The sequence below is a fragment of the Chitinophagaceae bacterium genome (assembly GCA_007695095.1).
Taxonomy (GTDB): Bacteria; Bacteroidota; Bacteroidia; order Chitinophagales; family REEL01; genus REEL01.
On record REEL01000071.1, the window covers coordinates 1 to 57,671 of the forward strand.

At 36.2% G+C, this 57,671-nt stretch carries 45 protein-coding genes and 1 tRNA gene (1 of these 46 running past the window's edge); 16 read left to right on the forward strand and 30 right to left on the reverse strand.

The genetic code is table 11. The features are described from left to right. Positions 1-56: 56 nt before the first annotated feature. The 4 genes from obgE to EA412_02725 all read right to left on the reverse strand — a co-directional run bounded on the left by obgE (position 57) and on the right by EA412_02725 (position 3,855). The gene (gene obgE / locus EA412_02710; GenBank protein ID TVR81486.1) at positions 57-1,061 is read right to left on the reverse strand and encodes a GTPase ObgE; all 1,005 of its coding nucleotides are present in this window, start codon (positions 1,059-1,061) and stop codon (positions 57-59) included. A gap of 11 nt (positions 1,062-1,072) precedes the next feature. Continuing rightward, positions 1,073-1,648 (reverse strand): adenylate kinase, encoded by a 576-nt coding sequence (locus EA412_02715; GenBank protein TVR81487.1) that lies wholly within the window; start codon positions 1,646-1,648, stop codon positions 1,073-1,075. 111 nt (positions 1,649-1,759) lie between these two features. Beyond that, on the reverse strand, positions 1,760-3,271 hold the full coding sequence (locus EA412_02720; GenBank protein ID TVR81488.1) for a helix-turn-helix domain-containing protein: 1,512 nt from the start codon (positions 3,269-3,271) through the stop codon (positions 1,760-1,762). Between the two features lie 71 nt (positions 3,272-3,342). Beyond that, on the reverse strand, positions 3,343-3,855 hold the full coding sequence (locus EA412_02725) for a hypothetical protein (GenBank protein TVR81489.1): 513 nt from the start codon (positions 3,853-3,855) through the stop codon (positions 3,343-3,345). A 120-nt stretch (positions 3,856-3,975) separates the two neighbouring features. Here EA412_02725 and EA412_02730 point away from each other — a divergent pair, with 120 nt between their 5' ends. Further along, positions 3,976-5,649, forward strand: coding sequence for a PAS domain S-box protein (locus EA412_02730; GenBank protein TVR81490.1), 1,674 nt, complete (start codon positions 3,976-3,978; stop codon positions 5,647-5,649). Between the two features lie 5 nt (positions 5,650-5,654). Here the strand turns inward: EA412_02730 and EA412_02735 are convergent, their stop codons facing one another. The 4 genes from EA412_02735 to EA412_02750 form a co-directional block, all read right to left on the reverse strand. Continuing rightward, positions 5,655-7,388, reverse strand: coding sequence for an ABC transporter substrate-binding protein (locus tag EA412_02735; protein TVR81491.1), 1,734 nt, complete (start codon positions 7,386-7,388; stop codon positions 5,655-5,657). Positions 7,389-7,417: 29 nt separating this feature from the next. Beyond that, positions 7,418-9,316, reverse strand: coding sequence for an acetate--CoA ligase (gene acs / locus EA412_02740; protein ID TVR81492.1), 1,899 nt, complete (start codon positions 9,314-9,316; stop codon positions 7,418-7,420). 218 nt (positions 9,317-9,534) lie between these two features. Further along, positions 9,535-9,921, reverse strand: coding sequence for a hypothetical protein (locus EA412_02745; GenBank protein ID TVR81493.1), 387 nt, complete (start codon positions 9,919-9,921; stop codon positions 9,535-9,537). A gap of 509 nt (positions 9,922-10,430) precedes the next feature. Next, positions 10,431-10,504 (reverse strand) — tRNA-Asp (locus tag EA412_02750). 317 nt (positions 10,505-10,821) lie between these two features. On the opposite strand from EA412_02750, the gene EA412_02755 reads away from it, so the two are divergent. The 4 genes from EA412_02755 (at position 10,822) to EA412_02770 (ending at position 15,850) form a co-directional block, all read left to right on the forward strand. Continuing rightward, the gene (locus tag EA412_02755; protein TVR81494.1) at positions 10,822-11,787 is read left to right on the forward strand and encodes an acetyl-CoA carboxylase carboxyltransferase subunit alpha; all 966 of its coding nucleotides are present in this window, start codon (positions 10,822-10,824) and stop codon (positions 11,785-11,787) included. Between the two features lie 65 nt (positions 11,788-11,852). Beyond that, complete coding sequence (locus tag EA412_02760) at positions 11,853-12,323, forward strand: hypothetical protein (protein TVR81495.1); 471 nt, start codon at positions 11,853-11,855, stop codon at positions 12,321-12,323. Positions 12,324-12,328: 5 nt separating this feature from the next. Next, entirely contained in the window at positions 12,329-13,219 is an 891-nt protein-coding gene (locus EA412_02765) for a 4-hydroxy-tetrahydrodipicolinate synthase (GenBank protein ID TVR81496.1), read from the forward strand. 153 nt (positions 13,220-13,372) lie between these two features. Then, positions 13,373-15,850, forward strand: coding sequence for a carboxypeptidase-like regulatory domain-containing protein (locus EA412_02770; GenBank protein TVR81497.1), 2,478 nt, complete (start codon positions 13,373-13,375; stop codon positions 15,848-15,850). A 36-nt stretch (positions 15,851-15,886) separates the two neighbouring features. On the opposite strand, the gene EA412_02775 is transcribed toward EA412_02770, so the two are convergent. Next, complete coding sequence (locus tag EA412_02775) at positions 15,887-16,279, reverse strand: hypothetical protein (GenBank protein ID TVR81498.1); 393 nt, start codon at positions 16,277-16,279, stop codon at positions 15,887-15,889. Between the two features lie 276 nt (positions 16,280-16,555). Here EA412_02775 and EA412_02780 point away from each other — a divergent pair, with 276 nt between their 5' ends. Beyond that, the gene (locus EA412_02780) at positions 16,556-19,066 is read left to right on the forward strand and encodes a cation:proton antiporter (GenBank protein TVR81499.1); all 2,511 of its coding nucleotides are present in this window, start codon (positions 16,556-16,558) and stop codon (positions 19,064-19,066) included. On the opposite strand, the gene EA412_02785 is transcribed toward EA412_02780, so the two are convergent. The 4 genes from EA412_02785 to EA412_02800 form a co-directional block, all read right to left on the reverse strand. Further along, positions 19,063-19,341, reverse strand: coding sequence for a hypothetical protein (locus EA412_02785; GenBank protein ID TVR81500.1), 279 nt, complete (start codon positions 19,339-19,341; stop codon positions 19,063-19,065). The two genes, EA412_02780 and EA412_02785, sit on opposite strands and share 4 nt — an antisense overlap. Before the next feature lie 117 nt (positions 19,342-19,458). Next, positions 19,459-20,334: a YicC family protein gene (locus EA412_02790; GenBank protein TVR81501.1), complete on the reverse strand. Its 876-nt coding sequence runs from the start codon at positions 20,332-20,334 to the stop codon at positions 19,459-19,461. A gap of 1 nt (position 20,335) precedes the next feature. Beyond that, positions 20,336-21,235: a DMT family transporter gene (locus EA412_02795; GenBank protein TVR81530.1), complete on the reverse strand. Its 900-nt coding sequence runs from the start codon at positions 21,233-21,235 to the stop codon at positions 20,336-20,338. A gap of 18 nt (positions 21,236-21,253) precedes the next feature. Next, on the reverse strand, positions 21,254-24,721 hold the full coding sequence (locus EA412_02800) for a hypothetical protein (GenBank protein TVR81502.1): 3,468 nt from the start codon (positions 24,719-24,721) through the stop codon (positions 21,254-21,256). 90 nt (positions 24,722-24,811) lie between these two features. Here EA412_02800 and EA412_02805 point away from each other — a divergent pair, with 90 nt between their 5' ends. Both EA412_02805 and EA412_02810 read left to right on the forward strand, forming a co-directional pair. Beyond that, a complete protein-coding gene (locus EA412_02805) occupies positions 24,812-25,459 on the forward strand; it encodes an MBL fold metallo-hydrolase (GenBank protein TVR81503.1) in 648 nt (215 codons plus the stop codon). A gap of 66 nt (positions 25,460-25,525) precedes the next feature. Beyond that, positions 25,526-26,476, forward strand: a complete 951-nt coding sequence (locus EA412_02810) for a gfo/Idh/MocA family oxidoreductase (GenBank protein ID TVR81504.1) — start codon at positions 25,526-25,528, stop codon at positions 26,474-26,476. 54 nt (positions 26,477-26,530) lie between these two features. On the opposite strand, the gene EA412_02815 is transcribed toward EA412_02810, so the two are convergent. Both EA412_02815 and EA412_02820 read right to left on the reverse strand, forming a co-directional pair. After that, a complete protein-coding gene (locus tag EA412_02815; GenBank protein ID TVR81505.1) occupies positions 26,531-28,045 on the reverse strand; it encodes a T9SS C-terminal target domain-containing protein in 1,515 nt (504 codons plus the stop codon). A 101-nt stretch (positions 28,046-28,146) separates the two neighbouring features. Continuing rightward, positions 28,147-30,912, reverse strand: coding sequence for a TonB-dependent receptor (locus EA412_02820; protein TVR81531.1), 2,766 nt, complete (start codon positions 30,910-30,912; stop codon positions 28,147-28,149). 287 nt (positions 30,913-31,199) lie between these two features. On the opposite strand from EA412_02820, the gene EA412_02825 reads away from it, so the two are divergent. The 3 genes from EA412_02825 (at position 31,200) to EA412_02835 (ending at position 33,252) form a co-directional block, all read left to right on the forward strand. Beyond that, a complete protein-coding gene (locus EA412_02825) occupies positions 31,200-31,904 on the forward strand; it encodes an SDR family oxidoreductase (GenBank protein TVR81506.1) in 705 nt (234 codons plus the stop codon). A gap of 26 nt (positions 31,905-31,930) precedes the next feature. Then, on the forward strand, positions 31,931-32,608 hold the full coding sequence (locus EA412_02830) for a TrmH family RNA methyltransferase (protein ID TVR81507.1): 678 nt from the start codon (positions 31,931-31,933) through the stop codon (positions 32,606-32,608). A 113-nt stretch (positions 32,609-32,721) separates the two neighbouring features. Continuing rightward, positions 32,722-33,252, forward strand: a complete 531-nt coding sequence (locus EA412_02835; GenBank protein TVR81508.1) for a hypothetical protein — start codon at positions 32,722-32,724, stop codon at positions 33,250-33,252. A 4-nt stretch (positions 33,253-33,256) separates the two neighbouring features. Here EA412_02835 and EA412_02840 read toward each other — a convergent pair whose 3' ends face one another. Both EA412_02840 and EA412_02845 read right to left on the reverse strand, forming a co-directional pair. Next, complete coding sequence (locus EA412_02840) at positions 33,257-34,798, reverse strand: ATP-binding protein (protein TVR81509.1); 1,542 nt, start codon at positions 34,796-34,798, stop codon at positions 33,257-33,259. 87 nt (positions 34,799-34,885) lie between these two features. Beyond that, the gene (locus EA412_02845) at positions 34,886-35,389 is read right to left on the reverse strand and encodes a T9SS C-terminal target domain-containing protein (protein TVR81510.1); all 504 of its coding nucleotides are present in this window, start codon (positions 35,387-35,389) and stop codon (positions 34,886-34,888) included. Positions 35,390-35,640: 251 nt separating this feature from the next. Here EA412_02845 and EA412_02850 point away from each other — a divergent pair, with 251 nt between their 5' ends. Beyond that, positions 35,641-36,861 carry a hypothetical protein gene (locus EA412_02850; GenBank protein TVR81511.1) on the forward strand — a complete coding sequence of 407 codons (1,221 nt, stop codon included), beginning with the start codon at positions 35,641-35,643 and terminating at the stop codon, positions 36,859-36,861. A 159-nt stretch (positions 36,862-37,020) separates the two neighbouring features. Here EA412_02850 and EA412_02855 read toward each other — a convergent pair whose 3' ends face one another. Both EA412_02855 and EA412_02860 read right to left on the reverse strand, forming a co-directional pair. Next, the gene (locus EA412_02855) at positions 37,021-39,384 is read right to left on the reverse strand and encodes a penicillin acylase family protein (protein TVR81512.1); all 2,364 of its coding nucleotides are present in this window, start codon (positions 39,382-39,384) and stop codon (positions 37,021-37,023) included. Positions 39,385-39,471: 87 nt separating this feature from the next. Beyond that, complete coding sequence (locus EA412_02860; GenBank protein ID TVR81513.1) at positions 39,472-41,169, reverse strand: S41 family peptidase; 1,698 nt, start codon at positions 41,167-41,169, stop codon at positions 39,472-39,474. A 329-nt stretch (positions 41,170-41,498) separates the two neighbouring features. Here EA412_02860 and EA412_02865 point away from each other — a divergent pair, with 329 nt between their 5' ends. After that, positions 41,499-42,821 (forward strand): TolC family protein, encoded by a 1,323-nt coding sequence (locus EA412_02865; protein TVR81514.1) that lies wholly within the window; start codon positions 41,499-41,501, stop codon positions 42,819-42,821. On the opposite strand, the gene EA412_02870 is transcribed toward EA412_02865, so the two are convergent. Further along, positions 42,818-43,630 carry an RNA methyltransferase gene (locus EA412_02870; protein ID TVR81515.1) on the reverse strand — a complete coding sequence of 271 codons (813 nt, stop codon included), beginning with the start codon at positions 43,628-43,630 and terminating at the stop codon, positions 42,818-42,820. The two genes, EA412_02865 and EA412_02870, sit on opposite strands and share 4 nt — an antisense overlap. 199 nt (positions 43,631-43,829) lie before the next feature. On the opposite strand from EA412_02870, the gene EA412_02875 reads away from it, so the two are divergent. Together EA412_02875 and EA412_02880 are read left to right on the forward strand one after the other, a co-directional pair. Further along, positions 43,830-44,450, forward strand: a complete 621-nt coding sequence (locus EA412_02875; protein TVR81516.1) for a NifU family protein — start codon at positions 43,830-43,832, stop codon at positions 44,448-44,450. A 170-nt stretch (positions 44,451-44,620) separates the two neighbouring features. Beyond that, positions 44,621-45,757 carry an anhydro-N-acetylmuramic acid kinase gene (locus EA412_02880; protein ID TVR81517.1) on the forward strand — a complete coding sequence of 379 codons (1,137 nt, stop codon included), beginning with the start codon at positions 44,621-44,623 and terminating at the stop codon, positions 45,755-45,757. A 12-nt stretch (positions 45,758-45,769) separates the two neighbouring features. On the opposite strand, the gene EA412_02885 is transcribed toward EA412_02880, so the two are convergent. The 5 genes from EA412_02885 to EA412_02905 all read right to left on the reverse strand — a co-directional run bounded on the left by EA412_02885 (position 45,770) and on the right by EA412_02905 (position 52,424). Next, positions 45,770-47,911, reverse strand: a complete 2,142-nt coding sequence (locus EA412_02885; GenBank protein TVR81518.1) for a PKD domain-containing protein — start codon at positions 47,909-47,911, stop codon at positions 45,770-45,772. A 156-nt stretch (positions 47,912-48,067) separates the two neighbouring features. Further along, entirely contained in the window at positions 48,068-49,441 is a 1,374-nt protein-coding gene (locus EA412_02890; protein TVR81519.1) for an FAD-dependent monooxygenase, read from the reverse strand. Positions 49,442-49,502: 61 nt separating this feature from the next. After that, positions 49,503-50,780, reverse strand: a complete 1,278-nt coding sequence (kynU, locus tag EA412_02895; protein ID TVR81520.1) for a kynureninase — start codon at positions 50,778-50,780, stop codon at positions 49,503-49,505. Positions 50,781-50,832: 52 nt separating this feature from the next. Then, positions 50,833-51,903, reverse strand: coding sequence for an amidohydrolase (locus tag EA412_02900; GenBank protein ID TVR81521.1), 1,071 nt, complete (start codon positions 51,901-51,903; stop codon positions 50,833-50,835). Between the two features lie 11 nt (positions 51,904-51,914). After that, positions 51,915-52,424 carry a 3-hydroxyanthranilate 3,4-dioxygenase gene (locus EA412_02905; protein TVR81532.1) on the reverse strand — a complete coding sequence of 170 codons (510 nt, stop codon included), beginning with the start codon at positions 52,422-52,424 and terminating at the stop codon, positions 51,915-51,917. 156 nt (positions 52,425-52,580) lie between these two features. Here EA412_02905 and EA412_02910 point away from each other — a divergent pair, with 156 nt between their 5' ends. Continuing rightward, positions 52,581-53,363 carry a hypothetical protein gene (locus EA412_02910; GenBank protein ID TVR81522.1) on the forward strand — a complete coding sequence of 261 codons (783 nt, stop codon included), beginning with the start codon at positions 52,581-52,583 and terminating at the stop codon, positions 53,361-53,363. 13 nt (positions 53,364-53,376) lie between these two features. Here EA412_02910 and EA412_02915 read toward each other — a convergent pair whose 3' ends face one another. The 5 genes from EA412_02915 to EA412_02935 form a co-directional block, all read right to left on the reverse strand. Further along, positions 53,377-53,853, reverse strand: coding sequence for a hypothetical protein (locus EA412_02915; protein TVR81523.1), 477 nt, complete (start codon positions 53,851-53,853; stop codon positions 53,377-53,379). Between the two features lie 76 nt (positions 53,854-53,929). Then, positions 53,930-55,366 (reverse strand): chromosomal replication initiator protein DnaA, encoded by a 1,437-nt coding sequence (gene dnaA, locus EA412_02920; GenBank protein ID TVR81524.1) that lies wholly within the window; start codon positions 55,364-55,366, stop codon positions 53,930-53,932. A gap of 95 nt (positions 55,367-55,461) precedes the next feature. After that, entirely contained in the window at positions 55,462-56,385 is a 924-nt protein-coding gene (locus EA412_02925) for a bifunctional metallophosphatase/5'-nucleotidase (GenBank protein ID TVR81525.1), read from the reverse strand. After that, positions 56,375-57,136, reverse strand: coding sequence for a hypothetical protein (locus tag EA412_02930; GenBank protein ID TVR81526.1), 762 nt, complete (start codon positions 57,134-57,136; stop codon positions 56,375-56,377). Before EA412_02930 ends, EA412_02925 begins: the two co-directional genes overlap by 11 nt. Before the next feature lie 33 nt (positions 57,137-57,169). Beyond that, positions 57,170-57,671, reverse strand: the 3' portion of a protein-coding gene (locus EA412_02935; protein ID TVR81527.1) for a methylmalonyl-CoA mutase. It continues 1,079 nt past the right edge of the window; only the last 502 of its 1,581 coding nucleotides appear in the window; its start codon lies off the right edge, out of view; the stop codon is at positions 57,170-57,172.

Genomic DNA, 57,671 nt, shown 5'->3' on the forward strand with positions numbered 1-57,671 from the left:
TCTTCAGTACAAAATTTACACTGCTAAAAACAGGAAATCAAGTAAAAGTAAATTTTTTAAGCGGGCAGCTTTTCATTCAGCGTTTCCCATATCATTTTTTTCAGATCTTCTAATCCTTCTTTATTGAAGGCTGATATGTAGGTGTAGGGAATGTCTTCAGGAATATCTTTTTTCAATAACTGCTTCAGCTCGATATCTACCAAATCTGCTTTGGAAATGGCTAAAATTCGCCTTTTGTACATCAGTTCCGGGTTATGGCTTTTCAATTCATGAACTAAAATATCATACTGCTTTCGTATATTATCTGCATCAGCAGGTACAAGAAACAACAGCATACTATTTCTTTCGATATGTCTCAAAAATCTTAAACCCAGCCCCTTGCCTTCATGAGCACCCTCAATAATTCCGGGGATATCGGCCATTACGAAAGATAAATTTTCCTTATAGGGGACAATCCCCAGCTGTGGTACAAGCGTTGTAAAAGCATAATCGGCAATTTTAGGTTTTGCCGCAGAAACCACCGAAAGTAAGGTTGATTTACCCGCATTTGGAAATCCTACCAAACCAACATCTGCCAATAGCTTCAATTCTAAAACTATAGCTTTTTCTTCTCCGGGAATTCCGGGTTGAGCATATCGTGGTGTTTGATTAACTGAAGTTTTAAAGTGGCTGTTTCCCAAGCCGCCTTTACCACCTTCCAGCAATACCATTTCTTCTCCATGCTCCAGTATTTCTCCTATTTTTTCGCCTGTATCAGCATCTTTGGCAATGGTTCCTATTGGAACCTCCAGAATTTGACTTTCGCCGGACTTACCACTTCTATTTCCTCCTTCTCCGGGCTTGCCATTGTCTGCAAAAATATGTTTTCTGTATTTCAGGTGGATTAATGTCCAGATTTGTTTGTTCCCCTTGATGATTACATGACCTCCATTGCCTCCATCTCCGCCATCAGGCCCGCCCTTAGGCACATATTTCTCTCTACGAAAATGAGCAGATCCCGATCCGCCACTTCCGGAACGGGCATAAATTTTTACATAATCGACAAAATTACTTTTTTCCACAATTTTTTTAATCAGGTGTAGACTTTCAACTCTTCTTTCAAAAGCTGAAAGGTCTCATCTATAGAGCCGGTTCCTTTAACCAGAGATAGTTTGTTATTCCTTTTGTAATATTCAGCTACGGGCTCTGTTTTTGACCTGTATTCAATAATTCGCTTACGAATAATACTCTCATCTTTATCATCGGGACGACCGGATGTTTCTCCCCGCTTCAGCAATCGCTTAACCAACTCTTCTTCATCAACGGTTAAAGCTAAAACAATACTGATAGAGGTATTTTTAAATTCTAAGAGTTTATCCAAAGCCTCTGCCTGAGCAACAGTTCTTGGAAATCCGTCAAAAATAAATCCTTTTGCATCTTCATTTTCATCTAACCGATTACTAATCATTCCAATCACCACTTCATCAGGAACTAAAAGCCCTTTATTCATAAAGTTTTTGGCTTCCATACCCAAAGGAGTACCTCTTGAAATTTCATCGCGCAGTAAATCACCCGTTGAAGTATGCAGTAGTTGATATTGTTCAACTATATTGGCTGCTTGCGTGCCTTTTCCGCTTCCCGGAGGGCCAAACAAAATAATATTTAACATTTATAATTCAAATTTCGCTTAAAGTCAATCAAAAGTACTAAATAAAAACAAAAAATGACTTGTAATCTGTTCTAAAATAAATTAAGCCTGTGAATTTATCAAGTTTTTGCATTAATTATCGGGATTTTCCAATGTCTTATCCACAATTCGTTGCAATTCTTCTCTGAGTTTTGTTTTTCGAACTTGTTTTAAAAAATGATGAGGAGATGCTGCTCTTTCAAGACAATCCTCTGCCGGACATCTTTCACAAGTATCATTAACTTCCCTTTCAACGATATCTTCATCATTCCAAAATTTTATTTTCCGCCTGAAGGTTTCATTCATTAGTATACCTATTGTTACACTTGTATTAGCATTTGAAGTAGGTTTTTTGGAGCGCCCGACGGAAATACAAAAATATTGGTTTTCAGAATTCATAAATCGGGAGCGCTGCAAACGTATCAGGTATCTTTGTTTTTTTTCTGCTTTTTGAATATTTTTTAATTCTCTGAGCAGACGAATACTAATCCATCTTCTGCAATAGTGTTCCTGGATCGGACTTCCATGAGGATTGTGAAGCATAGATAAGTGGAGCTCATGGGTGAGGTTGTAAATTTCACTTTCCCAACTATTATCGATTCGTAGAAAAAACAAACTTCTTATTTGAAAAAACTTCGGAAGTAAGGTCGTGAGCCTGTACATCAATACTTCCGGTGTTGCGTGATAATCTTCCATTAATTTAGAGAATGCTGACTCATTAAATTTTCGCTTTTGAAAAATGTTTTTTAACTTTTCACAAATTTGGTCAGCCGGCAATAGTAAGACCGTTGCAAAATAAGCCGACTTAAAGTTATTCAACATTAACTCAAAGCTGTTTTGCTCAATGTTTAAAGATGTGGAAGGTCGTTCTTTAATACCCATAAATGAAAAGCCCAGCTCCTTAGCTAACACAAAAATACGGGCATCTGCTTCTAATTGTGGATGTATATATAAAACAGGTTTTGAAGCTTCCACATAAATCATTCTGAATGGAGATGTGTTTTCATCTTGCATCATTTCCAAATCACGAATTTCATAGCCGTATTTATCTTTCAAAATTATCTCTAAAACCTCCGGATTCCTGACCGGCCGGTCTCCAAAGCCAAATTCTTCCCGAAATGTTCTCCCGGCTTTTTCTATTTCCGGAAAATAGTTGTCATACAATTCCTGATATGACCGGAGAGCCGCAAAGTAAAACTCCTCAGGACTCAAATCATAATTTCTCGAAAGCTCAATAATTGTGCTTATAAAAGCATTCAATTTGGCCGGTGCATTGGAAACCAAATCAGCTAACTTATTCAATTCCAGACCAAAAAGATCCAAAGGCATCTCCTGCAAAAAATTAGAATTCAATATTGCAGCAACTAATTTAAGCTTCTTGCTCATTTTGAGAGAGACAAGTTCGTCATAGGTGGTATCTAATGCAGCTGCTACAGATGCTATTTTTTCAGCTTTCGGGTATTTCTTACCCTTCTCAATCTCATTTAAATATGAAACGGACATTCCGGAAGCAGCAGCCAGTTCAGAAAGGTTCATTTCTTTTTCCTGTCTCAACTGCTTTAACTTCATCCCGAAAATTAAGCGTATGTTTTCTTCTTTTATCATTCAACTATTTAATATGGACAAATTTATACTTTTTTTTATAAATCAATTTTGAATACTTTCAGTAATCTACTCTATTGATTTTTTGAAATAGCCTCTTTTAATGATTTTTTGAAAGATGTCAGCTCATCCGGCCCCAGTATAATCTTTTTTCCATTACTTAGTTCTAACAGTAGCAAAATATCCCTCCTTCGTGTATAAAACACCATGTCTCCAAACTTTGCATTTCTGAACTTTCCGTAATAGCCGAAAACACCGCCATTTCCAAATGACCGCCAGGTATTTTTCATTTCATCTTTCTCAACTGCCCTTACCAGTATGATTTCAGAAAGTGGAATGCTTTTCGTTCCTAATTTTCGTAAAATATTCAGGTTTTTCTTTTCAATAACATATCCATAGGGCGCATATCCCCAGGTAAAAACAAGAATGAAGGAAAATAAAACTAACATTAAAGCCGGGATGGTAACAGGTTCTTCCGGTGCTCCTAACAAAATCAGAATCTGAAAAAATATTATAAACAAAAAGACGCCTCCAATCAAAAAAGTGATTATTCGGCAAATTTTATCGGGACTGGTTTTATACATCATTCTATTTTTTTTTGTAAAAATACAAACACTATATTACATTGAAGAAATGACAAACATTGATGCATAAACAATTTAAAATTAAAAATATCCTTAACTTTAGTTTTTTTTAAATCAACACCTATGTTTAAAAGGTTTCAACTAAGCTACTTTCTGAGTCTTACTTATCTTTTTTTTGGCCTTATATGGATTTATTTTTCAGACAGGTTTCTATTGTCAATAGTAGAAACGGATAATGGAGAATTGATTACAACCTTACAGTCCTATAAAGGATATGGATTTGTATTAGTAAGTACATTAGTTTTGTTTGTTCTTTCCGATTACCTGACAAAAACGCTTAGGGAAAGTAAAAAAAGTTATGAAGATTTATTCAAATTAAATCCTTTGTATACCTGGTTGGTCGATCAGAATACAAATAAGATTTTATTATGTAACGATGCTGCTATTGAAAAATACGGATATACAAAAGAAGAGTTTAAACAGCTGCATTATGATGAAATAGTGTACGAATCTGACTTATATAACCAGACTGAAACTCATTTGCAAAAAGATGGAAGCAAATCTCATGTTGAAGTAATAACCAAGCCTGCACAATATGAAAATAAAGAGGTGCTTATAGTTATTGCAAAAGACATCACAGAGAAGTTAGAATTGAATAAACGGATAAAGGACAAAAATGTAGAATTGGCAAAGTTTAAAAATGCAATTAGTAATTCCTCTTTGGTTTCAATTTGTGATGAAAAAGGAATTATAACAGAAGCAAACAAAAAATTTGCCGATGTAAGCAAATACTCTCTTGAAGAGCTTATAGGTAAGCCATACAATATTCTTAATTCCGGCTATCATGACAAAAGTTTTTTTAAAGACCTATGGACTACGATTTCTTCCGGAAAAGCCTGGAGAGGGGAAATATGTAATCGTACAAAAGACGGAGAGATTTATTGGGTTGACACAAATATTTTTCCTTTCGTCAACAAAGAAGGCAAAATCTATGAATACTTAAGTATTCGAAATGAAATAACAGAGAAAAAAGAGTTTCAGGAGAAGCTTTTGAAAATTAATAAAAAGCTTGATGCTGAGGTGATTCAAAGGACGAAAGAGCTTCAAATGGCTAATGAAAACTTAAAGTCTTTTAACTCAAGTCTTTCGTTTGATTTACAGAAACCAATTGTTGAAAGCATAAAAAATCTGGAATCTTTGAATAAAAACATAAGTGATAAATTAAATGAAAAAGACAAAAGTGATATAAAAAATGTTTTTTATTTTTTAAATAACGCACAAGCCCAAATTCTCAATTTAATGGCCTTTTCTATCATGGGAAATCATGAAAAACGTATTCAAAATCTGGATATGAATAAGATTGTAAACAATGCACTTAGTGAGCTTAAAGCAACTGAATTTCGCTTTTCTGAACACAAAATCGACGTTAAAGATTTGCCGGAAGGTTTAGGTGATGAAAAAATGATAGATCAGGTTGTTCGGGTTCTCCTTTCAAATGCATTAAAATTTTCAGCCAAAAAAGAAAACCCTATAATAGAAGTAGGGTGTTACATCAATCAAGAAAATTCGGAATGTATTTACTTTTTAAAAGATAACGGAATTGGAATTGAAAAAAGCAATCAAGACAAAATCTTTAATGGAATAATTAGCAAGACAGAACAAGAGAATTTTAGTGGAAATGGTGTTGGGCTCGCCATTGCAGATAGAATTATTATGAGACATGGCGGCAAAATATGGTTAGAATCCGAAATAAATGAAGGCTCTACTTTTTATTTTAGCTTACCCTGTGTAGAATAAAGATTTTATTCAGGTACAAAAAATACAGTCGATAAATCTCTGTGCTCTAATGGGTTTTGATGAAAGTTTCTAACGTATGGCTGTAAGATTCTGTGATCTTTGTAATAAAAAATCGGAATAATAGCTGCGTCTTCCATCATAATATTATCTGCAACTTCATACAACTGCATTCTTTCATCAAAATCTACTGTTTGTAAAGCTGCTTCGAAAACAGAATCATAGCGGGCGCTTCTGTAACGAATAGAATTCAAATAACTTTTATCGTCTTCCCGGTCGGGGATATGAATACTATGAAAAAGATTTAAAAAATATTCGGGGTCAGGATAGCTTCCAATCCAGCCTGAGCGCCAAAAATCTGTTTTACCGGTTTCTATATTTTCTAAATGTTGTGCAAAAGGTAAGCGGGTCATATTAACCCGTATATTTAGTGTTTCTTCTAACATTTTTTGAGCGGCCTCAGCTACCTGTTCATTCAGACCTCCACCGGTATTAATTTGTAAAGTGACAGGGGGAAATCCGTTTCCGTTGGGATAACCTGCTTTTGACATATATTCTCTGGCTTTTTCAGGATTATAAGAGTATCCGGTAACATTTTCTGCATTATAACCGGGCATAGATGGTGGGATAAAGCCGTTTTCAGCAGCAATGCCTGTTCCTTTTAATGTAAAATCTGCTATTGTTTGCCGGTTAATTGCATAATTAAATGCTTTTCTGACATTAATATCATCGAACAAGGGGTTAGTGTGTAAAAACCCATAATATTGAATGGCTAAAGTTGGCGTATATTGAAGCTGATACTTGCTATAGTCCGGCTGGAGTTCATCATTTCTGTTAATGACATCATAAATCAACTCTAAAGGCAATCGGTACATCATATCTAAATTCCCCTTTCTAAACTCTAATAGTTCTGCTTTTTTATCATTTATAAAGCTCACTCTTACGCCGTCAAGATAGGGTAAAGCATTACCATGCTCATCCACCCGCCAATAGTTTTCATTTCTGCTTAGTATCACTGTTTCATCCTGTCGGATTGCAGTAAGCTTAAAAGGACCTGTACCTACGGTATGAATTCTCATATCTCTACCGTATTTTTCATAGGCTTCATGAGGGAAAACTGAGGTGAAATTCATGGCCAGTATATACAAAAAACTGGCAAAGGGCTCCTCAAGTTCTATCTGAAGAGTGAAATCATCCAATGCTCTAATTCCGCTAACGCCTTCCGGCAAAGGGTTCCCTTCTATAGTAGAAGCATAATATTCATTTGCTCCTTTTACTCTGTTTTCAAATATCCAAAATCCCTGATTAGTGATGCTGGCTTCGCAAAGTTTGTTAAAGCTCCATACAAAGTCATGAGCATTTACCAGGCGTCCTTTCCCGTCAGGAAAACAAGGATCGTCATGAAAATATACATCCTGACGTAGTTGAAAAGTAAATAAAGTTGCCTGGCTGTCAATTTCCCACGATTCGGCTATTAGAGGTTCTATCAACAAGGTTTCCTGATTCATTTTTACCAATCCTTCATAAATTTGGTTAGCTATTCGGCTACCCCCTACTTCTGTGATATTATGCGGGTAAAGGCTCCTGAGGAACTCTACTTCATTTATACGAAAGACCCCCCCGTAATACTTCCCTCCATTTGCCTCTGTCAAAACTCTGGCTTGCTGCTGACCGGTGTCACAGGAGGTTAAAAACAGAAAAGAAGAAAATAAAAAAATGGAAAAAAAAGATTTTGCTGACATTCTATGGTTTTAAAAACTTGTGGTAAATACTAATTGATTCTGCTATTTATAATTTCTTCAACGATTTTAGGGTCCAGTAAAGTAGAGGTATCTCCAAGATTTGAAACATCCCCTTCTGCAACTTTCCGTAAAATCCGGCGCATAATCTTCCCGGATCTTGTTTTTGGCAACCCTGAAACCAATTGAATTTTATCCGGTTTGGCTATTTTCCCAATTTTTTGAGCGACCGTTTCAATGATTTCTGCCCGGATAGTATCTGAGTTACCTTCAATCTGTTCGCAAATCACAAAAGCATAAATTCCCTGCCCTTTGATTTCGTGCGGATAGCCAACAACTGCTGACTCTACAACTTTTTGATTAAAATTAATGGCTTCTTCTATTTCTGCTGTTCCAAAGCGATGCCCAGAAACATTTATAACATCATCTACCCGGCCAATTATTCTGTATAAGCCATCCTTATCTCTTTTTGCTCCATCTCCGGTAAAATAGTGATTTTTAAAAGCTGAAAAATATGTTTTTCGACAACGTTCATGGTCGCCATAAGTAGTTCGCAAAATAGATGGCCAGGGATATTTAATACACAATAAGCCTTCCTTTTCATTTTCGGTTATTTCTTTTCCGGATTTGCTTAACAATACCGGCTGAATTCCCGGAAGTGGTACTGCAGCATGGGCCGGTTTCATAGGCGTAAAATCTCCCATAGTTGAAATCATTATGCCGCCGGTTTCTGTCTGCCACCAGGTATCTACTACCGGGCAATTGCCTTTTCCGATTTCATTATAATACCAGTTCCAGGCTTCTTCATTTATGGGCTCACCAACCGTTCCCAAAATCTTCAGTGATTCAAGACTGTAGGGCTTTACATATTCTAATCCGGCTGCCATTAGTGAACGAATTGCTGTTGGTGCTGTATAAAAAATATTTACCATATGCTTATCAATTACCTGCCAAAATCTACCGGCATCCGGAAAAGTTGGAATTCCCTCAAAAGCTATGGTTGTAGCTCCCGTTAGCAGCGGTCCGTAAACTAAATAGCTGTGCCCTGTAATCCAACCAACATCCGCCGAACACCAATATACATCCTCCTCATTGTATTGAAATACATTTTCAAAAGAATATGCCGTATAAACCATATAGCCACCGCAGGTATGAACTACCCCTTTAGGTTTGCCGGTAGAACCGGACGTATATAAGATAAAAAGTAAATCCTCTGCGTCCATTTCTTCGGCTTCACATTCTTTGCTCACACCCTTCAATTCTTCATGCAGCCATAAGTCGCGACCTTCTTTCATATCTACTTTCTCGCCCACCCTCTCCGTTACAATTACTTTCTCAACTGAAGGACAATCTTTTACGGCAGTGTCAACTATACTTTTTAAAGAAATTTGCTTTGCTCCTCTATTTAAACCATCAGCTGTTAAAACCATACGTGCATTTGCATCTATAATTCTATCCGCTAATGCCTGAGCTGAAAATCCGGCAAAAACTATTGAGTGTACCGCTCCAATTCGGGCACATGCCAGCATTGCTATAACGGTTTCAATAATCATAGGCATGTAAATACAAACTCTGTCGCCTTTTTTTACATCATTCTTTTTGAGGACATTGGCAAACTGACAAACTTTTTCATAAAGTTCTCTGTATGTAAGGCTTAAAAACTTTTCGTCCGGATCATTCGGCTCCCAGATTAAAGCTGTCTTATCTCCTCTTTTCTCCAAATGACGGTCTAAACAATTTTCGGTAATATTCAGCTTTCCATTTATAAACCACTTTACATCAGGCTTTTGAAAGTCCCATTCACAAACCTTGTCCCATGTTTTTCTCCAGGTGAAATTCCGGGCAACATCTTCCCAAAAAGCTTCCGGGTTTTCAAGGCTTTTCTTTTTAGCTTTTTCAAAAGACTCCGGGCTATTTATTCTGTAACTCATTTTTCAAATTTTTGGACTTAAAGTTAACAATCTTTAATAAAAATGTAACTATTCCCCATTAACATCTCCTTTGAAATGGCTAAATAGGGGAAGTACCTTCTCAATAATTTCCTTTTGACATTTTTTTCTTTGAAATTTGGTTTTCCTGAAGTTTGGGTTGACTGAGAACGCCCCAAGTCTTTATAAATTAATCACTCGCAAGCTTCGAATACAGAAAATTATCTTTTAAGCATAAAGTTTGCAAGGTCTTTATCTAAAAAATTGGTTGCTTTTATTTCGCCAACAGCAATGATAGCATATTTGTCGTTGGTAGTAAAAATGGTTTTTATTTTGTTCTCCAAATCATTGAAATCACCTTTCCACTTTAATAAAACTGCGGCATGATTTAATAGAATAAACCCCCGGGGATTTAATGCATTTAAATCTGAAAGTCTGGAGGCATCAGGAAAGTCTGTTATTAATTCCATTTCATAATTCTTTGCTCCTTCACGAACATTAAATACAGGCGTTCCCTCTTCCTTGCCTTGGAATTCAAAGTTAGTTGGTTCTTGCTCAGAACTTACTTTAACTAAATCGTCCGCTTCAAAAGTAATTAAGTACCACATCTTTTATTTTTGTACTACCGAATATATGTAATTTTATTCGAGTACTAAGGCTATTCCGTTTTTGTTTTTTCTTGCAGGTTAAGAATTCTTTTGTAGAATTTCCGGTCTGTGCGGTTATTTTCTATTAAATGCATCTTTAGAACACTTTATTATTACGTCATAAATATCGAAACATTTCAACATCATAGTTGGGTATATGGCAAAACAGTATAGTTTTCAACTTTGTATTTTTAAATCCTTTTCAATAACAATTAAAATTTAGATGTCGTATTAAGACTCAAACTAAATACTTGTATACACCTAAATTCTTTTAAATGTCTGGTGTTAACGAGTAAATATTACTATAAAAGTGAATAATGATAACCCTACCTACAACTCATGACAAAAGTCAATTAAACTTATATTCTACGCTGTCGGTACTATAAATATATAAGGTGGAGGTCCAATTAAATATGGGCTAAAATAAAAAAAGTCCTTAAATTAATTTAAGGACTTTTTTGTATAAGATGCGGTCCGGACGGGACTCGAACCCGCGACCCCCTGCGTGACAGGCAGGTATTCTAACCAACTGAACTACCGGACCAATGAACTTTCTTCTTTCACTTCGCTAAAAGTGAATGCAAATTTAACAACTAATTTCTAAATAAATCAACAACAAAGCTATATTTTTTTTAAAAGTGAATTTTAGCTGTTTTTTCTTTCAGGTAATTTTTATTAAAAAAGTATTTTTTATTTTAAACAGAAAAAGCTTAACTTAACATAATCTGCTCAGGGGAAATGAAATATATTATACAGAAATATATTTTTTCTGTTTCAAAGAGTGGTTGGGGACTTCAAAAAAATAATAAAGTTTGTGTGCAATAGATAATTTGTAAATTTGCGTTCTAAAAAAAATAAAAGATGATATATCTTGAATTTGAAAAACCGATAGAAGAGCTTGAAGAGCAATTAGAAGGTTTGAAAAAAATATCTGAAAAAGGCAATGTAGATGTTTCTGTTGCAATTAAAGAAGCTGAGTCTAAAATAAAGGAAATCAGAAAGGAAATATATTCAAATCTGACCGGTTGGCAAAAGGTGCAATTGTCCCGTCACCCGGACAGGCCCTACACCTTATATTATTTGAGTGAAATTTGTGAGAATTTCATTGAAATGCACGGAGATCGGCACTTTAAAGATGACAAGGCGATTGTTGGCGGTTTTGGCAGTTTAAATGGTAAGTCTGTGATGTTTATAGGCCACCAAAAGGGCATAAACACGAAAATGCGTCAGTACAGAAACTTTGGTATGGCAAATCCGGAAGGATATAGAAAAGCACTTCGGTTGATGAAATTAGCTGAAAAGTTCAACAAGCCTGTGGTATGCCTTATAGATACTCCGGGAGCATATCCCGGACTGGAGGCTGAAGAGCGCGGACAAGCCGAGGCAATTGCCAGGAATTTATTTGAAATGATAAACTTAAAAGTTCCGGTAATTTGTATTGTTATTGGAGAAGGAGCTTCCGGCGGCGCTTTGGGAATCGGGGTCGGTGATAGAGTTTATATGCTGGAAAACACCTGGTATTCAGTAATTTCTCCGGAAAGCTGCTCATCAATTTTATGGAGAAGTTGGGATTATAAAGAACAGGCTGCCGAACAACTAAAACTTTCTTCAAACAATATGTATAAATTCAAGTTAGTTGATGGCATATTAAAAGAGCCAATGGGTGGAGCCCATGCAAATCCTGAAGAAATGGCTAAAAGGTTAAAGCTCAAACTTGAAAAAACCTTAGCTGAACTTGAAGAAATGACACCTGATGAGCGTATTGAAAAAAGAATTGAAAAATTCTCGTCAATGGGTGTATATGAAGAAACAAAAAGTAAAAAGTGAGCATAGGCAACCTAAAGGAAAAAATACATCTCTATGTCAGGCGTAAAAAGATCAGTAAGATAAACATGCCTGTACGCAGTACTTGTGGCCTTTCACGCGCAAAAAAAATTGGAATTGTCTTCCGTTTAACTTCCGGAGAAAGAGACCAAAAAATCATTAAACTCGGTAAGGATTTAGCCACACAAAATATTATAGCCGACCTGTTGGCTTATACACCCTCACTTAAATCAAAAAAAGGCAACCCCCCTTTGGACGTAGCTATCTTTACGGATAAAGACTTAAACTGGCTATGGTTTCCGAAAAGTAAAAAGCTGAATGACTTTATAAACAATGATTTTGATATTTTAATTAGTTTGTGCACCACTAAATGCATGCCGGTAGAATCAATAGTAGCCTTGTCTAAAGCGGGCTTCAGAGTGGGAGCATACTCTAACCATTCGCTTGCCTTGTATGATTTTATGGTACAAAACAACTTCAAAGGCAAGGAAGAGTTGTTAATGCAGGAAATTATTCATTATTTAAAAATTATAAAATAAACTAAATGCAAATTGAGAAGTTCAAAGGTACAGGTGTAGCGCTGGTTACCCCTTTTACAAAAGACGGAAAAATTGATTTTAATTCATTGGAAAAAGTAATAGAGAATTGTATTTCCGGAAAAGCGGATTATCTGGTTAGTTTAGGCACAACCGGTGAATCTGTAACTTTATCAAAAGCAGAAAAGTCAGAGGTATTAGCGTTTACCATTGAAAAAGTTGCCGGCAGAAAAGCGGTAGTTGTTGGCTGTGGGGGAAACAATACTCAGGCCGTTGTTGAGGAGTTAAAGACTTTGCCAAAAGGAGTCGATGGCGTGCTTTCGGTAAGCCCCTATTACAACAAACCCAATCAAAATGGTATTTATGCGCATTATGCTCATATAGCGAAAAGCACATCGCTGTCCGTAATTTTATATAATGTTCCTTCCAGAACAGGTTCTAATATGACCGCCGACACAACTTTGCGTTTGTCAGAAGATTTTAAAAACATCATTGGAATTAAAGAAGCTTCCGGGAATATTGATCAAATCTCTGAAATCCTGTCTAAGCGAAGACCTGATTTTTTAGTAATCTCCGGTGATGATGCCCTGACTTTCCCCCTTTTATCATTAGGTATAGACGGTGTTATATCAGTGGTAGCAAATGCATATCCGTATTTATTTTCTGAAATGCTTCGAAAAACTACCTCCGGGAAAAATAAAGAAGCACAACAAATACATTTCAGACTAGCTCCGATTATTGAATTATTGTTTGCTGACGGTAGTCCGGGAGGAATAAAAGAATTACTCAGTTATTTCAAACTTACCGAAAACAACTTAAGACTTCCACTTTGGCCTGTAAATGAAGAAGTTAAAAAAAGTATTGTCAAGTTCGCTTCTGAAAATCCTGACCGGTTCTGATATAAAAGCACTTAAATAGTCAAAAAATCTAATTAAAATTGTATATTATAAGGGATAAGCAAGCATAGATTTCTTAATTTTAGAGTTTAATTTTTCAATTAGCGGTTGACATGTTAAATAATCGGAATAATCAACAAACAAACATTGAGTTAAGTGTCTGACATAAAACAATTTATTATATACACATTTTTTACGCTATTTTTTTTATTTACAGCGTTTGATGCATTTTCTCAACAAATAGTTGTCAGTGGAAGAGTTATTGATGACCATACAGAAGAGGCTATCCCTTTTGCTCATGTTCATATTAAAGGTACTCCGGCCGGAACATACACAGACATGGACGGCTATTTCGAATTACAATCATCAGTAAGGGGAGATTCCGTTATAGCAACAACTATCGGTTATCAAAAACAAGCAATAACTATAGAAAGAGCATTAGCCGGGAATGTGACGATTAGAATGTTTCGCTCAGACTTCAATATTGAAGAGGTAGTTGTAAGAGCCGGTGAAAACCCGGCGCATATAATTTTGAGAAAAATTATTGAGAATAAACCTAGACATAACAAGGATAACTTGGAGAATTATAAATATGAGGTTTATAACAAAATTGAGCTGGATCTGACAAACATTACTGAAAACTTTAAAAACAGAAGAATCTTTAGACAGGTAGATTTTATTTTTGACAATATTGACAGCCTTTCAGAAGAAAAACCATTCTTGCCAATTTTTATTACAGAAACCATATCTGAATACGCAAAACGAACAAGTCCAACCCGCGAAAGAGAGCGAATTCTTGCCAGTAAGGTTTCCGGTTCTCAAAACGAAAGCATAACTCAGTTTTTAGGGTCAATGTATCAGGACATAAACATTTATAACAATTGGGTGGATATTTTAAACCGTAGTTTCGTCAGCCCTATAGCAAATCAGGGATTAAGCTACTATAATTATTTTTTGGTAGATAGTGCTTATATAGACGATGTCTGGAGTTTTCAAATACACTTCAAACCCAAGTACAGAGGTAGTAGTACTTTCGTTGGGGAATTCTGGGTTGCAGATTCAAGCTTTGCCATTAACAGAATAAGCATGCAGATTTCAGACGATGCAAATATTAACTTTGTTGACAGACTAAGTATCTACCAGAATTTTAAGCCATTGGATGACGGTAGTTGGATGATACATCTAGACCGTTTATTTGTTGATTTTGTCAGAACTTCTGAGGATGCATTAGGTATTATAGGCCGAAAAACTACTTCTTATAAAAATATAGAGATAAATATAGAGGATATAGACAGATATTTGGCAGGACGGGAAGAGGTTATTATCGATGAACAGGCAATGCAAAGAGACGAATCCTTTTGGGAAGAGAACAGGCACTTGAGTTTAACCAAAAATGAGGCAGCGGTTTATAAAATGATAGATTCATTGAAAAATGTGCCTATGATTCGAACCTATGTTGATATTGTAAATGCTTTAGCAACCGGTTATTATGCTTTGGGGCCGGTTGAAATTGGTCCGTATTTTTCTTTTTATGGCTACAATGAAGTAGAAGGGCATCGATTTTTAATGGGTCTGCGGACAAGCAATGATTTTAGTAAAAATATAATGTTTGGTGGCTATGCGGCTTACGGAACAAAAGATAAAAGAATAAAATACGGAGGAAGTCTGCTCTGGCTTTTGGAAAAGTCTCCGCGCATGTCAATTGGTGCAATGTTCAGAGATGATGTGAGCCTAAGTACCGATAACAGAGACGGCTTTGGAACTGATAATATTTTTGCTTATTTTCTGCGGAGAGATATCCCTTTAAAATTAGTGAATATAAGAGAAGGTCGGGCTTTTTATGAAAAAGAATGGCCAATTGGCTACAGCCAGAGAGTTGGTGTGGGCCACCGGGAAATAGAACCTTATTTTGATTTCACCTATTTAAATGGTGAAGCTGCTGCCGCTTCCGATACATTTTTAAATAAAATTACAACTACTGAAATTACCCTTAAGTCGAGATTTGCATACAGAGAAAAGTTTGTTTCAGGGCAGTTTCAAAGACTCAGCCTCGGAAGTCAGTATCCAATTCTCCAATTACAATACACATACGGTGTTCCAAATGTATTGAACAGCAATTTTTCATACCATAAATTGGTTGGGGACTTAAGCCATACATTTAGGTTGAACCCGATTGGCAGAATGCACATGAACCTTACCTTTGGAAAAGTTTTTGGCGATTTACCTTATTTGCTTTTAGAAGTTCATGAAGGAAATGAAGGCTATTTCTTTAATTCAAGAAGTTACAACCTGATGAATAATTACCAGTTTGCCAGTGATCAGTTTGTTGGCTTGTATCTGAGTCATCATTTTGAAGGTTTGTTTTTCAACAGAATTCCCGGAGTTCGAAATCTCAAGTTCAGAGAAGTTATTCATGCAAAAGCACTTCTTGGGTCTATGAGTGAAGAAAATCGCTTTCTAAACCGCTTTAACGAAGTGTACTCTCCTTCACCTACTCCTTATATTGAAGCAGGTGTGGGCATTGAAAATATACTTAAATTCTTTAGAGTTGATGCTATCTGGAGATTGACATACAGGGATTTACCTGACACCTCTCCCTTTGGAGTAAGAGTTGGGATGCAACTTTCTTTTTAACTGTAAAAATGTCCTTAAGTTTTAAGGTACCCTCTTTTATTTTTTTGAAATAATTTTCAAATACAACAAAGTTTTAAGTGTAATTTGAAGCAGCTCCCTGAACAAGCCTAAAATTAGAGGATAAAAGTAGACAAAAATGAGTGTTCCAACAAAAGCTATAATTGCTTTTGTATTTATAAGAGCTACAATCGCAATTATTATCCCCAAAGGATAGCTTATGACAATTAAAGCATTAAAAACACTTACAAACCAAACATAAAGAGGAAAGTCCGAGGATAGGTTTGACTCTTCAGAATCTTCAGAGCCGGTATTTGATAAGCTTACCAGTGCATTAACATAAATCTTATATGGGAGGGTAAATATTTTAAGAATAAGCAAGTCTAAAACTTTTAATATTACATTCCCTACATTGATATTTTTGTCTTCCATAGTATAGATAATTAGGTTTAATAAAAAAAATATATTTTCATTTCAAAGCTATAAAAAATTGACATTTAAAAAAGTATAAAAAGTTTTTTCGTATAAAAATCACTATATTTTATATAATAAAAGTTGCATTTGACTACGGCTTAAACCTTAAATCCGTAGATATAGCTTGTTTTAGCTATCATCAACCAACTAAATGTAGTTTAAAGGTGTTTTTTTGATTAATTTTGAAGCAATCTGAATTTGACTTTAATCAGTAAATAGACAATATAAAAGTTTATGGAATTTTTCTTCATACTTCCTTTAAAAAATCCGGTGGCCGTATTTGCCCTTGTAATGGCAATTATTTTTATCGCCCCCATTATTTTTAACAGGATAAAAATTCCCGGTATTGTAGGGCTTATAATTTTTGGAACCATTTTCGGGCCGAGTGTGCTGGGCATGCTTGAAAGAAATGAAACTATAGAGCTGCTGGGAATTGTAGGCTTAATCTACCTAATGTTTATGGTGGGTCTTTCTATAGACTTAAACCAATTTCAGAAAATGAAAGTCAAGAGTTTAACTTTTGGTTTACTTTCGTTTTTTATACCGCAGTTGTCCAGTGTTTTCTTAGCTCCTATATTCTTAGGGTTTTCTTTTGAGGCCTCATTGTTATTAGGCTCTATTGTAGGCTCTCATACATTACTGGCTTATCCTATTGCTAACCGTTTGGGTATCGCCAAAAATGCTTCAGTAATTATGACAATGGGTGGTACCATTATTACTGATGGGTTTTCACTTATGTTATTGGCATTAGTAGCTGCCGGAGCATTTGCCGGACAACTTGAAGTCTCATTTGCATATACCTTTGTGTTACCGGTAATAGTTTTTTTGACAGTCACCATGATTGGTTTACCAAAACTGGGAAGATGGTTTTTCAAAACTGCCCGAATGGACGGCAATACCAACTATGTTTTCTTAATCTCACTGCTTTTTGTAACGGCATTTATTGCTGAAAGTGTAGGATTGGCAGCTATGATTGGAGCTTTCCTTGCCGGCTTGAGTTTAAACAGATTGGTCCCGGACAATAGTACCATGATGAATCGTATACAGTTCGTCGGGAATGCTTTGTTTATTCCGTTTTTCCTGATATCTGTGGGTATGCTGGTAGACGTAAAAGCACTATTCAGCTCTTTAGATGTTTGGATAATGGCTCTTTTCTTTACTGCATTGGTATTGGTGGGTAAATTTTTGGCAACAGCTATTACAGTGGGAGTCTTCCGCTTCTCAAAAGCTGAATTATTTACCATTTTCGGATTATCGACACCACAAGCAGCATCTACACTAGCAGTAACCTTAGTTGGGTTTGAGTTAGGCTTTTTTGGTCAAGTGACAGTTAATGCAGTAGTGATATTGATTTTAGTTACATGTCTGGTTGGCCCCTGGTTTGTTGAAAAGTTTGGAAGAGAATTGGCAAAAGAAGAAGCCTCTAGTCCATATAAACCCTCAAATGCACCACAGAGAATTCTGGTTCCTTTGGCAAATCCGCAAACAGCTGATTCATTAATGGACATTGCCATATTTATACAGCAAAAAAATGCAGAAGAACCGCTTTATCCATTGTCAGTAGTAAGGGAAAAGGAAAATGTAGATGCAGATGTAGCTGCCAGTGAAAAAATGTTAAGCCATGCTGTAGTGCATGCCGCAGCCGCAGAAAGAAGTGTTTCTCCAGTGACAAGGGTAGATTTAAATATTGCCAACGGTATCATCAGGGCTATCAGAGAGTTAAGAATTACACATATTATTATCGGTTGGAATGGTGAAATAAGTGCAAGAGATAAAATATTCGGATCAATACTGGATTTACTTTTAAAAAGAACAGATGAACTGTTTATGGTTTGTAAAGTTGACCAACCCATTAATACAACCAAAAGAGTTATTTTATTGGTTCCTCCATATTTTCAACTCGAAAAAGGATTTAGTGATGCTATGGTCACTATTCAAAAATTAATTCAACAATCCGGGGCGAATGCAATCCTCTGTACCATGGAGCAAAACAGAAAGCTGATTTCTGAAATTATGGCAGAAAAAGAGCCTAAAATAACCCCCAAAGTATTAAATATTGACAATTGGAATCAGCTTTTTTATAGCGATAAGCTACAAATTGACGACAATGATTTGATTGTCCTCATGAGTGGAAGAGAAGGCTCAATTTCATGGCAACCATATCTCAAAACACTGCCCCGGCAAATTTCCACTCATTTTAATGAGAATAATTTTGTTATTATATACCCTTCCGAAAGCAAAGACGGACTCAACCAGTCTGTTTCTATAAGATTTAGTGATGAAGGGGATATTCCTGAATTAAAAATTGAGGATATTACTTTTAATATTGAGAAACAAAGCTACGAGGATGTTCTTAAGTCTGTTTTAGCCCACCCATTTAGAAATGACGAGCATGCGTTTGGTAAAGTATTGAAAAAATTGATTGCGAAAGGGCCTGATAATACGACCCTTGAGCTGCCAAATACTATTTTAACATTTGTAACAACTTCTTTTGTAAATGAACCCCGAATTTTATGTGGATTTTCTAAAACAGGCTTTCCTCATCCGATAAGCAAAGATAATATTCATGGTATTTTTGCGCTGCTTATGCCTGAAGATGCAGACATAGAAGCGAGTCTTCATATAATTGCCAGAATAACCCGCTTTTTCAAATACAATAAGCGTTACGAAAACCTAAAAGAGGTAGTTGATGAAGTGACCTTAAAAAAAGAATTACTTGAAAAAGGGCTGCAAAGGGAAGATTAATTATCCAAAGACACTTCAAATATTGCTTTTAGTGGTATCTCACATCCACCTTCAATAATAATATTGTCATTAACAAAGCCTTTTATAAGAGAAGAGATGGTGTTGACTTGATTATCAGAGGTGGCAAAAATAATCGTTGATTTGCGATTTTGCGTATTTGCCATTATTATTGAAATATAGATTCTTTCCTTTCTGTAGTTTTTCTCAGCAGTTGATTCCAGAACATCATCAAAGTGAAACTTCAAACTTGCAATGTCAGTTATATTAAGAGTCATTTTAGTTTTTGATAGGCGAATAAAAGAATCATTACAAATTTCTTTTATTTTACGGGAAAGTAAAGCATTTTAAAGATGTTACTTTTCAACAATTTGTGTGTGAATAACTTTCGCTTATCACAAAACATTAAGCACTTGCTCTTTAATTTTTTCAAGCTCATCTTTCATTTCGACAACAAGTCTTTGCATATCAGCATCATATGATTTTGCACCAAGGGTGTTAATTTCTCTTCCCAACTCCTGACTGATAAAATTTAATTTTTTACCCTTATCAAGATTTTTATCTTCAAGCACTTCTGAAAAATAACGGATATGGCTGTTCAGTCTTGAAATCTCTTCGTTAATGTCTATTTTTTCCAGATAATAAATCATTTCCTGCTCCAATCGTGCCGTATCCAGCTCTTTTTCATTCAAATGCTTTTTTATTTGATTTTCAATTCTTTGCTTAATCAGAACGATTCGGTTTTTGTCTAACAGTTTAACTTTTTCTACTGAACTTAGAAACATTGACATGCTTTGTTCAAATTCTTTTAAAAGTCCGGTTCCTTCATTTTTTCTGTGTGCCATTGCTAAATCACAACATTCGGTTAAACAGTTTTTTAATGCTTCCCAATGCTCATTTGAACTTTCATTTTCCGCTTTGGTAGTAACATCCGGAAGGGACATTAAAATTCGCATATCTACCTCTCCCTTATGCTCTAACTTTTTCATCAGGCTAAAATAGTCTTTATAGTATTTTTCAATTACAGACTCATTAAACTTATAAACCTGTGGTATTTCTTCAAGTTCAAAAGTGATGACGCAATCTACTTTGCCCCGCACAAGTTTTTCCTGTATTATTTTTCGCATCTCATGCTCTTTATCTTTGAGTCCGGAAGGATATTTTAAATTCAAATCCAAATATTTGCTGTTAAGCGTTTTAATTTCCACGGAGACTTTTCCCTTTGGAAAGCTTGTCTGTTTTTGGCCGAAGCCTGTCATTGAATATAGCATCTTATTTTTTTTCTGTTTTTAAGGATGGTTTGCTTACAAGATAAACACCTGCAAAAATAAGTATGGATGCCAGTATTTTTAAAATATCCAACTCATCTTTTCCAAATGAGAGAGCAATAACCGAAGCAAAAACCGGCTGAAGATATATATAAACCCCGACTATTGACGGATTTACTTTACTTAATGCAAAAATATTGAGCAGATAGGCCAAAAAAGTAGTTGCAAACACAACATATATTACAGCTAACCAAATGCCTGTGGTGAACGACTGCCAGTCAATTAAAGTAAATTCACCGTATCCCACCGGCCACACAAATATACAACCACTTAAAAACACATAGAAAATTACATTTAACGGGGAATACTTCTTCATGAGAGGCTTTACCAAAACCAAATATAAGGCATAAGAACAGGCGTTAACCAATATAAGAAGGTCGCCCCTCAATGTATTTTGTTCAAACCCAAATGCATTTAAACTTCCTGAGAGTAATATAAAAAAAGCACCTAAAGCTCCCAAAAATATTCCGGCTCCTTTCGAAAAAGTAATTCGCTCTTTTAATAAAAAGGCAGTCATGATCAAAACTAATATAGGCGTAGTAATCATTATTAGTGATGCATTTATGGGAGTAGTCCAGTCGAGTCCTTTAAAAAACATTAATTGGTTTAGAGCTACCCCGAAAAATCCACACATTATAATCCTAGGAAGATCTTTTTTAAATGGAACTTTGATTTTTAAAGCAAGGGCAAAAAGAAAAAATAAAAATGTAGCTACAGTTACCCTCAGGAAAATAAACCCGTAGGGAGTAATGTAGTCAGGCATAACAACTTTGGCAATCGTGTAGTTTGCGCCGTAAATTAAATTTACCAGCACCAAAGCACCATGAACTTTTAAAATTGAAATAGGCTTAACTTCTGTCACTTAGAAATCTTTCCCGATAGAAAAATGCCATACCCTGTCTTTGAGTTCACCGCTATCAAGACCTCTGGCAGCATCAAGTCTTAAAAAATATCCAAAAATAGAAGTTCTGAAACCCAGGCCATAGCTCATAACTATCGGGTTTCTGAAGTATTCTACTTCAACCTGAATAGGTACATCCCCAATAGTTTCATTAAAAAGCGGGTTGCTTTGGTCATATGGATTCAGGCCAACCCATGCTGTTCCCACATCTGCAAACCCAACCAGCTGAAAGTTTCTGATAAATTCTGAGCGAATAGGATTTCTTATTAGATAAGTAAAAACAGGGACTCTCAACTCAGAGTTAAATACGGCAAAACTATTTCCGTTTCTAATATTTTGAGGGAAACCGCGCATATTTGTGGCTATCGTTTGAAAGGCAAAGTTCTCTTCATCCGTTACCGGAATACTATTGTCAAAGTTTGGTAAAAAGGCATTGTCCACCCCTCCTAAAAAGTAGATTAATTTTCTGGTTCCGTAAGAAGTACCAAAAGCAAATCTGTTTGCCCAAATTATTTGTCTGTGCACTCGTTGATAATGTCTGAAATCACCCCCAACAACGCCCAAATAGGCGTCATTAAAATTAGGAACATCTAAATCTACCTGTCCTAATATAGTGTCTCTGTTCATTTCAATTTCCTTATGTATTTCTGCATAAAGTTTGAAACGGGTACCTGTTCGAAGGTTTGTCCCAATTCGCATGGTATTGTCATGCACATACTCTGCACGCGCCAAAATCCAATTTTCTGTATAGTTTGGCAAGCTGCGACTTAAATTATCTCTGGACTTATAAATTACCCGCTCATTTCTAAACCCGACATACCCCCTTAGGCTTCTGATTACATCAAAGGGATAGCTGACACCGTATTGAAAATAATTGGTTATGAATTGCACTTCAATTGGAAGGTTAAATGCCGTTACTTCTCTGTCTGTAAAAGGAATGCGTTCCCCCGCTCCATATACCTTTGAATCTGAACGGCGATAGTATAAAAGCTTTTTGTCCAGTCTTTTCTTAAGATTTTCATACGTTAAAAAGTATTCTGAACTATTGAAGTTTGTAGGCACTCTAAAACCTCCTATCAGTCGGTAATCTTCAAATAAATCACTCACACCAATAGCCATCATCAGGCTTAAGTTCGGGTTGTTAAATGTAGGGTCTGCTTCTGCAAATTTTTGATAACGGTTAATCATCAAACTATTGTCAAACTGTGTTTGCACATAATCATTTGTAAACTTTACCCTATAAGGTAAAACTCTTGTAAGCTGGAAGGTTTCCCGATCACCTTGCTGAGTATCTACTGAGTATAAATAGGTTTGCCTGTCCGGCCCGTCCTCTTCAACTTCTATTAAAAGGGTATCTGACGGGTGGTAATGCTCACTTTGAAAATAAAATGTTGGAAAGCGAATTCCCCCGGTGTCTTCCTCAGACATACGGCTAAGTTTTTCGTATCGAGCTCTTTCTATTTTCTTTTCCTCAATAGTGTTTAGGTGATCTCTATATGAAGTGTTTTGAGGCATGTTAATTCTATCTGCATTAGCTATTATATCCTGAGTAGGTTGAATATAAAAATGAAATTTACCCTCATCTCTAAAAACCTTCAGGGTACTTGATGATGCCGGTTGATTATCATAATCCAGCAAATTCCATGCATAATCTGAGATTGGGTTGAGATATGCCGTGTCTTTATAAACTCTTTGTGTTCTAACTGAGTCAGGGTTCCATAATCCCTCATCCATAAGAGAAAGTATATCATACTCAGGGTTCACAACAATTGAGTCTTCAAAAAAATAAGTAGTATCGATATGAGAAAAAGTGGAGTCTATATATCCTGCAATAAGATTTCTAATACCGCTTTCTTCACTGATAAAGCTGAAATAGGTGCTGTCCATCTTGGCCGGTCGCCAGTTATTGTGCCACCCTCCTCTCGTGATTTTCAAAACCTCATTACCCCCCTTGTCCATGTCATAGAAAAAGAGATTAAGCCTGCCTGTCGGTAAAATAGTGTCTATTCTTTGTTCTTCAAGTGTGATTGATGTTCTGTTCGAAAGGAATAAAATACCATTCCGGTTATTTGAGTTAATAAAAGCCGGCTGCAAATCATCATAAAAATCATTGGTGATCTGACGTACCCTGCCTGAAGGAATGTGATAAGTATAGATATTAGATTGACCTGCAGAAATAGCTGATAACAATAAGGTTGATGCGTTATCTGTGAAGTCAATATGTGTGATTTTTTGAAAATTGGTGATAAGCCTGCGATCCCGATCCCTTTCTTCCAAATCATAAAAATGCAGATAATTATCTCCCCTTCGCTCTTCTGTAAAAACCAGCATTTTGCCATCCGGAGACCAGCTTAAAAGAGGATAGCTGTAATCTGTTAAAAGTGTTTTGGTTCTGTGTCCGCCCCGGTATATGGTTCTGGTGCGATTCGTTTCCGTATCCAGTATATGAATTCTATAGCGACCCAATTGATTGGTTACATAAGCAATTTTGTTCCCCTCGGGATGAAGTCTTGCCTGATAATGGTGCCATTTTTTTTGTTTTCTTTTATTTACTTTTAAATCTTCCTCAGGAAAATCTCTGTTTTGTAAATCTGCAGTATATCTTGTAAGTTGAAAATTATACCATTCTTCAAGAGTTTCATTTACTGTTTTACCAAGCACAAAAAGGAATCCACTCTCCATATTTCTGTTTATTCTGGTAATATACAGTAAGTTAGAAATAGCATTTTCGCCATAGTTCTCGGCAATGTATTGAAAAATAGCATGGCCTGCAAATTTGGCTTCTTCTCCGGAAAGCCTGTTAAGCCTTTTGTAATTTCCCGATAATACACCATCTCTTAGCCGATCGTCAAATTTGCTGTTCCATTCGTTTCCAACATAAGAAACCAAGCCTCCGGAAAACCAGCTTGGAATATTCAGCAACACAGAGTTTTGCAAGACTTCCTGAACACTACCGCCAAAAAGCATATTTTCCATAATAACCTGAGCAATTCCCTTTCTTATCTGTGCAGCAAGGTTCTGATGGTTTCCGTTGAAGTATAAAAAAACTTTATTATCAATAATCTGAGTAACCCCCCCTGTATTGTAACCCTCCCTGCCAATTCCAATATTTGTCTGATTGGCATCCATAATATTATTATAAACCAGTAGAGAGATGTCACTGTTGAGTCTATATTCCAGACGATCTTCAATATCTTTAAGCACTTTTTCGGCATATTGGACTGTAAATCGACCGATATCCTGACCTCCCATATAAAAATAAGTAGTAAAATTGTCAGATTGAAAGTAAGACCATTCAAAGTTTTTATACTTTACTCTGTTTTGGCCAAACTCCTCTATAGTGGTCTGTGCTGTTGATTTAATTGTAAAAATTAAAGCGCTCAGGCAAAAAATTAATAGAGATTTATAAATTAAGGATGAAAATTTCATAATGTTAAAATCAATTCTCCTCTTTTGGGAAGGAAAAAATTATAATTTTGTAACGAACCAGACTTATCAAAAGTAACAAAAAAACGTAAAATGACTTCAATAAAGTGTTTTGTATTTAACCCTTTTGCAGAAAACACCTATTTAATTTACAATAATGATGGAGATTGTTGGATAATTGACCCGGGATGTTTTACTACTCAGGAAGAAGATTTGCTATCAAATTATATTGAAAGTGAGGGACTTAAGCCCTCAAGGCTTTTGCTGACACACGGCCATTTAGACCATGTAATTGGGAACGATTTTATTTTAAAAAAATATAAACTAGCTCCGGAAATTCATAAAATGGATTTACCAAATATGGAAAGTGCACCGGCAACAGCAGCTTCTTATGGTGTTGACATTAAACCTTCTCCGGCTCCAATAAATTTTTTAAAAGAAGGGGATGTTTTAAAAATGGGAGAAGCAGCATTTAAGGTGCTTTTTACACCGGGACATGCACCCGGGCACATAAGCCTATATAATGAAAGGGAAATGTATATAATTTCCGGTGATGTCTTATTTGAAAACAGCATTGGCAGATATGATTTGCCCGGAGGGAATTTAAATGTTTTGCTTGAGTCTATAAAAAATAATTTTCTAAACTTGCCGGATGAAGTGGTTGTGTATCCGGGGCACGGCCCATCCACAACTATAGGAAAAGAAAGAAAACTAAATCCATTTCTCATAAATATTGACTAATTTACATTTATTGAATAAATTCGGTTTTTTCAGCTAATTTCGCGTTCAAAATAAAAACAAGACAACATGAATAAAAAATTTGGTATAACAGGGGTAGGTGGATACGTCGCTCCAAAGCATCTTAAAGCTATCCTTGAAACCGGAAATGTGCTTACTACAGCACTTGATATAACTGATTCTGTTGGATTGCTTGACAGCTATTTTCCGGAAGTGGATTTTTTTAATGAGCCGGAACGCTTCGACAGACATTTGGAAAAACTTTACAGAAAAGGAGAGGGTATTGACTATCTGAGTATTTGTTCACCGAACTATTTGCACGATGCGCATATAAGAATGGGACTAAGAACAGGAGCTCATGCCATTTGTGAAAAACCACTTGTTTTAAACCCCTGGAATTTAGATTTTTTGGAGGAATTAGAACAGGAATCCGGAAAAAGAGTATATACAATACTTCAGTTGAGAGTTCATCCGGCCTTAATTGCGCTAAAGGAAAAAATGGAGAAAACCGGCACTAGCGATAAAAAAGAAATTAATTTGACTTACATAACCAGCAGAGGTCCATGGTACTTAAGAAGCTGGAAGGGAAACCTTGAAAAATCAGGAGGCTTAGCCAGTAACATTGGAATACATTTTTTTGATATGCTTATCTGGATGTTTGGACAAGCGGAAAGCATTGAGGTTCACATTAATGAAGAAAAAGTTGTTTCGGGCTTTTTAAATTTAGAGAGAGCAAGAGTAAAATGGTTTCTGTCTATTGATAAAAATATGTTGCCGGAAGATGTAAAAAAAGCAGGACAGATGACTTATCGTTCAATTACAGTTGACAAAGAAGAAATTGAATTTTCCGGGGGTTTTACAAATCTACATACACTGGTGTATGAGTCTATACTAAAGGGAGAAGGTTTTGGAATTACTGAGGCAAGAGATTCTATTGAGATTATCCAAAAAATCCGAACAGCTACGGTTAAACCTGAAAAAGAAAATATGCATGAAAAACTAATTGAGTTAAACCGATAAAAAAAGCCCCGCTGATAAAATCAGCGGGGCTTTTTTTTATACTTTATAAAATTCTTATTGTTTAATGAATTTGTGATAATCCACACCTTTGTTTTTAACTTCTACACGAAGAACATAAATACCTTTTGGTAAATCACTAATTCCTATTTCCAATCTACTATTTCCGTTTACAGGACTTGACTTAACCAATGTGCCGTCTAAAGCATAAACACCAACATTCGAAATCTGAATTTCAGAATTATTGTTTTCAAGAATTAAGTAATCTGAAGCCGGGTTTGGATATGTATTAAAATCAAATTGCTTAACGTTTAAGTTCCTAACGCTTGAAATAATCGGATCAGCTGTTTCTACCGCCACACTATCAATATTTTCAAAAGCTACAACTGCACGTGGTGCAAAGTAATTCATAATAGTATCAATGTAATTCAATGCCATTGCTTTTGTTTGCATAGGATTTGCTGCAGAACCACAGCCATCTTCCGGAGCGCCTGTTGGAGCTGCTGCACTTGGATGTCCGCAATCATACCATGCCCATGGTTCGAAGCCTACACCATTAAAAGGGAATAAACCTTCTAAAGCAGTTTTAGCTTGAGCAGCTAAGGTATAATCATCTGTAAAGTTTGCGGCATAAAAAATATCCTGATTTCCAACTTCATCAGATTTTCCGATTACATCTAAGCTTCCGCTTACTTCAACAATGGCATCACCTGTACTGGCTACTATAACTACCTGAGTGCCATAAGGTGTCAATGGATCTCCAACGCCGTGGAATGCAACTATTGGAGCTTCACCACTTTCTATCCAAGAAGAGTCGCCAACTGCACCACCAAGGTTTTTCACAATCTGAACAGCAGAAGAATATCCGGGAGTATTATATCTGTTTACACCGGAAGCTCCACCTTCTCCCCAAATTCCACCGGTAATATCAGGGTCAACAAATGGTGCGCCATTATCATCTAAAAATTTAAAAAGCTCTAATTCTTCCGGTTTGTTTAATGAACCAACGGTTAAAGCGACATAGCCTCCTGAGTTTGAGCCACCAATTGCAACTCTGTAAGGATCAATTCCGAATTGATTACCATTTTCAGCATCTTCTCTGAAAAAACGAATGGCTGCTCTGGCATCCTGATTAGCTCTGTAAACAGCTTGTATAATTGTTTTGGCCCGGTCTTCCTGATCGGTAGCTGTTGGCGTCCAACCTAAGCGGTAACCAATTGAGGCGCAAGTCCATCCTCTTTTGGCATATTGTTTACACATTTCAACGATGGTGCTGTCACCCTTATCACCTAATGGCAAGGTATTTAAACCCTTTGGAATAAAACTCCCCGCGTGCATTAAAATCATTAATGGCCTGTCAGTAGAAGCATCACCGGTTGGAGTATAAACATCCATTGATAAATCCTGCAAGTTAGGCGAACCGGTCAAAATCGTATAATTTTGAGCATAATTGACTCCTGTTTGGACACTCACATCTGTGAAAACCTCTTCAATTATAGGCGTTTGTGCATGAATTTTTGATACTGAGAATAGTATCAGTAATGTAAAAATTAGTTTCATTTGCGTTTTCATATTTTTTTGTTTTAAAGTTTATATCAAATATAACCTATTTAGGGTTTAGAAATACAATTATAAAGAAATATTTTTTTTATTGAACAGTTGACTTTTACCAATTATAAGCCGGGATTTTCAAAAGTAATGGAAATATATGCTAGCCTTCCTATATAAGGCCCGCCATAAGTTTGGTAATGTTTGTTATTCAATAAGTTGGATGCACCAATTTTAAAGGTCGTGTGAAGTGGCTTGTGTGTATAGTTTATTTGAGCATCCAACAAGCCGTAAGTAGGGACAAATCCGGTAAATTGGGGGGAACCTTCAAATAAAAATCCCTGTACCCATTTATAATTTACATTAAAGCCAATATTTCTCAAAGTAACTCTGTCGCCAAATCTTAAAACCAAATCTCTGGCACTTACTCCAATATTGAATTTATGCTCCGGGGTATTAAAAGCAGGGACTATCGGGTCATCAGAGCCCAACAAATTCAACCGGTTCCAGGAGTAGTTTCCATTTAAAGAGTAATATCGGCGGAAGTAATAGTTGAATCCAATGGCGGTTCCGTATGTCAAAACTTCATCAGTAGCATTAGCAGCAATTCTGTAAACCTGCGATTGAGTAATAAAGCCCGTTGATTCATCAAAATCAACCTCTGCACCAATATTATAGCCTATAAAATCTCTGTATAAACTCATGTAGGCACTCATGTCTACATAAAAGTTATTTAAAACAGTTCCACGGTAACCGATTTCCAACGTTCGCACTTTTTCAGGTACAATAGGTGCAACATTAAAGTAGTCGAGCGTATCCGGATTTCTGGTGTTCACATAATCTATAAGTGATTCTGTTGTTACTATAGAGTCTTTCCCGCCAAGGTTTCCTAATAATATTGCCCGGCCAACATTGTAAAACAAGTACTGATCCTGTAAAGTTGGATTTCTGATTGCTGATGAAAACGAAAAACGCAGAGTGTGATTACCTCTTGAATAAACAGCAGATGCAGCAGGCGAGACCTGGTATCCAAAGTTTTGATTTTTATCCAGTCGTGCGGCTGCTGATAAAATCAGGCGGTCACCAATAAATCTTCTTTCAGCACCGGCATAAACGCCATATTCATAGTTCCTGATTACAACACCGGCAGTGTCACTGAAAATTGTACCGTCAGAGTCAGGGGCATACAATCTGTAACTGCCTCCAACCCTCAAATCAGCAATTCCTCCGGGATTAAACTTGTATTCTCCCTGAACGTGATACAGCTTAGATTTATCATAGAAACGGGTACCACCTTCCGATAAGGTTGATTCAGAAGTTATTTGATTAAACATGGAATCAAATTCAGCAGTTCCCGGCTCAAACCGCACCGTAGATTCAATAAGAGGATTTCCAATTCCATCGGCAAAGGCTCTGGTTTCTTCATGCCATGCCTGAATTGAATCCTGAAAGGTATTCAGCACATTTTGAGCTACGGCAACGGTGGAATCTCTTGTGTCTCCAAACCACCAGTTTCCCTGACCGGGAAAATCCGGTAAATTCCTGACTCTGTTTACAATATTCTGACTCCAGTAGCTTATATAATCCTGATTCCAGGCATTATTGTTTTTTGCTTCTTGCTGAAGTAAAAGAGCAGTAAAAACGGCATCATAAGAATCCCCGGCATCTTCCAAAGTTGTATAGGCACGCACAAAAAATCTATTCGGTTTACTTACTTCAACCCGATGTTGCTGAAATTGAAGATTTTTTAAACTATAGCGGTTATCTCCCTGATATACGGTTGTTCCGGCACCATAATTATAACTGTAATTTGCTTCTATGTCACGGGTCAGCTTATAATGAAGGGAAGCCCCGGCCTTTATATTTCTTATATCATAATCTACTACATCAATTTCCCGGTAACCGGTTCGGTAAAAAACGCCTAAACCGGGATAATTTCTCAAGCCGCTAAAGGTTTCAAAATTATTAGTTTGCTCTCTAAAATTTTCATCTCCGTAAACATTCACAGCATCGTAACCCCCCGGATTATCCGGTCCTTTCAAAGATTGGTCTGTGGGATTATAGTTTTCTGCTTCCCAATCATCAGCCCTCAAAAATGAAAAATTCAGCTTAAAAGCAAATTTGTCTTCATCGTCACTATCTCTGAAAACTCTTGCATAGCGTACGGCTGTTTCAAATAAATTACGCTCTCCACCTTTTACCATTACACTTAAACCGGGATGAAAAAATGGGTTTCGGGTATACATATTAATAACTCCGTTGAAGGCATTAGGCCCGTAAAAAGCAGTACTCGCACCTTGAATTAATTCTACTCTTTGAATATCAAGCTCGGAAGAACCCACAAAATTCCCCAAAGAAAAATTTAATCCGGGAGCCTGATTGTCAGCTCCGTCAACCAATTGTAAAGAGCGTACCGGTGAAGTCGAGTTAAATCCACGCGTATTGATAATCACAAACCCAAGACTGGCCGTCGTCATGTCAACCCCTTTCATATTGCCCAAACCTTCATAAAAAGATGCGGCAGGAGTCTCTTTTATTGCGGCCAAACTCATAGACTCAATTGTTAAGGCAGACTCTCGCAAACGGTCAGTTATCCGGCTTTCAACAACCTCTACTTCACCCAAACCTTCTGCAGAAGAAACCATTCTTACACGTAAAGTTCTGTTTAGATCATTCTCGCTGATAGTAATCGTTTGGGAAACGTAACCTAAATAAATAACTTCAATCTCTGCCGGTAATTCCTGAGTAATCCGAAGTGTAAAACGGCCATCAAAATCAGTTGTAGTACCGGTAGAAGTACCTTTAATTACTACATTTGCACCAAATAAGGTTTCGCCTGTCTCCCTGTCTGTTATAACTCCTGAGACAGATTGGGAATAAGCAAAACTTATGTGTAAAAGAAAAAACAAAAAGACTGTATAAAATTTCATTTTAATTTAATTATCATTTTGATAAAGGAAACCTAAATTTTGTTTAAAGATAACTTAATTTTAAATTTAGAAAATAAGATTGTTAATTTGAGGATAATTAATAAAAAAAAAGAAAAGATTTTGTAAAAAAGGATTGTTATAAATGAAAATTGTAGTTGTAAACAGTTCTTTTATTACTTGATTTATTTTAGACATTTCTTTTACTTTGACAATAAATCATTTAAATTTGTTTTACTGATTTTATAAACATGGAGTTAAAAAATAAAAAAGTACTGATAACAGGTGGTAGCTTAGGCATTGGCTATGCTATAGCTGAAGCATTGATTTCAGAGGGCGCTGACGTGATTATAACCGGTAGAGATAAAGGCCGTTTAGAGAGTGCAGCTAAAAAATCCGGAGCCTTATTTTTACAGGCAGATGTTTCTAAAGAAAAAGATGTTGATGCAACTTATGATTTTATTTTAGAGAAATTTGGCACACTGGATATATTAATAAATAATGCAGGCATTGGAAAACCTGCGGCATTAGAAAATCTCAGTAGAGAAAAAATAATGGAAGTATTTGATGTAAATGTAATTGGAGCAGCATTGACAACTGCGAAATTTACACCATTATTTAAAGAAAAAAAATCGGGAGATATTGTAAATATAGCGTCCACTGCAGCGCTTAAGGGCTATAAAAACGGCTCAATTTATGTAGCATCAAAGTTTGCCCTCAGGGGTATGACAGAATGTTGGAGGGCTGAATTAAGACCTTTTAACATTAGAGTTATGCTTGTGAATCCTTCGGAAGTTGCAACCGCTTTCGGAAATTCTGAGCGTAAAGAGCGACAAGCTCAGCCTAATAAATTGAGACCTAAAGAAATAGCAGATGCAGTAAGCGGGATTTTAAAACTTGAAAGCAGAGGGTTTATACCTGAACTTTCAGTTTGGGCAACCAACCCATTTGATTGATTTTTAAACTAAAAAGGAACCGGATTATGGATTTAAAAACTAGAAAGGAGGTGATAGATCATCTCTACTCCTTTATCTCTGAAAGTAAGAAAAAAAGGATGAACCAGGTACTAGGCGAAAGAACTAAGTTCCTGACACTTGTTTTAGAGGATGTTTACCAGCCTCAAATTGTGAGCTCTATTGTGAAAACATGCGATTGTTTTGGCATTCAGGATTTGCATCTGGTAGAAAACTTTAACAAGTATTCAGCAAGCCCTGATGCGATTATTGCTGCAACAAAGTGGGTGAATATTCACCGATACAGAGAAAAAAACAGCAATAATACACAACTGGCAATTAATGAACTGAGGGATTCAGGCTATCAGATTGTAACCGTTACAAACAATAGAAGAGCAACTTCAATTGATGAATTTCCGATGGATAAAAAAACAGCAGTTATTTTTGGACCGGAAAAAAGCGGACCATCTGATGTTGCTATTAAGCAAGCGGATGCTTTTGTAAAAATTCCGTTGCTTGGTTTTTCTGACTATCTGAATTTACCGGTCACTACAGGAGCGGCCTTGAATTCATTAAGACACCGAATGGTTCAGTCTAAAGCAAAGTGGCAACTTGATGAAAATGAGATTGATGAAGTTAAATACTTTTGGGCGCATAAGTTGCTGAAAAGTGCCGACAGACTCGAAGATGTTTTCTTAAATAAATAAATTCTAAACTAAATAGAGTATAGAAGAAAAGTTTACTCAAAAAGACATATTTTAACATTATATTTGTATTTTTAATTTAATTGTCAGAGATTTGTGTACTTAACACTATCTATATGTCTATTTTAAGTTCAGGGGTTTTTTGGGGTGTTCTGATTTTATTAATCGGAATGTCAATAATTTTAAAAGCATTGTTTGGCTGGAATATTCCGGTTTTAAGAATTGTCTTTGGATTGCTGTTTATATACATAGGCCTTCGGTTAATACTTGGCTTTTTTTATAAACCTGACACTAAAGAGAAACACTTCTTTAATAGCAAGGAAAAAATAGAATATAGCGAAGGAGTTAAAGATTATAATATAATTTTCGGCAGTTCTGTGATTGATTTGAGAAATATAGAAGTCGTTGATAAAAAGAAAAAAGTAGAAATAAATGTCATTTTTGGAAGCGGCAAGGTCTATATGCCTGAAAATGTAGATTATGTAGTAGAAATGAATGCTATTTTTGGTGATGTAAAATCTCCTGACAGAAATGCAAGTGGGATGGGAAGCGCCAACTACACCAAAGGCGTCGGTGACTCTGCAGAAAATGTAAAGCTGTATATTAGTGTTAATGCTATTTTCGGCTCAGTAAACATCGTAAATTGATAGTTTAACCTGTTGCCCAGCTTTCTCTGTCAAGTGAACGATATTGGATAGCTTCAGCCAGATGTTCAGCTTCAATTTCTTTACTGCCATTAAGGTCAGCTATGGTTCTGGATACTTTTAGTATTCTGTCATAGGCTCTTGCCGATAAACCCAGTTTTTCCATGGCTCTTTTTAACAGGTTTTGTCCTGCACTATTGATTTCACAACATTCTTTCAGAATTTTTGAGCTCATTTGTGCATTGCAATACAGACCTTCAGTATTTTTAAATCTATCTTCCTGAAATTCTCTGGCTCGTATCACCCTTTCTCTTACCGCTTCACTTTTCTCTCCCGAAGGAGCGGCAGAAAGGTCACTGATTGATACCGGGGTTACTTCCACATGCAAGTCAATCCGATCCATTAAAGGGCCTGAAATTTTATTTAAATATTTCTGAACTATACCGGGTGCGCAGACACATTCCTTTTCCGGATGATTGTAATATCCACAAGGACAAGGATTCATAGAGGCAATCAGCATAAAACTGGAGGGATAGTCAACGGTAAACTTTGCTCTGGAAATGGTAATTCTGCGTTCTTCCATGGGTTGTCTGAGCACTTCTAAAACCGTTCTTTTAAATTCCGGAAGTTCATCCAGAAAGAGTACTCCATTATGGGCAAGCGAAATTTCTCCGGGCTGAGGCACATTCCCTCCGCCAACTAATGCAACATCACTAACGGTATGGTGGGGAGATCGGAAAGGACGCAGATTTATTAAACCGGAATCTGAAGGAAGCAAACCGGATACAGAATGAATTTTTGTAGTTTCTAAGGCTTCATAAAGTGTTAAAGGAGGTAAAATAGTTGGCAGTCTTTTTGCCAACATTGTTTTTCCGGAACCGGGCGGTCCAATTAAAATGAGATTATGGCCTCCTGCTGCGGCTATTTCCATAGACCTTTTAATATTTTCCTGTCCTTTTACATCCTGAAAATCCAAATCAGTAATGTTTAGTTTATGAGCAAATTCAGCCCGGGTATCTATATGGATTTTCTCAAGATTATGGTTATCAGTAAAAAAGTCATAAACGTCTCTAATGTTTTCCACGCCATAAACATCCAGATTGTCGACTATTGCCGCTTCACGGGCATTTGCTTTCGGTAAAATAAGACCTTTAAAATTTTCTTTTCTGGCCTGAATAGCTATTGGCAAAGCACCTTTAATGGGTTGTACTGTGCCGTCTAAAGACAATTCCCCCATGATAATATATTTTCCGATTTCCTCCTTGTTAATTTGATCGGAAGCGGCCAAAATTCCGGCAGCCATTGTTAAGTCATAGGCAGAACCCTCTTTTCGAATATCTGCCGGGGCAAGATTTATTACGATTTTTTTTCTGGGAATTTTGAGGCCGTTATTTTTCAAAGCGGCGTCCATTCGAAACCAACTTTCTTTAACAGCATTGTCGGGAAGCCCTACTATGTAGTGATTCATCCCTTCCCCAATATTTACTTCAATTGTAATTGTTCTGGCATCGACACCATATACAGCACTTCCAAAAGTTTTTACCAGCATAGTATATCTATATTTTCAAACATAAATATACTAATTTAATATAAGAAGTTGATTTGTATACTTACTTTTTAAGTATATGAGCGGTTTTTAGTCTATTTTTTGAATACGAATAGTCTCTGTGGAGTTGCCATTTGATTCGGTTAAGCGAACGAAATAAACCCCGGAAGCAAAGGGACTCATGTCAAGAGTGATTTTCATTTGTCCGTTGATAAGGTGGCCATTTTGTAAGGGCTTTATTTTTTTACCCAATACATCAAAAAGTTCAACATTTATATCTACATCTGATGAAGCAGATATTTCCAAAAACACGGAATTGCTTGTAGGGTTAGGAAAAACGTTTACATCCCATATAGAAAGGCTGTTGGAAGAAATGCCAACGCTCAATTTTTCAGGTTGATGAAATCCCTGAGTAAGTATAAGATCGCTGCTGCTTAGCGTTTCTATCACAGTTTCTCCGACTGTTTGGCTCAGGCTGTAGCCGCCGGCTGTATGAAAGGCCCCCGAGGAGCTGATTACGGTTGGGCTGAGAGATTGTCCAAAGCTATAGAGTGCAGTCAGACTGATGGCAATAGTTAAAAGTAAACTTTTCATACAATTTTATTTAAAAGGGAAAATTGAAATTATCCTTAGGATAAAATTAATCATTATTTATCAAAGTAAATAATTGATGTAAGACTGAGGCTATATTTTTTAAAAAAGTAAAAATATAGGTCCGTTCATCCCAAGCTTTTAGAGAATTGAAGGCGGTAGTGTGTTAATTTTTGGTTTATTTTTTGAAAAAGATTTTTAAACTATATGTTTTCTTTTATATTTACATTTATTTTAACACGAAAATATATACGATGAAAATCTTAAAAACCTTAACGGCACTGTTTTTTCTTAATTTATTTTTATTAACGGCAAAAGCAGAGGAAAAACCGGCTATCAGAATTGCTAATGTTGTGATAGATATTGAATATGGCGAATTACTTGGTGATTTTTTTAACTTAGAGTTATTTTTCACTAAACATTTTCAGAGAAATTTTTCATTTACTGAATCTGAAATTAAACATTTTATTGAAAAATCTTTCACATTAAGCGGATACAGGGTACAAGGCTGGGGAAGCATGTTCAGAGAACTTGATGAGCACTTCAAATCTGAGTTTGCTCTTGGTGTAAAAATCAAAGAATTTGATGTGAATTTTAACTTAAGAATGGGGGATATGCGAAGTATAGATACAAGAATGGAAACTGAATGGTCAATCTTTCACATAGAAAGTGAACAGGTAATTCTTAATAAAAACTTGACAAGCAGTAATAATATAGAAATATATACAAATAGAACTAGACTAAATTTAGTAAATGAAGACTTTACACCTGTTACCTATCATGCTTTCAAACATAACGTCAAACAACTCATTGAAGACCCGGAGTTTAAAGCAGCAATACGTGATGTTCCTGCCAAAAAAGAAATAGATCCGGCAAGTTTTGATAAAATCACACTCAACAAAGTGCCTTCACCCGGTACAGAAAGAGCAAAAGTGTTGAAAAGGGCACAGGATGCTTCAGTAACGATTGTAACAGCTACAGGACATGGCAGTGGCTTTTTCATAGATCATCATGGTTTAATTCTTACCTGTTATCATGTTGTACAGCAATCAAATAGTGTGGAAGTAGCGCTGAATGAAGGTACTTTGATAAAAGCAAAAGTTGTCCGCACCAATCCGGATTATGATTTGGCACTCATCCAAATTGAAAATGTTAGTTCCACTCCAATAGGTTTCAATAGTTCCAAACCATCTCCAGGAGATGAAGTCTTTGCCGTTGGCTCACCTGCCCATAAAGACCTGGGGCGTTCGGTTACCCGCGGGATTGTAAGTGCTGAAAGAGTTGTAGAAGAACGGCAATACATCCAAACAGATGCCGGCGTCAGTCCGGGCAATAGTGGCGGCCCTTTAATCAACCACAGAGGCGAAGTTGTAGGCATTGTAAATGCCAAAGCAATGTCATTCGGTACAGAAGGCGTTGGCTTTGCTATTCCGGTGAGTGTTGCCATGGAGAAATTGAATTTGGGGGTGGAGTAGGGTATTGGTGCCGTAATTGGCGCTGGTTGGCGTTATCAACAACCACAACCAAAAACAAAAACAAGGAATTGACAGTTAAGCTGGCAAAATTGCTATTGACGGCACAGACATTTTAAGCTTTGACCTTGGTAGCATAGCCCCGAAAAAGCAAAATAAAATCTACTTTTTAGCTGTGAAATCAATTCTTTTTTGAGAATTTTTTAAAATTGTATCTTTTTCCCAAAGCAACGGCTTGTAACGAACATGTAAAAAATCATCTAACTGATCATTATAATGCGGACTTCCAATTCGTTCAGATTGTCCGGGTGGCACACTAATAAGAGAGTTTTCCCAATTTGAAAGATCATAGATAAAACGGGCAGAGGGTATTATAAGCGAACCACTAAAAGGTTTTGAAGGGTGCCAGGCTGCCTGACAGGCTGTGTCAGTATTTCCTCCATAAGGAAAAGGCCCCTGATTGAAAACCTTGTCCATTGGTGATTTTTTGCCAAACGGATGCATGAAAACCAGCTTATGTAGCTGGCCCCATTTCCATAGTTTACTGTCTTTACCCAGCTTTTTTTCCAAGTAATCTATTGACTCTGTCATACAGTCAGAAATAATTTTCTCTTTATCTCCTTTTTTAAGAAATGCTGTACTTTCATTTTCTAAAATATTTAAAATAATGGTTGCTTCCTGTCCGTAGAGCTCACTCATGGGATGCAAAACTTCATTGGTGCCTTCTCCCATGAGCTCAGCAAAAGAATCCTCACCGAGTAATTCTTTAAATACTTTTTTTAAAAAACAAATTTTCCATACTTCATAAATACAGGTAGCTGCCGATTCAGTATCCGTATTTCCATCCCAACTCGAAATCATTTCAACGGCTTTATGTGCAGGTAACTCTTTAGAAAGGTTTGTAATAATAATATCTCTAATTTTCAGACCCGGTATACAAAGCAGATCAGCTTGAATTTGCTGCATGTCAGATATGGAAAAACGGCTTTTCTTTTCTAATAAATATTTAATTCTTTTCGCCCTGAATCCATCCATCCAGGAATGTCCCAAATAAAAAGGATAGTCATCGTTGACAATTTTGTTATTACTGTTTACCAGATAACCTTTTTCTGTATTAAAAGCATAAGGTTTTTCTTCGGTGGAAAGATAGGGTCTGTTTTTGTCGGGCAAGTTTTCAATGTAAGGATAGCTCCCCTCAGGTGCTTTGCGTTTAGGCGTTTTTCCGCTGACAAAGTAGCCCGTATTTCCGTAAACATCAGCATAGCTGAGGCACAGCGCCGGAGCATCAATATCTTTTACAGCATTGACAAAATGATTCCAGTTTTCTGCCTTGTTGAGACGATTCCACGCATCTAATATATTATTTTGAAAAAAAGCGGGGGAGTAGAGGGTTATGAGTTGTTGTTCACCATCACTAAGGGTATGCAGAACCGGGCCAAAATCTGTATTATAAAAACTTTCATTGGCAGGACTTTTTCTTCCTTTTATATGAAAAACTTCTTCCCTCTCAGTAATGCTCAGTGTCTTTCCGTTGCTGTCAGTATGCGAACCCTTTTTTATGCTTTCTTTTGGTATTAATACTAAATCCTGTATTTCGGTAAAAGCTAAAGTGGCTCCCCAGGCTATGTGTTTATTATGTCCTATTAAAATCATGGGAATCCCCGGAACGGATACCCCACTTACTTTTAAGTCTTTACTTTCAAGGTGGTTTTGATACCAGATTGATGGCTGAAGCGAAGCTAAGTGCATATCGTTACATAAATAGGGAAAGCCCGTATCGGTTAGTTTGCCGCTAATGGTCCATGTATTGCTGCCTTTTATATCTTGCAGCCAGGGGCCGGTAGCTTTTTTCAATTCTCTGGAAAACTCAAAAACATTAAATTCTCTTCCCTCATCCAGTGTTTCGGGGTTTTCTTTATAGTAGTTCAGGTCAATTTCAGCGGTTTTTAAACCCAATTTTTTCTCTAATTTTTCACGCACCAGCTTTCCGTGCCATACAAAACCCATTTGCCAGGACATTAATCTTGCAATGGCTAAACTGTCTTTTAGCTGCCATTTTTCGGGCTTTTGCTTTAATAAAGAGTATTCAGCAGGATAATTTTCAGGATACTTTTCAATAAAAAAGTTAACGCCTTTCACATAGGCTTCCAAAACGCCGCTAAGTAAAGGACTTAACTCTGTAGAATCTTGTTCGGCATTTTTAGTAAAACAAAGACTTCTTGAAAAACGATCGGTATCAAAAGTTTCTTCTCCGAACCACTCAGAAAGCTTGCCATGGGCTAATCTTCTTGCAATTTCCATTTGAAAAAGCCTGTCGGAGGCATGCATAAACCCCTGCACAAAAAACAAGTCATGGTTGTCATTAGCATAAATATGCGGAACGCCCCACTTGTCCATTAAAACAGAAGACTCTCCATTTAACTCAGGAGCCTCAATTTTGCCGTTAAAGCGGGGTATCTTTTTTTTGGATATTTTGTTTACATATCGCCTGAGAAAATATGCTGTAATATTGTGAAGTAAATCCATGCCTGATTATTTTTTAAATTTCTTAAAAATAATCAAAGCAATGAATAATTCAGCTTGAACGGCACTTTTTACTAAAAAAAACTTTAATTATTCGGCTTGTACGCTTTGTGGACTTAGTAAGGCCCGATATTCAGCTTGATCGTGTAAAATTTCAAGACCTTTGAGAATATCATGGTCGTAGCGAAGACCTATTTCAATTTTCCCGGAACGATGGTAGTATCTGCTCACAATTTCTGTTGCCAGAAGTTCCTCAATTTCTTCTCTGAAAGTATAAACATCTTCAGCCTTATCTTCTTTAATCTTTAGCAATACTGATGCAAGAGTTTCTTCTACAGCCTCCATATACTTTTCATCTTTAAGTTTATTCTCCAGCTCTGTGATTAAACGCTCACTTTCAGTTTCGTAAGAGATATCTCTTTCTTTTAAAAAGGCTATAAAAGCATTGTAGGTTTCATCAGTGATTTCAAAAGTAGAGGGAGGTGCAATTTCCTCATTTTCAGCACTGAATTTTGTAGCAAAGTCAAATATAACATGGTTAGTTATGAGAGCTCTCGTCAAAGGGCTGTATTCTCTGCTTGCAACTTCCACATCCGGCATAATTCCGGTGCCATCAAAAACTACACGTCCGTTAGCTGTGGTAAAAGGTACTTTTAAAGAATCGGCAGTAGACACCGGCCTTCCGTCGAGTCTGTTAGAATAATCAATAGACTGTATGCTTCTGCCGCTTGGAATCAGATATTTAGCGGTTGTTACCTTCAGCTTAGACTGATAGGGCAGGGAACGTGTGGTTTGTACTAATCCTTTCCCGAACGTTCTTCTACCCACAACAACTCCACGATCTAAATCCTGCACAGAACCGGCTACAATTTCTGATGCTGATGCGGAACCTCTGTTTGTGAGAACTACTAATGGTAATTCAGTGTCAACAGGATCATTCAGCGTTCTGAAAGTTCTATCCCAATCAGGAATTTTCCCTTTGGTACTAACGATTTCCTGTCTGCGCGGAATAAAAACATTACTTACATTTACGGCTTCACTTAGCAAACCTCCCGGATTTCCTCTTACATCAAAAATTAAACCTTTAAGCTCACCTTCTTTTTGTAAGCTTTCAATTGCTGACCGCACTTCTCCGCCGGCATTATCTGTAAAATTACTTAAAACTATATACCCAATTCCATCGTCTGCCCAGCCATAAAAAGGTACATTTTTTACACGTATTTCTTCTCTGGTCAATACATTCATAATTTCTTCATAAGTGCCGTCAGCCTGTAATCTTTTCACTGTTAACTCAACAGTAGTTCCGGCTTGTCCGCGCAACATATTGCTGACTTGTTCTGTATTTCTGTTTTCAATTTTTTCATCATCTACTTGAATTAAAATATCACCGGCTTTCAGCCCGGCCTTGTGAGCAGGATAGTTTTCATAGGGCTCGGAAATGACAACTTTGTCATTATGTTGTCTGATAACAGCGCCAACTCCACCGTATCTTCCGGTAGTTTGTAAGCGGTGTTGTCCAATTTCAGACTCTGATATAAAGTTGGTATAAGGGTCTAAAGATTCAAGCATCGCATCCATTCCAATGCGCATCAGTTCGCCGGGCTCAATAGGTTCCACATAATAAGTATTCAATTCTTTATACAAGGTGGCAAAAATGTCCAGATGTTTGTTTATCTCAAAATAGTCAGTCTTTTTATCAAAAGACATTATACTCAGTGCCAAAACACCTACCAAGCCGATTGAAAAAATTACTTTGTATTTAGATTTTATTTTTTTGATAATTTGCATATGAAAAAATTTAAAGGGTAAAACAGTAAGTCTTTTCCGGAGAAAAATTTGCCTTAAGTTAATAAGTGCAAGTTTATAAACGCAAACTAAAGACAAAAATTTTAGAAAAATCTTCTAACATAAAATACAATCCGAAAATCAAAAAGTTTTTCAGTTAGCAAAATGATGTTTTCATAATAGTAGAATCAACAGCTTTATAATTAAATAAAGTGCTTTTAAAATAAAGCTTAATTAATGTTGTTAAGTTATTAATTTTGCCAAATTAGTTGATACTTTCAACTTTTCTGTTTGTAATATGTATTTATTAATTCAATTACCTTAAAAAACTTATGAAAAACTATACACGAAGGATATTCTTCTGCTTTCTTCTTTTCATAATCTCTCCGGTGAACCAGATTTTCGCCGCTGAATCATTAAGTCTGGATTTAGCTATTCAACAGGCATTAGAAAGAAATTTTGATATAATAATAAGCGATATGGAAGTTGATATAGCTGAAAATAATAATCGTCTGGGGAATGCCGGTTTTTATCCGGACTTAGACTTGTTAATTAATCAGAGAAATCAGTTTGTGAATGCAGATAACCCGGCCTCATTTTTAAATGGAGAGTATAGAAATATTGGGGCTATTGCCGGAGCAGAATTGAACTGGACAATTTTTAACGGATTCAGAGCTCATATTTCAAAATCCAGATTATCCTTATTAGAAGAACAAAGTCGCGGATTTTTGACTGTGGTTGTTGAAAATACAATTCAGGGTGTGATTATGTCATATTTTCAATCTTGGATAGAAAAAGAAAAAATGAATGTGCTGGAAAGTTTAACAGAATTATCCAAAGACCGTCTTGAGTATGTGGAATATCAGCGCTCTGTGGGTTCTGCAAGTTCTTTTGATGTACTTCAGCTAAACAATAATTTTATTCAGGATTCTACTAATCTTGCCCGGCAGAAAATAATTTATAATCGTTCTTTGAGAAATTTGAAACGACTGATTCGGGCAGATGAGGAAATTGATTTGGAACTTACGGATGAGCCTTCTGTCAGGGATGAGGGTTTTGAAAGAGACCCATTATATGCGATGTTATTAAGCAATAATTCAAATATCAGAAATCAGTTTGTTCAGCTTGAAATTTACAAGAAAAATACTTCTTTGCAACGGACAAACAGATACCCGCGATTGTCGATGAATACAGGTACTTCATATAATCTAAATGAGTTTAAATTAGAGGATAATCCCTCTACTACCGGAAGAACATTTGAGTATTATATAAATTTTGGTTTATCCTTCAATTTATTTAGCGGAGGCAATATTTCCAGAGAAATTCAGAATGCTAAAATTAATGAGTTAATAGCGGAAACATCTTATCAGGAGATTGAGGAATCGGTAAAGTTTGAGTTTTTTAATGCATTTGATAATTATGAAATGCTGAATGAGGTTACAGGTCTGTTGGAGTTAAATAAAAATAATACAGAAAGGCTTTTATCGCTTGCAGAAGACCGCTTTAATGAGGGGTCTATTAATATTTTTGAATACAGAACAATTCAGCTTGATTATTTAAATGCAGTTGTACAGTATTACGAAACCATGCTTGATCTTAAATCTGCCGAAGTAGAATTGTTGAGGCTAACCGGTGGCATTATTGATGAAAATTAGGGTTTTTCTTTAGCATTAGTTTTTTTCATGCGCTGGCGGAGAACTTCATAGGCCAATACGGCCGCTGCATTAGAAACATTTAAAGAGTCAATTTTTCCCATCATAGGAATAGAAATGATTTGGTCTGAAGCGGATCTCCATTTTTCTGTTAACCCGGTTGATTCTTTTCCTAAAACAATGGCAGACCCTTTTGTGAAATCAGAATCAAAATAGGTGATGGCATTTTGGAGGGCAGCTGAAAATATGTTAATGTTTTCTTTTTTCAAAAAATCAATGATAGTCTCCGAATCGGCTTGAATGACATCAATAGAAAAGCAACAGCCGATACTTGCTCTGACTACATTTGGATGAAAAATATCCGTATGTGGATCACAAACAATTACAGCATCACATCCGCTGGCATCGGCAGTTCTCAGGACCGCTCCCAGGTTTCCCGGCTTTTCAACACTTTCAAGTATGATATAAAAAGGATTTTTTTTGTTTTTTAGATTTTCAAGGCCAAGCTCTTTAATCTTAAATAATCCTAAAACCCCTTCTGTATCTCCTCTGTAAGTCACTTTTGAAAACACTTCTTTTTTTACGGCATAGGTTTTTTGAGCATTTTTTTCAAAATTTTGAATGTTGCTTTGGTTTTCTAATTCCGCATTGAAATAGAATTGCTGTAACTCATATCCGTTTTGAATTGCCAGATTCATTTCTCTATTTCCTTCAACCCATATAAATCCTGTTTTTTTTCTGTAAGGAGCTTTTGTTTTTAAGCGGGCTAAATCTTTTATTTTCGGGTTTTGTGCACTGGTTATAATGTCCATGATTAGTTGTTCTGATTAAAGAAACTATAAAGTTTTCCGGAAATAAGTCTTTTGAGAAATTTATTTCATCAAATATCTGAAAAATAGAGCTAAGGAATAATGATAAGTAGGATTATAATATTTTTATAAAGCATTGGATTTTATAGAACTCTTTCCCTTTTTTGCTTGTTGCTTAAGTGAAAATAAAATATAAAAAAATATGGAAGCAACAAAACAACCGATTTTAGAAATATATACGGAAATGACGCCAAATCCGGAGTCTATGAAATTTGTGGTTAACAAAATGCTTTTGGCCGGAAAAAGTGTTGATATCAGAGATGAGGAGACCTTAAAATTATCGCCTTTAGCTCAAAGGCTTTTTGAACACGAATATGTAAATGGAGTATTTGTTTCTGCAAACTTCATCACGATTTCAAAATCCACTAAAAAGGAGTGGATGGAGATAATCCCCGAGTTAAAACAATCTATCAAAAACCTCTTAACTGAGGGCATAAAAGTTATTGATGAAAAAGCTTATAAGGCCTTTGTTGATAAACAAGAAGCTGAAGCAGCATCTTCGGGCGAACAAACAGACACGGTAAGCAAAATTAAAGAGCTTCTGGATACCTATGTAAAACCGGCCGTAGAAATGGACGGTGGAGCCATTCAATTTAAATCATTTAATCCGGAAAGCGGTAAAGTTACTTTAGTGTTGCAGGGTGCTTGCAGTGGTTGTCCATCTTCAATGCTTACTTTAAAAGCCGGAATTGAAGGTATGTTAAAAAGAATGTTACCTGAAGAAGTTACCGAAGTGGTTGCTGAGTCTGAAGACGATGCATAGCTTTTAGGGAGAAATTAAGATACAGCAAACTTTTTTTAGTTTTTTTTGTAATATATTACCAACACTATACTATAAACGTCCAATAATACTATTGAAAGAAATTGAGTCCTAAAAACTCAATGTTTCTGTTTATGCCAATATTGGCAGCAGCATGTTTATAATATATTAAAATGAAAACTTATCATGTAATTGGACTTATGTCCGGAAGTTCTTTAGACGGATTGGATATTGCTTACTGCAAATTTGAAGAAGAGGATGGGAATTGGAAGTTTGAGCTGTTAAAATCTCATTGCCATAAATATGATAAAAAATGGTTTCTTCGTCTTAAGAATCTGGTGTTGCAAAATGCTGTAACATATCTTAAATCTGACACTTTTTTTGGACATTACATCGGAGAGGTTGTGAATGATTGGATACAGTCAGAAGGAATAGGAAGTAAGGTAGATTTTATCGTTTCTCATGGTCAAACTGTATTTCACCAACCCGACAACCTGATGACCAGTCAAATTGGGGATGGCGCATCTATTGCGGCTAAGACCGGCTTGCCGGTTATTACAGACCTGCGGTCGATGGATATAGCTTATGGCGGTCAGGGTGCTCCTATAGTGCCCGTGGGTGAAATGAAGTTATTCCCGGACTATAAATACTTTATAAATCTGGGAGGTATTGCAAACATAAGCGCTCACCTTCCGGATGAGATTGTAGCTTTTGATATTTGTCCATGTAATCTAATCCTGAATCCGGTAGCCAGACAGAATGGCTCCGATTATGATGATAAAGGCAGATTAGCTTCCGTAGGAACAGTAAATGAAAGTTTTTTCAATGATTTAAATACGAGTTGGTATTATACAAAAGAATATCCAAAAACGCTGAGTGGTGGTTTTGTAAATAAAGTTTTATGGCCGACTATTAAAAAATATCAGATTCCAATTGAAGATAAACTAAGAACTCTTGTGGAGCATATAGTTTATCAGATTTCTAATCACATAAAAATGATTGAAACCACGAAAAATGTAACTTTTAATAAGGATGAAAGCATATTATTTAGTGGAGGAGGTACATTTAACACTTTCCTTATGGAAAAATTATCTGAAGCCTTGCCCATGAGTGTAATTGTTCCTAATGAAGATGTAATTAATTATAAAGAAGCATTAATAATTGCTTTCTTGGGAGTATTGAGAATGCGAAACGAGGTGAACTGTCTTAAATCTGTAACAGGTGCGACACAGGATACTGTAAACGGATCAATTTACTTTGGACATAAAGAGAAACAGGCTGTATCAAATCCCGATGATTTTTTTGAATAAAAAAAATGTTGCTTATCTGATTAAGTGCAGATTTCCTGTAAAATACTCATCACGTCCGTCCAGAAAACGAATTCTGATATCATAAACGTAAACTCCCATGGGTTGGTCAGCATTATTAAAAGTGCCGTCCCATCCATTATTGATAACATTTGTACTAAATAATTTCTGACCCCAGCGATTAAAAATTTGCATTTCGAAAGTCTCTACATTTTTGGCTACCGGTCTGAATACGTCATTTATTCCACTTTCATTGGGTGTAAAGGCATTGGGTATACTTATTGGTAACGGACATTCATCTGTGCCGGAGGTAACTTCTAAGCTATCTCTTCTGGTGCAACCATCAGCAGTAATTTCAAGCCATACAATTTCCGGTGTGGTTGATACTTCAATGGAAGTAACATTATCCTGACCGGTTGACCACTGGAAACTATCAAAATCCGGAGGAAAGTCCGGTTCAATCACTAAAGTTTCTGAAAAACAAATGCTTGTGTCAGCTCCAAGTGAAAATTCTGGACTTTGGTTAACGGTTATTGTAGTAACGGTTGAGTCAGTTCCACAGATGCCGTCAGACACAAACAAACTTATATCAAAAGTGCCTTCCATTTCATATACATGCTGTGGGTTAGCTGTTTCATAAGTGTTTCCGTCACCGGTATTCCATGTGTAAGCACTAATATTACCTATTGAAGACTCATCTAATACAATAACTTCACCACTACAAAGAATGCTTGGTACATTTATAATTGCATTTGGACGAGGGTTAACCACTACATCTTGCAATACCGTTTCTGTACATCCTTCAAATGAATTGGCTATCGTTAAACTAATGGAATAAGTCCCTGCCTCGGCAAAACTATGTACAGGGTTTTCGATGTCGTAAGTAACGCCATCAGGGAAAATCCAGTTATAGTTATCCGCAAAAGCTGGAGTAGTGATTTCGAACTCAATATCCTCATTGGCACAAATTGGGCTTGTAAGGCTGGTAAAGGCAGCGTTAAAACCATCTGATAGTTGAACAGTAAAACTTTCCTGAACAACACAATCAGAACTTTCCATTTCAACAGTTACATTTAAAACGCCACCTGACAGCACAGTTATTTCCGGGGCAAAATCAGAAGAAGTCATACCATTGCCGAAATTCCATATTATATCAGTTACATTTCCTTCTGTATTATTTATAATTGTGACAGTATCATTTGAGCAGCCGGTACTAATTTCATATTCTATATCAGGTATAATTATATTATTTGCCTGAAAAACCAATTGGTCTGAAATTGCAATATTTCCGCAATTATCTTCTAAAAAAGTACCGTTGTCAGATCCGTGTAAATCTAAAGTGTAGGCACCGCCATTTATGATATATTGGTCTAATTCTAAAACAATAATGGAAGTAAAGGCTCCACCGGCATCACAATCATCAGAGCTGGCAGATAAGATATTTAAATTATCCGGCCCACTAAGGCTGAAATTTGTTCCGTCCGGATCGATTGAACTACATAAAACAGGTTCTGATAAGATAACTTCTAAAAAGAAGCTTTCGTCACAACCGGAGGTGTTTACATTTGCTAATTCAGGAGGTACATTGTCTAATATTTGAGCAGAAGAAGCAGTGAAATCTAAAGTATAACCATCGTCAGAGCTGGTAAAGTTATCAATTACCAAAGCATAAGTTTCACCGACATTAACCGGAAGGGGAGCACTGAAAGGTGGCCCGCCGGCTCCTTCAGAAATGCCTGTAAATCCGGACTGCAAGCCGGTTGGTCCGAGCGTACCTGAATAATTACAACGTACTTCAGGAGCAACACCTGTTAAGATATCTGAGCAGGACAAGCCGGTTAAGTCATACAAGGCAAAGTCATAGTCATCGTTGGCAAAAGGAATAATTGAAAATTCTAAATCACCACTACCTGTAACTGTAAAAATATACCAAACAGAATTGTTTTCGCCATTTAATAAACAACTTGTATTTTGAATTAAAATTTCCTGCATGTCCCCAAAGCCTTCATAAGATTCATTTTGTACATAAATATCCTGACATACAGATATGGCATTGCTGCAATCTTGTTCAGGGCCACTTACTTGTGCCTTTAACAAATAAAAAGAGAAAGTAAAAACAAGAAATGAAAGGATAAATTTTTGGCTACTAAGAAACATATATATAAAATTGGAGCAATTGTTTAAGATTATTGATAACAAATATGGTTTTTAAAATTTATTTATAATCATAACTTCTTTTTAATTTTTTTCTTGTTTAATGTATTGAAAATTTCTGAAAAATGAGAAAAATTTATCACTTTAACTTTTAGTATATCAATTGTTTTCAGAAAAATAATTTTCCCATTCCCGGAGCAAAGTATTTACGGCCTCATCGCTTTCCGGATTTTTTAAAGAGGATTTTTTAAAGATTTTTTCAAAGAAAGCATCCTGTAGCTTTCCGGTTCTAAGAGCCGCCGAATAAGGGATATGATCGGCAAAAGTAACCATACTGTAAAGCGGTATATATAAATCAGGGAAACGTTGATGTAATATATTTTCGATTTTTTTACGGAACAGAAAGCGTTCATCTGCAACCTTATCCCGCATTTCAATAAAGTTTCTCAAAGCCAGTTCAGCTATAGCGTCTCCATTTGGTTTTCGTTCCCCCTGATATTTTTGTAACAATTCAGGGATACTTAAATCTTCCTGCAATAAATCATTTAATACCCGACAATCCTCAAATCCGGCATTCATACCTTGTCCGTAAAAAGGAACTATAGCATGGGCAGCATCTCCTATCAGAGCCACTTTATTATCAAAAACCCAGGGTGAACATTTAATGGTGACTAATGAAGAAGTTGGGTTTTTAAGAAACTGATCTTCTAAATCCGGTATGAGCGGCACTACATCCGGAAACCAACGATTAAAAAAACGGCTGATATCTTCTTTGGTATTTAAGTGTTCAAAAGCCTGTTCTCCTTTGTAGGGTAAAAATAATGTACAAGTAAAAGAGCCGTCAGTATTTGGTAAGGCTATTAGCATAAAGCTTTTTCTGGGCCATATATGCAAGGCTTCTTTTTTTATTTTCCAAGTTCCATCATCAGCCGGAGGCATGGCTAATTCTTTATAACCATGTTCTAAAAATTGCTGACTATAATTAAACCGATCTGTTTTTTGTAAATTATATCTGATAGCCGAGTATGCTCCGTCGGCTCCGAAAATTAAGTCGGAAGAAGTCAGGGTTTCTTCGTCACTTTGAGTGTCTGTAAAGGTAATTTCTCCTTTTTGAGGATTTATGTCAGTGCATCTTTTATTAAAATGTAAATTTACATTTTCGTACTTTTCAGCCTCTTCAAGTAAAATTTGATTTATCCTTCCTCTGGAAACTGAATATATTGATTGCCCCTCTAAACCATAAGGCTGGAAGTTTTCTACTCCTTTTTCATCATGAACCTGCCGTCCATGCATTGGTATAGCAATGTCTTTTACTGCCTTTTCTACGCCGGCGGCTCTGAGGCCTTTCCAGCCCCTTTCGCTTAATGCCAGATTAATAGAACGCCCGGCTGAAATTTTTACTTTGCGTATATCCGGTCTGCTTTCATACATGTTTATTTTAAAGCCTTTGCGTGCAAGTATCGTAGTGCATAAAGAGCCTACTAATCCCCCACCCACCACTGTCGTTTTTATATCATTGTAATTTTTCTTCATCGAATAAAAGTTTTAAAATAAAGAGTGTTCGTTTGTTTTTGTTCAAAAAGCGAAAAGATCTTTACCGATAAATTTTATGACATGCTTCATTTAACAAAACACCAAATTGATAGACATCTGAAAAAGAATTGTATAGAGGCACAGGTGCCAGCCTGATTACATCAGGTTCCCGCCAGTCAGCAATTAGCCCACCCTTTTTCATTTCGTCAAATATTTCCCGCCCTCTGTCTTTTGCCAGAATAGATAACTGACAACCTCTGGATTCTTTTTCAGGGGGAGTAATCAGATTGAATTTCCCGGAAAATTTTCTTTCTGTTTCAGTTATTATAAAGGCCATATAGGCTGTCAATTGTTCGCTTTTCTTTCTTAATTTTAAGATTCCAGCTTTTTGAAAAATTTCCAATGAAGCTTTTTGGGCTGCCATACTTAATACCGGGGCATTGCTCAGTTGCCAGGCTCCTGCTCCTTTTTGAGGAACAAATTGCTTTTCCATTTTAAAGCGGGTTTCTTCATCTGTGCCCCACCATCCGTTGAATCGTTTTAATTGATTGTTTTCATGATGTTTTTCATGCACAAAAATGCCGCTACACCCACCCGGTCCGCTATTCAGATACTTGTAGGAACACCAGGTTGCAAAATCTACATCCCACTCGTTTAGCTTAAGAGGAACATTCCCTATCGCATGTGCTAAATCAAGCCCAAAAGTTATGTTGTTTGCAGAAGCAACTTCTGATATTTTTTTGTGGTCGTAGTAATGACCGCTATAATAATTAACACCGGATAATAAAATCAGTGCCAGCTCATCTTTATGCTTTAGTATATTTTGAATGATTTTTTCATTTGCCTCACTTCCATTACAATTACTGATATCAACTTCTAGAAGAGCATTTTCATAACCGTGAAAATCAGCTTGGCTTTGAATAGCGAAACGGTCAGACGGAAAAATAGGCGTATCGGTCAGAACTTTAAATTTATTTTTTCCCGGATTATAAAAAGACACCATCAGCAAGTGCAGATTTACACTGAGGGCGTTCATTGCTGCTACTTCACTTTTTTTTGCTCCCAATAATTCAGTTAACCCCGGGGTTAAAAAGTGATGATAATAAAACCAGGGATTTTTTGCTTCGAAATGACCTTCAACACCTAATTCTTTCCAGTCTTTTAGCTCCTGTTGCAAATGAATATCAACAGTTTTGGGTTGCAGTCCTAAACTGTTGCCACAGAAATATAAAGCGTCTTTTTGCTGAATTTTTGGGATGTAAAATTGCTCTCTGAAGCTTTTTAATTCATCTTTTTTGTCAGCTTCTTCTGCAAAGTTTTTTTCAAATGCGAATTCCATATATTTTTTTGAGCAAAGGTAATAAGGCTTTTAAGCAAATCAGCAAACATTTCTATGAAATGCTTTTATGGTGTTTTTGTAGAAAAACATCAGGCATATAATTTTCCCGAGAAACGCCCAGCCATTCAAAAGCTGTTAGAGCAAGTAGTTGCTGCTTAACGGAGTCATTAAAAGCACTTTCTTCTATAAGCTTTCCCGGAACGTGTTCTCCAAGCGGGAATGGGTAGTCACTGCCTAGACAAAGTTTTTCCGGCCCCATCAAATCCACTAAGTATTCTAAAACTTTTTTATCATGAACAAGGGTGTCCAGATAGAATTTGTCAAGATACTCTCTGGGGTTTATATTATTATCTACAGCGCATAAGTCCGGACGGGTATTAAAACCATGTTCAATTCTGCCGATAGTTGCAGGAAATGATCCTCCCCCGTGGGCAAAAGCAACTTTTAGTTTCGGAAATTTTTCAAAAATTCCTCCAAAAATCATAGAGCAAATAGCCAGAGAAGTTTCAGCCGGCATTCCCACTAACCAGGGCAACCAGTATTTTGGCATTTTTTCAGTGCCCATCATGTCCCAGGGATGTACAAAAACAGATGCTCCGAGCGATTCAGCAGCTTCCCAAAAAGGGTATAATTCTTCATTTTCAAGATTCCAGTCATTAATGTGAGAACCGATTTCTACACCCCTTAAGCCCAAATCTTCCATACATCTTTTGAGTTCTTTTGCGGCAAGCTTGGGGTCTTGCATGGGCAGCGTTCCAAGCCCTATAAATCTTTTAGGGTTTTTATCTACAACACTTGCTATATGGTCGTTTAAAAACTTACAAACTTCAAGTGTGTCTTTAGGTTTTGCCCAATAGTTAAACAATACCGGTATGGTTGATAAAACCTGAACGTCAACATCAGTATTTTTACAATCCTCAACACGACTTGCCGGTTCCCAGCAATTTTGATTTACTTTTCTGAAAAATTTATCGCCAATCATCATATCTGCCTGACAACAATTACTGCTGTGATGCTCTAAATGTATAAATCCGTCATATCCGAATTTGTCTGCAAATCTGGGGAGATTTTCCGGCATTATATGGGTATGTATATCTACTTTAAAAAACTTTTTTTCTTTCATTCCTACTTTTTTTAAGGCTTTTCCATTACATGTCCGCAGTTATCACAAGTTCTGCGTTCTTCAGATTCATAAAAGTTTTTCATTACTTTTGGCAACTGACTTACTATATCCTCCAAAACGAAATACTCTTCATAAAGTAAGTGGTTACAACTTTCACAGTACCATTGAAATCCGTCTTTTTCATTTTTGTTTCTATATCTTTCAATGACTAAACCAACAGAGTTAGCCGGTCTTTGAGGAGAGTGAGGCACTTTAGGTGGCAGTAGAAAAATTTCGCCTTCTTTTATTGAGATATCCTTTGGCTTACCGTTTTCAATAATTCTAAGGACAATATTTCCTTCTAATTGGAAAAAGAATTCTTCCCCTTCATTATAATGAAAATCTTTTCGGGTATTCGGTCCGCCGACCACCATAACAATAAAGTCATCATTTCCTTTAAAAACCTGCTGATTTCCTACCGGAGGTTTAAGTAGATGTCGATGTTCATCAATCCATGTTTTAAAATTAAATGGGGCACTTATACTCATGATTTTTACATTTTAGTTTTCTTAAAAATAAGAAATTTATTCATACTGTCAATGATTATTTTATCTTTATATACAGATATGAAAGATGTTTAATGGAAATTTATTGCCCATTAAAGCTTAATTGTAAACGATAAACGAAAGTACTGCTCTATGAAAGAAATTCATGTTTTGCTCTTAAATACCATTGCTTTAATCATTGTTTTGATTTTTAATTCTTTAGGAGGCTCAGGTTCTTTAAGTGAGTATAGCGTAGGTGATATCAGCAATTTTTACCCGACTTTAATAACTCCGGCTTCTTATGCATTTGGAATATGGGGCGTGATTTATCTGCTATTAGCTTTATTTATTGGTTTTCAATGGTATTCTTATTTTAGAAGACCGGTTAAAAATCTCATTTTTGACAGTTTTCCATGGTTTCCTTTATCATGCTTTTTCAATTTACTCTGGATACTTTTATGGGTTAATAATTTTGTTTTTTACTCCACCATAGTAATCTTTTTATTGCTGTTTTGTCTTATCCGTTTGGTTTTGAAATACCGATTGGAAGTTTGGGACGCACCACTAAAGATTATTTTTTTCGTGTGGTGGCCGATATGTATTTATTTTGCTTGGATAATTTTGGCTTCCGTTATAAATGTCACGGTATATCTCAAAAGTATGGAGGCTGAGTTATACCTAAGTGAGACCGCATGGCTGTTTGTAATGCTTTCTGTCAGCACCCTTATCTATCTTTTGCTAATCATAAAAAGAAATATGAGGGAAGCTGCCATTGTTGGCGCTTGGGGAATTTTTGCCGTATACATAAACGTAATTGACAGCCACCCGCATATTGCAAAGTTTATCCTGGCTTTTCCTTTGTTGCTTATAATAGCAGCAAGCATTCATGCTTTTAAAAACAGAAAAACATTACCTTTTCTCAGAAAGGTGTTTTAAAAGAAATACTTAATTAAAATGTAGCTTCTTCTCCCGAAGCTTTTACAACTTTAATTTCTGAGATATTAATTGATGCAGTTCCTTCCGGGATGTCATTACCAAGAGATATATTACGGATAGATTTAGCGTCTACAACATGCGGATTTGCAGCCTGTTGAAAAGGAGAAGTAATCGGTGCTCCGGTAGCTCTGGAAATAGCAGCTCCATCTTCATTCATGAAATTTAAACGACCGCTGACACTTGTTATAGCTTCTCCCATTCGGTTAGTAAGTTCAACTTGAGTTCTGCGATCTTCTACAGAAAAACTGATGACATTCATTTCAAAATCCGGACCATCCATATCAATTTCTACTTTATCAGCAGCATCACTTGTTTTAGAGTCAGACCCTTCATTATTACAACTATAAAGAGCAAAAGAAAGAAAAGTAGCAAGTAAGATTAAGTTTTTCATCTGATTAAAATTTATATGATAAAATGTATTTATGCTCATAAAAGTATAAAAAAAACGAAGCAAAAATAAAAATTGCTTCGTTTTTAAGTTTTTTTTAAAAATTCTTTAACAATCCCTAAAGGTTTGATTTAATTTTTTTAGTTAACAAGTCCACTTTTTCTTTAAAGTCAGAATCAACATCCATTTGGTCGGTTATTTGTTTACATGAGTGAATCACCGTACTATGATCTCTACCTCCAAAATAATCTCCAATGCTTTTCAGTGGTTTGTCCGTAAATATTTTAGATAAATACATAGTTAGTTGTCTGGCCTGTACTACTTCTCTTTTTCTGGTTTTTTCCTTTAAAGAGTTAACCTGTACATTCAGGTTTTCGCAAACAACTTTTTCAATATATTCTATGCTAACTTCCTGAGAAATGTTTTTTACCAGATTTTTTAGTATTGACCGGGCTAAATCCATGTCAATTTCTCTTTTGTTTAAAGAGGATTGAGCCAGCAAAGAAATGATTGCACCTTGTAAATCTCTGACACAAGTGTTGATGTTTTGGGCAATAAAGTCAACTACTTCATCAGGAAACTGAATGCCATCGGCAAACATTTTCTTTTCAATAATAGCTTTCCGGGTTTCAAAATCAGGTGGCTGAAGATCTGTGGTTAATCCCATTCTAAAACGAGAGGTTAATCTGTCTTCTATACCATCCAGTTCATTGAGTTTTTTATCGGAAGAAAGGACAATTTGCTTTTGATTTTGGTGAAGCTCATTAAATATTTGGTAAAAAATATCCTGAGTGGATTCCTTTTTTGCCAAGTACTGAATGTCATCTAGCAGTAATACATCGATTACTTTGAAAAATTGTACAAAATCATTAACAGTGCCTTTTTTTATAGACTCAATAAATTTAGTTATAAAGGTGTCTGTCGTGAGATATAAAACTGATTTGGACGGATATTTGTCTTTTACCTGATTGCCAATTGCATGCAAAAGGTGTGTTTTGCCAAGCCCTACCCCACCATAAATAACCAAAGGGTTAAAGGAGGTTTGTCCCGGTTTTTCAGCAACAGCATAACCGGATACTCTGGCAAGTCGGTTGCAATCTCCTTCCACAAAGGAATCAAATGTGAAACCCGGTTTTAGATTTGAATTAATATCCATCTTTTTCAAGCCGGGAATTACAAAAGGGTTTTTGGGTGAGTCACCTAAAACTAATGGAGAGCTAACGTCCTTATTAATAAAATTTCCCCTTTTTTGATTCGGGTAATTTATTGTAGTGGGAGGTGAGCCATTATTGCTGTTTTTATTTTCCATTAGTATTTTGTAATTCAGACGGACTTCGGGACCGACTTCTCTTCTAAGACATTTAAAAATAAGCTCAGAATAATGTTCTTCCAAATATTCATAAAAAAATTGGCTCGGAACCTGTATGGTCATTTCATTATCTTTAAGCTCTACAGGCCTTATTGGTTCAAACCAAGTTTTATATGCTCTCTGTCCTAAAACATCGCGAAATACCTTTAAACATTCTTTCCATATAGAATCGCATGTTTTTATCATAGCTATTTCATAGGTTTTTTTTGGTTAAAAAATAAATTTATACAGCTACGAAAATGAACAAAAAAAAGTTAATAAAAAACTGTTTTGGCTATTGTTTATTTGTCAAGAATTACAGTATTGGGTTTCAGGCTGAAAATTTTCATATTTTTTTTATCAAAATATAAGTCAATGCGCCCCAAACGGATGCCTCCCCAGCCTACCTGATTGATTATCACATCTTTACCCAGTTTGTTTTTAAGTAACACCGGCTCGTCAAGGAAGGTATGTGTGTGTCCTCCAATGATCATATCTATGTTTTCTGTCTGTGAGGCGATGGTATGATCTGATATTCTTTCCGGGTCAGCGTACCTAAAACCAAGATGACTTAAAGCAATCACATAGTTGCAATTATAATCATTTTTTAGAATTTCAGAATACTTATTGGCAGCTTTAACCGGATCGGTATATTTTGTGTTTCCATATAATGAAGGAGGAACCAGGCCTTCCAGTTTTATTCCTAAACCCAGTATTCCAATTTTTATATTCCCTTTTTGAAATACCTTATACGGCTTAAATTCATTTTCTAAAATGGTATCTTTAAAATCATAATTTGCAGAAACGAAATCAAATGAGGCATTTGGGAGCTGTCTTTTCAGGCCATCCAGTCCGGCGTCAAAATCATGATTTCCCAGAGTAGCTAAATCATAGCCCATCATAGACATGCTTTTGATTTCCGGTTCTCCTAAATAAAAATTAAAATAAGGGGTTCCCTGAAAAATATCGCCTGCATCTACTAGAAGTACGTTTTTTTCCCGGCTTCTGATACTTTTAATTAGGGTTGCCCGCCTGCTAATTCCTCCCATCCCTTCAAACCTGGAACCTTCCGGAAAGGGTTCCATTCGCGAATGAGTGTCATTTGTATGTAGCAAAACTAGTTTTTCTAATGCCCCTTCAGCTAATGCTTCAAAGGGAAATTTTCCAATCCCGAATGCTAAAGTTGCCAAACCGGCATTTTGTATAAATTTTCTTCTATTGAACATATTTAACCCTCCCGTCTAATTTAGAAGTTATTGGTTTATCAGATTCTTTCAGATATTTTAAGTAATCAAAAATGGCATCCCTGAAAAGTACACCCAGATTTTCTCTTGGTAAATCTACTAAAAAGGGAAGCCTGTCTCCTCCGTCAGCGAGAAAGTCAGATAATACGACCGTATAAATTTTATCAGCAACCGGAGCTTCTCCATTAATTTTTAAGCTTTCCAATTTTCTGTTGTTAATTTCTAATTCCATTCCGGCTACCGGCCAGCCATTCCAATCGGCAATTACTTCTCCCAGTTTGATTAAAGTTTGAGCATCTAATTCCATTATAACCAAAAAATTGTCAAAAGGCATTAATTCGAAAATGTCGCCTTTGGTAAGTTCTCCCTCCGGAATGTTGGGCACCCTTAGTCCACCAATATTTACTATAGCAATGTCCACCGGCTTATTGTAATAAGTTTTGCCCTGATGCAAAATCAGGTCAGCGACAAAATTACCCAGTAAAGATTCCGGCTGCGCTCTGGGCATATCAAATGGAGCGTAACCAACCACCTCATTCATTTCTTCTTCCAGCGCTTCTTTATATGTAGCCAAAAAGGCTTCCATTTCTGAAGATTTTTCTATGGATTCTTCAATTTCATAGCTTCCATAGGTAGCCTTGCTTATGCTTAAATCTTTTGAAGAGCTGCACCCATTTAATAAAAGGCCAATTGTTATTACAAAGGAGAAAATTTTTAAAAATGTATTATTCATGTTTTTCTTAAGTGCTTTTAGTTTTAAAATAGATTAGAAGCTATCTTTATGTTCACCAAAAATATTTCTCAGGCAATCGGAAATTTCTCCTAAGGTTACAAGGTTCTCAACGGCTTCAATAACGGCAGGCATGATATTTTCATCTGCATTTACTTTATCGGTTAAATTTTTAAGACATTGATTTACTTTTTCTGTATCTCTTTTTTTTCTTAAAATTCTAAGCTTTTCAATTTGTTGAATACGGATACTGTCATCTACCGAAAATAATTTATCAAAAGGGGGTTCTTTTGTTTGAAACTTATTAACTCCAACAATAACCTTTTCCTTACTTTCAATTTGTTGTTGATAATCATAAGCAGATTGAGCTATTTGTTCTTGTATATATCCATCTTCTATAGCACTTACAGAACCTCCCATAGCATCTATAGTATCAATGATTTCCCGGGCTTTTTCCTCTATTTGATCGGTTAGATTTTCAATAAAATATGAACCGGCTAAAGGATCTGCCGTATCTGCCACACCACTTTCATAAGCA

Excerpts from the sequence above, each read along its gene's own strand:
- EA412_02715 (TVR81487.1), bottom strand. The coding sequence starts at position 1,648 with ATGTTAAATATTATTTTGTTTGGCCCTCCGGGAAGCGGAAAAGGCACG.
- EA412_02720 (TVR81488.1), bottom strand. The coding sequence starts at position 3,271 with ATGATAAAAGAAGAAAACATACGCTTAATTTTCGGGATGAAGTTAAAG.
- EA412_02725 (TVR81489.1), bottom strand. The coding sequence starts at position 3,855 with ATGATGTATAAAACCAGTCCCGATAAAATTTGCCGAATAATCACTTTT.
- EA412_02730 (TVR81490.1), top strand. The coding sequence starts at position 3,976 with ATGTTTAAAAGGTTTCAACTAAGCTACTTTCTGAGTCTTACTTATCTT.
- EA412_02735 (TVR81491.1), bottom strand. The coding sequence starts at position 7,388 with ATGTCAGCAAAATCTTTTTTTTCCATTTTTTTATTTTCTTCTTTTCTG.
- acs (TVR81492.1), bottom strand. The coding sequence starts at position 9,316 with ATGAGTTACAGAATAAATAGCCCGGAGTCTTTTGAAAAAGCTAAAAAG.
- EA412_02745 (TVR81493.1), bottom strand. The coding sequence starts at position 9,921 with ATGTGGTACTTAATTACTTTTGAAGCGGACGATTTAGTTAAAGTAAGT.
- EA412_02755 (TVR81494.1), top strand. The coding sequence starts at position 10,822 with ATGATATATCTTGAATTTGAAAAACCGATAGAAGAGCTTGAAGAGCAA.
- EA412_02760 (TVR81495.1), top strand. The coding sequence starts at position 11,853 with ATGCCTGTACGCAGTACTTGTGGCCTTTCACGCGCAAAAAAAATTGGA.
- EA412_02765 (TVR81496.1), top strand. The coding sequence starts at position 12,329 with ATGCAAATTGAGAAGTTCAAAGGTACAGGTGTAGCGCTGGTTACCCCT.
- EA412_02775 (TVR81498.1), bottom strand. The coding sequence starts at position 16,279 with ATGGAAGACAAAAATATCAATGTAGGGAATGTAATATTAAAAGTTTTA.
- EA412_02780 (TVR81499.1), top strand. The coding sequence starts at position 16,556 with ATGGAATTTTTCTTCATACTTCCTTTAAAAAATCCGGTGGCCGTATTT.
- EA412_02785 (TVR81500.1), bottom strand. The coding sequence starts at position 19,341 with ATGACTCTTAATATAACTGACATTGCAAGTTTGAAGTTTCACTTTGAT.
- EA412_02790 (TVR81501.1), bottom strand. The coding sequence starts at position 20,334 with ATGCTATATTCAATGACAGGCTTCGGCCAAAAACAGACAAGCTTTCCA.
- EA412_02800 (TVR81502.1), bottom strand. The coding sequence starts at position 24,721 with ATGAAATTTTCATCCTTAATTTATAAATCTCTATTAATTTTTTGCCTG.
- EA412_02805 (TVR81503.1), top strand. The coding sequence starts at position 24,812 with ATGACTTCAATAAAGTGTTTTGTATTTAACCCTTTTGCAGAAAACACC.
- EA412_02810 (TVR81504.1), top strand. The coding sequence starts at position 25,526 with ATGAATAAAAAATTTGGTATAACAGGGGTAGGTGGATACGTCGCTCCA.
- EA412_02815 (TVR81505.1), bottom strand. The coding sequence starts at position 28,045 with ATGAAAACGCAAATGAAACTAATTTTTACATTACTGATACTATTCTCA.
- EA412_02825 (TVR81506.1), top strand. The coding sequence starts at position 31,200 with ATGGAGTTAAAAAATAAAAAAGTACTGATAACAGGTGGTAGCTTAGGC.
- EA412_02830 (TVR81507.1), top strand. The coding sequence starts at position 31,931 with ATGGATTTAAAAACTAGAAAGGAGGTGATAGATCATCTCTACTCCTTT.
- EA412_02835 (TVR81508.1), top strand. The coding sequence starts at position 32,722 with ATGTCTATTTTAAGTTCAGGGGTTTTTTGGGGTGTTCTGATTTTATTA.
- EA412_02840 (TVR81509.1), bottom strand. The coding sequence starts at position 34,798 with ATGCTGGTAAAAACTTTTGGAAGTGCTGTATATGGTGTCGATGCCAGA.
- EA412_02845 (TVR81510.1), bottom strand. The coding sequence starts at position 35,389 with ATGAAAAGTTTACTTTTAACTATTGCCATCAGTCTGACTGCACTCTAT.
- EA412_02850 (TVR81511.1), top strand. The coding sequence starts at position 35,641 with ATGAAAATCTTAAAAACCTTAACGGCACTGTTTTTTCTTAATTTATTT.
- EA412_02855 (TVR81512.1), bottom strand. The coding sequence starts at position 39,384 with ATGGATTTACTTCACAATATTACAGCATATTTTCTCAGGCGATATGTA.
- EA412_02860 (TVR81513.1), bottom strand. The coding sequence starts at position 41,169 with ATGCAAATTATCAAAAAAATAAAATCTAAATACAAAGTAATTTTTTCA.
- EA412_02865 (TVR81514.1), top strand. The coding sequence starts at position 41,499 with ATGAAAAACTATACACGAAGGATATTCTTCTGCTTTCTTCTTTTCATA.
- EA412_02870 (TVR81515.1), bottom strand. The coding sequence starts at position 43,630 with ATGGACATTATAACCAGTGCACAAAACCCGAAAATAAAAGATTTAGCC.
- EA412_02875 (TVR81516.1), top strand. The coding sequence starts at position 43,830 with ATGGAAGCAACAAAACAACCGATTTTAGAAATATATACGGAAATGACG.
- EA412_02880 (TVR81517.1), top strand. The coding sequence starts at position 44,621 with ATGAAAACTTATCATGTAATTGGACTTATGTCCGGAAGTTCTTTAGAC.
- EA412_02885 (TVR81518.1), bottom strand. The coding sequence starts at position 47,911 with ATGTTTCTTAGTAGCCAAAAATTTATCCTTTCATTTCTTGTTTTTACT.
- EA412_02890 (TVR81519.1), bottom strand. The coding sequence starts at position 49,441 with ATGAAGAAAAATTACAATGATATAAAAACGACAGTGGTGGGTGGGGGA.
- kynU (TVR81520.1), bottom strand. The coding sequence starts at position 50,780 with ATGGAATTCGCATTTGAAAAAAACTTTGCAGAAGAAGCTGACAAAAAA.
- EA412_02900 (TVR81521.1), bottom strand. The coding sequence starts at position 51,903 with ATGAAAGAAAAAAAGTTTTTTAAAGTAGATATACATACCCATATAATG.
- EA412_02910 (TVR81522.1), top strand. The coding sequence starts at position 52,581 with ATGAAAGAAATTCATGTTTTGCTCTTAAATACCATTGCTTTAATCATT.
- EA412_02915 (TVR81523.1), bottom strand. The coding sequence starts at position 53,853 with ATGAGCATAAATACATTTTATCATATAAATTTTAATCAGATGAAAAAC.
- dnaA (TVR81524.1), bottom strand. The coding sequence starts at position 55,366 with ATGATAAAAACATGCGATTCTATATGGAAAGAATGTTTAAAGGTATTT.
- EA412_02925 (TVR81525.1), bottom strand. The coding sequence starts at position 56,385 with ATGTTCAATAGAAGAAAATTTATACAAAATGCCGGTTTGGCAACTTTA.
- EA412_02930 (TVR81526.1), bottom strand. The coding sequence starts at position 57,136 with ATGAATAATACATTTTTAAAAATTTTCTCCTTTGTAATAACAATTGGC.